The sequence below is a fragment of the Paenisporosarcina sp. genome (assembly GCF_057785155.1).
Genome location: NZ_JBYNRN010000012.1, coordinates 519042 through 576712 on the forward strand (window position 1 = coordinate 519042; position 57671 = coordinate 576712).

The window sequence follows — 57671 nt, forward strand, 5'->3', positions numbered from 1 at the left end:
AACTTTCCTTCGACTAACTGAACCACCGTCCACACGAATGCTAATTTCACCAACATGAAAGGAGAAGTGACAACAGCTATGATGGCAGCTGGCGTAATGGCTATAATCGGTCCTAAATAAGGAACCACACTTGTAATCATGGCAAGAACACCAAGCAGTAACGCATATTCCATACCGATTATTAGGAATCCTATGGAGATCATTAATCCAATACAAATCGCGACTAAAATTTGCCCCTGAATATAGGCGCTTATCTGTTTGTCTGCTTCCTTCATAACTTGAGCAGCATCTTCACGCATTCTCGGTGGAAGTAATTTTAAAATGTATTGAGGTAGCTTTTCCCCGTCTTTCAATAAATAAAATAAGATAAATGGAACCGTTACAATAGCTAAAACTAATCCTGTAAGTGTTGAAATTACTTTCCCAATTCCGTTCGCTACCCCACCAAGAGTTTCCGAGATGGTATTTCCAATATCTTGAGGTATTTGATTAATAATTTCATCCATATCAAAATTGACGTAATAACTTGAGAATATAGATGTTCTAAGAAATGCATCTATTTTAATCACTAATTTCCGGAAATACTCTGGAAATTCTTGAATTAAAGTTGAAGTCTGATCTCTTAAAAACGGAAAGACACCAACGATTAATAAAGTAATTAGACCAATTAAGGCAAGGAGAATAAAAATAATCCCCCAAATTTTCGGTACTTTTAATTTAATAAGTCCCTGCAATACAGGTCGCAATAGATAATAAGCAATAGTGGCTAAAATAACAGGCAACACAACATTAGCTAGAAGCACTTGAATGGGATAAAAAATAAACGAAATGATATCAAAAATCCAAATGATTAAGCCAACCATTAATATCATGAGTAAAGTGAAAAGTGTATTTTTCCCTCCTAGAAATTGAATGAATTTGGTAGAGAAAAATGATGATCTTTCTGGTTGCATTTAATAACCCTCACTTTCTAATTAACTCTCACAAGCTTACTTATCATTTTATATGAATTTTCTACAAACTATCAATTAATCATCTTAAAGAATAACCAATAAATTCACTAAGTGCTTTTTTGTTTTGCTCCACATCAATTTCAATTACTGATCCAACACCTTCATAGGAAGAAAATTGATAACTATGTTCTACAGGTATGGTTAGCTTTTCAATTTCCACTCCGCCACTTGCAGCTAGACTTAATACTCTCTTCACTTCTTCAGCGCTCGAGTAGTCTGTTTGAACATACCCTTGAAGGGCCCCTGCGAATTTCGGATAATGAACGACATTCACTGGTTTAAATACTTCTTCTTTTAAGGCTTCCATTACTTTTTGCTGTCTAGCTACACGTCCAAAATCCCCTTCTTTGTCTGCACGGAATCTTGCGTATCCAAGAAGTTCTTTCCCGTTAAGTTTGTGAATTCCTTTTTTTAAGGTAACACCAATTTTTTCTGACATATCTTTTTCTACATCAATTTCTACTCCATTTGGAGCAACGATATCAACTAGGGTTTCAAAGCTTTCAAAATCTATGAGTGCATAGTGATGTATCGGAATGCCAAACATACTCGTTACTGTATCTTTAACTAATTGGACGCCTCCTAAAAAATAGGCAGTGTTTAATTTAGTTGATTTATAGCCGGGTATGTCTGCATAAATATCACGCATAAATGAAATCACTTTTACTTCATCTGTTTCTTTATTCCAAGAGACAAGCATCATTGTATCAGTTCTTGATTTCTCTTCGCCTCGAGTATCTGATCCAAGAACTAAAATATTTTCGATAGTAGGATTTTTTACATCCAGTGAATCTCCATTAAATTCGATTGGATCTTGTGATTGACTTGCTGCTAACTTTTGCCCTGCTTTATACTGAACGATCGAGTATAGGAGAGTGCCAACAATGATTAATGTCAATATCGATAAGAAAAATCGACCGAATCGAAACTTTCTTTTTTTGCGTTCAATTCTACTTTTTGGATGCATGTCTTCCACAATACATCCCCCTTTCTTTATTCAATCAATAGAACGAAAACTTCTATCGAAAAGTTGCGATTAAAACTTACTCAATCATAGTTGTTGTGACGAGTTCTCGCAAGTGCTACAATAGCGCTTATGTAGGAAACGAGAGGAGTTTTTTGTTATGGAAAAAGCAACATTTGCAGGTGGCTGTTTTTGGTGTATGGTTAAACCATTTGATCAATGGGACGGCATTGAGTCTGTCTTATCTGGATATATGGGCGGACATATTGAAAATCCAACGTATGAAGATGTGAAAAAAGGCGATTCCGGTCATCTAGAGGTGGTACAAATTCAGTTTGACCCAAGCACGTTTACATATGAACAACTATTAGAAATTTATTGGCAGCAAATTGATCCAACGGATGATGGTGGCCAATTCCACGACCGTGGTGAATCTTACCAAACAGCAATTTTTTATCATACAAATGAACAAAAAGATCAGGCTGAATTGTCTAAACAAAAATTAGCAGACAGTGGACGCTTTTCAAAACCAATTTTAACTAAGATCCTTCCTGCTAAAACTTTCTATGTTGCAGAAGATTACCATCAAGATTATTACAAAAAAAATCCGAATCATTACGCGGAGGACCGCGCAATATCCGGAAGAGATACATTTATTGAAAATCACTGGAAAAAGTAACGAATGAATAACCTTGCCTACGCTGGGTTATTTTTTTTGTTTAAAAAGATAGTCACGACAAACATACCAACTAGTAACATCAATAGAACATAGTAAGTCATTTGATGGGTACCAGTGATATCATACAAAATACCCATTGCTAAAGGCGTGATTCCTCCCATTATAAAACCACCCGTTTGAACCATTGCAGTCCAAGCATTCGCTTCTCTTGCATCTGTTGTTTCGTCCAGGGGTAATAAAAGAGCTAATGGAAATAAACCACCCAATGTTAGTCCTAGAAATACGGAAGCTGGCCAAATGAGCAATGTGCTATTCGTTAGCAATAAGACCAAACCAACAGTACCAAGCGTTAATGAGAAATAAATCCAAAAAGAACGGTTTGGAAATTTTTCAAGCAACAACGGAATGACGATATTACCAGCAATTTGTGCGATTGTTAATACACTAATGACCGTACCAGCTTCAATCACATTAAAACCAAGTTCTCCCGCTGCAGATCCAAGCCAAGTAGTTAACGAGAAGAACAAGGATGCTTGAAAACCGAAGAATAATAAAATGAGCCAAGCACGTGTATTTGACCACGGAGATCTAAATACCGCTGATTCATCCATTTCCACAGGTTCTTTAACAGCTTTGGCATCTTTAATTGAAAGAATCCAAACGACATAAGCAAGTAAGGCTAAAGTAGACCAAATAGATAAGGCGATTTCCCACCGTTCACCAACTATCACATAAATGACGCCTGTAAGCCCGGCACTTAAAGTTGCTCCTGCCCCCATACCAAGCGAGTAAATTCCAATTGCAGATGCCATTCGTGTAGGGAACTTTTCCTTTATCAGTGAAGAGATAATAGGTCCGATTATGGCAATCGCGATACCTATAATAAATGCGGTTATCAATAAGGAAATATAATCATAGAACCAAGTCCTAAGAAGTGTCATACCGCCAATAATGATGATTAAAATTGAAATTCCTTTGCGTTGTCCAAATTTATTTAACCAATGAACAGCAAGTGGTGCAAATAACCCCATACAAATGACTGGAATGGCAGTTAAAAGACTTACTTCACTATTTGTTAAATGAAGATCATTTCGGATCGTATCTAATAATGGACCAATTGAAGTCACAGCTGGCCTTAAATTTAATGCAATTAGAAATATGGCGGCAAATAGCATGGTTATTGTTTTTTTCGTCGACATCGTTGAGCTCCTTTTTTAAACCAACTGATTACTAAGGTAAATTATATCAGACGTCTGACGAGTTATGTGTGTTCACTTTTACACATCAGAACTTGCGTTCGTATTTTATGTTCGTTATTATATAGTGTGGTAAAGGAAGTGAAAGTATGAACTTAATTCATTGGAGCTATACCAAAAAATATCAAATAAAGGCCATATACGATGTATTTCCAGATACAGTTTTCATTTTTCGTTCAATTGGTTCTTATTATTACATATTCACAACCAAAGGAATTTTAAGTAATGAAGGCCCTTCTCGCGAAGATTATGTCAAAATGGAACTTTTATTAAATTTAGAATTAGATAGTTTACCGGCTTATCTTAATAAAAAAAATCAATCAGACATCTCAATAATTAATAAATGGCTTCAAAAAAAAGAACTTCCAGATTCTATCCTAGAAGTCCTATCTTGTACAAAATGATTTGATTTCGCCCTTTAGCTTTTGCATCATAAAGTGCTTGGTCCGCATTTTTTATTAATTCATCTAAATCACATGATTCATCATATTCACAGACACCTGCTGAAAAAGATAGCATGACTTTTTCTTCGTTGAAGAATAATAAATCGGTCTGGCAAAGTCCTTGAATTCGATCTAATATATTTATTGCTTCTTGTGAAGTGGTCTGAGGGAACAAAACAATAAACTCTTCCCCACCCCATCTGGCGATTACATCTTCAGCCCGTACATTTTCTTTTAATAAAGATGCAAATAATTTAAGTGCTTCATCTCCAAAGACATGCCCATACTGATCATTTATTTGCTTAAAATAATCTAGGTCGAGTATCGCCAACGTAAAAGGTTTTTTAACTTGTTCGTAGCATATTTGAGCTTGTTCAATTTCTTCAACCATTTTCCTACGGTTATAAAGAGTAGTTAGTGGGTCGGTAATGGATAATTCTTTTATTTTTTCAAGGAGTTGTTCGAGTTCTGCATTACGAGATTTCAGTAACATTTCCGTTCGTTTGCTTTCTGTTATATCCACGTGTGTACCAATTAATCTAATTGCTCTACCCGTGTCATCCCGTTCGACGGCACGCCCTCTATCTAAAATCCAGCGATACGTACCATCTTTATGTAAAAGTCTATGCTCACCTCTGTAATAGTCCGATTCATTACTAAGATGCTTCTCGATAATTCGATCTACTTTAGCAACGTCTTCGGGATGTATTCGGCTTCGCCATTCATGCACTTCATTTTTCAATTCATGTTCCTCATAGCCAAGCATGCCCTTCCAATGTTTAGAATAGAACACGGTATTTTCTTTCGCATTCCAATCCCAAACACCTTCTTGCGCACTATCAATAGCAGTGGACCATCGATGTTCTAAAGCCATATGCATTTCTATTTCCTGTTTTAGATCTGTCTGATCGAAAATATAGGAGAAAATAGATGCTTCTTTTGTAAGTCCATTAAATTTGATATATGTATAGGTTTTTATAAAATGTATTTGTCCTGTTTTTCCATAAATTCTGTAGGTAGAATTCCAGAACGGATCTTTAGCAGCGATTCTTTTTCGCATCGTTTCAATAAATAATTCTCGATCCTCTTCAAAAAATAATCGACAAAAGAGGAATTTCTCCCGATGTAAGTTCATTAGGTAAATAGCCAAAAAGACGATGTACATTTGGTGTTATATGATCAACTGTTTGCTTTTCATCTGATAAAAACCAATGCATGAAGATAATTGGTCCGTTTAACGTAATCTCTTGAAAAGATTGAGAAAAATCTTGCTCCATATTACCCACTCCCCAAATCCCTTTATGTGCCATAAGTATATAACTTTTTCAAATTATTAGCTACTACTTCCGAACTGAAATTTCCGAAATTTATAACTATTAATATTGAAACTGTCTGAAAATGTATTTTCACTTAAGATTTCAGTGGTTATTCCGCCAAATGTAGTAAGTCATTGTATTACAAATATATATGACACTTCTTCTTTTCGAGCAAAGTTGTGTAGTTTTATGATACAATAGAAGTATTGTGAAAAATGAGGAGGTTCTAACATGATTGCTGTTAGTAATGTAAGTTTACGTTTCGGAGATCGCAAGCTTTTCGAAGACGTCAATATAAAATTCAATCCAGGAAACTGTTATGGATTAATTGGTGCAAATGGTGCAGGGAAATCAACATTCATTAAAATTTTATCAGGTGATATTGAAGCTCAAGAAGGCAATGTCATCATGAATCCAAATGAACGTCTTGCTGTTTTAAAACAAAATCACTTCGAATATGAAGAGTATCCTGTACTTGAAACCGTGATGATGGGACATAAACGTTTATACGAAGTTATGAACGAAAAGAATGCCATTTACATGAAAGAAGATTTTTCTGATGAAGATGGTATGCGCGCTGCAGAACTTGAAGGAGAATTCGCTGACTTAAATGGTTGGGAAGCTGAGTCTGAAGCTGCTATCCTACTTCAAGGTTTAGGAATTGGAGACGACCTTCATAGTAAGAAGATGGCCGATATTACGGGATCTGAGAAAGTTAAAGTCTTACTTGCTCAAGCTCTTTTTGGTAAGCCTGACGTTCTTTTACTAGATGAGCCTACCAATCACCTTGATTTGAAAGCAATTCAATGGTTAGAAGAGTTTTTAATCAACTTTGATAACACGGTCATTGTTGTATCCCATGACCGTCACTTTTTAAACAAAGTGTGTACTCATATTGCCGATTTAGATTTCGGTAAAATTCAAGTATACGTTGGGAACTATGATTTCTGGTATGAATCAAGTCAATTAGCATTGAAAATGTCTCAAGATCAAAACAGTAAAAAAGAAGAAAAAATTAAAGAATTACAAGCCTTTATTGCTCGTTTCAGTGCAAACGCATCTAAATCGAAACAAGCGACTTCACGTAAGAAAATGTTAGACAAAATTGAATTAGATGATATTCGACCTTCTTCAAGAAAATATCCTTATGTGAACTTCCAAATTGGAAGAGATATCGGTAATGATGTTCTTTCCGCACAAGGTATTTCAATGGATCATGAAGGTAAAACTTTATTCAAAGACCTACACTTCTCAGTAAATAAGGACGATAAAATCATCTTAATCGGTGATCCAATTGCTAAGTCTGCTTTACTTCGTGTGTTATCAGAAGAAGTTGAACCAAAAGAAGGTTCAATTCGCTGGGGTGTTACAACTACGCGCACATACTTCCCAATCGATTACAGTGAATACTTTACTGGAAACGAAAATTCATTAGTAGATTGGTTACGTCAATATTCACCTGATGATGAGAGTGAAACTTTCCTACGTGGGTTCCTAGGACGTATGTTGTTCTCAGGTGAAGAAGTGAAGAAAAAACCTGCAGTCCTTTCTGGAGGAGAAAAAGTGCGTTGTATGCTATCAAAAATGATGCTTGCTAATGCAAATGTATTGTTACTTGATGAACCAACTAACCATTTAGATTTAGAATCGATTCAAGCTCTAAATAATGGCTTAATTTCATTTAAAGGTGCCATGATTTTCACATCTCATGACCATCAGTTCATTCAAACAATTGCAAATCGTGTAATTGAGATTCTTCCAGACGGTTCAATCTTAGATAAGCAATTAACTTTCGATGAATTCTTGGAATGGAAAGAATCGCAAGGAATTAAATCTTAACTCATAATAAAAGTGCGGAAGGGTCTCCCCTCCGCACTTTTTTATTTACTCGTTTTTAAGAATCTTCCAAGTAAAGACCTAGCTGGTAACTTTCCTAATAACCCATTGCTTGTTTCGGAAATTTTTTGAAGTGATTGTAAAAGCTTTTGATCCCCTACCCAATGTTCTTCCAAAATAGATGGAGAGAATTTGTTTAACAACATATTGACTACAAATGTGGCCACAATAATATCATCCATAAATCCGCCAGGTCCTATTAAACCCTCAGGCATAATATCGATTGGTGTAATGAAATATAAAATACCACTACCAATCAATGCCTTGCTTTTTCCATCAATACGATTATCCATCATTGATTTAGTTAATAAATGAAATAAGTCAGGAGCAAATAATAAGTAAGGTGCGAACTTACTAGCACTCCCACCTTTTGAATCTAAAAATGCTTTCATTTTACTGCGAAGTTTTTCATAAAAATCTTGTTGCTTCTCTGGTGATGGTAGTTCTTGTTTTAATTCATATTCAGTCATGTAATATCCTCCTTCTTATCAAATTACTATACCAAATAAAATGAAAGTTGAAACATTTAAAGATTCATTTACGTCTAATATTAAAATATGACTAAAATGGAGGGTTAAAAATGAAAGGAATAAAAATTTTATCGATACTCTGCCTCCTCCTTTTTCTTTCTGCATGTGGTTTCCAAACTGAAAAAAATAGTAATGAAGGTTCAGATTCAAATGAAACTTCGAATGATAAAGAAAATAATACAAATGAAAATAATAATGAAGTCGAAGTTAATTCTGAAGAAAATAACAATGAAAAAGAACAACCAGATACCAATAGTGAAGACATGCCAATTGACCTCTCAAACTTTTTCATGAAGGATAAATCTGTAGCCAAGTATCTTGGTGAAGGAAATGAATATGCCACATATACCGCGCGTACACAATGGCATAATAATCATACCGTTTCGATCTTTGAAGACAATGGAGGAACGATTCTCTTAAGAACTTATCGAATTACTGATAAAGCGATTGAATTAATTAATGAACAGGGTGAATTTTACGGAGAATTTAATCCAACAGATGATGAATTAGATGCAATGCCTGCAATTTCAACTTTCCTTCAGCTTCCATTAGAAAAAGACAGAGAGTTTGATGGTTGGAAGATTATCAAAGTTAATCTCACGTTAGAAACACCACTTCAAAAATTTGAAGAAGTTATACAGATACAGAAGATTGATGAAACAGGAAGTATTCAAAATCGATATATCGTTGAAAACTTTGGAGAGATCAAACGTGAATATATTATGGATGAAGAGGATCTAAAGTTCTCTGTCACCTCTACAATTGCATCAATCGAATAAAAAAGAGAGGCATCCATTTTGGATGCCTCTTCATATGTGTAAGTTAGATTTTAGTTACATTAGCTGCTTGTGGTCCACGGTTTCCATCTACAACTTCAAACTCAACCTTTTGACCTTCATCAAGCGTTTTAAATCCTTCACCTTGAATAGCTGAGAAATGAACGAATACATCATTTTCTCCATCAATTTCGATAAAACCAAAGCCTTTTTCTGAATTAAACCATTTTACTGTACCTTGTTTCATGTGATTACCTCCAAAAATAAAGTGACAATTGAACTTTGCAGGAAAAAAACACATATGCAATAGCAACCAGCCAACGCCGTCACTATAGAACATATGTGAATACTCGTTCCCGGTAAAGTCATATCAATTGTTACAAATAGTATATCATTTCCAATAGTAAAGTCAATGGAACTTAAACAAAAAAACTAATTATTCAGCTATTTTGAAATCAGTTGTTGGAGATCCATCTTTGAACCATAAAACTCCGTGATATGTTTGTAAATCATCATCACATGCTTCACAAAACTCCTGTTCATCTTCCGTCCAAAAAGCCCAAAATGGTCCTTTTTCCGACCGTTCATGAGGGTAACTGTTTCTGAATTCTTCTAGTATTGTCTCCAAGTATTTTCGAGCTTCATCATCAGTAGAAAATGTTTTTTTCTCAACGATGTATTCTTCCCATCCTGAAAACAACCACCATGGTTCATATCCTGCTTTCATGTATATGATTTCATTCATATGTACACCCTCTGTTCCATGTAATATCTATTCTTTATTGTAGCAAATTGAGATGTGACGTCTAGAATTTAGACTTACCTAACCAAAATTCTATAACAATCAATCTACTCCCTACCAATCCCCCATCTAACGACCTTAAATGATTAACTTTCCTTTATTCAACATCATATTGTTCTAACATGGTTTTAAAAAACAATAACATTGATAATATTAGAAAATTGAGATAAGTTAAGGAGTAACAGGACAACCACGACAAATATAAAAAGTGATTGTTACTCAGGAGGTTACCATATGAAAAAACGTGCTCATTTTATTATGCACGGAGATGTACAAGGTGTAGGATTTCGTTTTCTAGCAAAACAAAAAGCGAATGAACTTCATTTAAGAGGATATTGTCGAGGATACGAACAAAATGAAATCGTAATGGAACTCGAAGGTGAAGAAGAACAATTGGACTTATTCGTAGCGTACATTCAAAAAGGAGTTTCACCTTTAGCATCTATCACATCATATTCCGTGACTTTCTTTGATGATTTAAAAGGATATCGTACAATGGAAACTGATATTGTCTGAAGGAATACTGTCAAAACGAAACCTTTTATGTCTTCATACGTAAGTATACATAGGACTAAACAAGGAGGTATTCAACATGCTACATGTTGCTTATTTTATAATACGACATCTTATAAGCTTCCCACTATTCATTACCTCTTGGATTTCTCTCCAACTAGGTGCTAATTTAAACTTTTTCATAGCTGGTTTAATTTCAGCTGGTGTTTATGCACTGTCAGTGAATGTTATTAAAAGTGTTCAATCGAGGCTTATTATAAAGAAATACAATATGACATTGCCTGAATATAAACATGTTCAGCAACAACTGAAGGAAGCCAAGCTTAAATTAAATAAACTAAACGGATATTTTATTAAAGTTAGATCGATACGAGCTTTTAAACAATTATTTGAAATGAATCGACTAGCAAAGCGGATTTTCCAAATTGTTCGGACAAACCCCAAGAAATTCTATCACGTTGAACCATTTTTTTATGCTCATTTAGAAACCGCTGTAGAACTTACAGAAAAGTATACTTTACTTGTTTCTCAACCTGTTAAAGCACCTGCAGTTCAAATTGCTCTTCAAGATACGAGAGAAACTTTACTTGAATTAAATCAAGTAATGGAAAACGATTTACATCAAGTATTAGCTTCAGATATTGAACATTTAAAAATGGAGCTAGACTTTGCAAAGATATCAATCGCAAAACATGAAAAACCTTTAATGTTGAAAGGAGATTTATCGCATGACGGAAAATCAAACGGCTTCTAAGCCTCTAAAAACTATGGACGATCTTTTGGACTCCCCCTTTGAACTACAGCCGACATTACAAAAAGAAGTGTCAAATCAAGAAGAACAACGTGTTTCCTTTTTAGAAAGACTTTCAGATGAAGAACAACAAAAAGCAAAGGTTCTCGCTTCTCAAATTCCAGCAGGTAATTACGAAGCAGTTCTAACTTATGGTGCAAATGCACAAACGGAATTGTCACGTTTTTCTCATCAAATGCTAGATCATGTGCAAAAACAAGATATAGGTCCAGTCGGTGACATTTTAAAAGATTTGATGGATAAGTTAACTCAACTTAATCCAGAAGAATTAACGACCAAAAAGAAGTCTGGAATAAAACGGTTGTTTGGAAAAGTATCTCGCTCAGTTCAAGAGCTTATGACTAAATACCAAAAATTGAGTACTCAAATTGACCGTATTGGCATTCAATTAGAACATTCAAAACGCGGCTTAATCGAAGATGTGCATATGCTAGACAAATTATATGATCAAAACAAAGCTTATTTCCAAGCACTCAATATTTATATTGCCGCAGCGGAGATTAAACGCGATGAAATCGTGAATGAAATAATTCCAGCTCTTCGTCAAAAAGCCGAGGCATCTTCTGACCAAATGGCTTATCAAGAAGTGAATGATATGGCGCAATTCTTAGATCGTCTTGAGAAGAGATTATATGATTTGCAATTATCGAGACAAATTACCATTCAAAGTGCCCCACAGATTCGAATGATTCAACAAACAAACCAAACTTTAGCCGAAAAAATCCAATCTTCCATAATGACATCAATCCCACTCTGGAAGAACCAGATTGCAATTGCTTTAACGTTAAATCGTCAGTTAAAAGCGGTAGAAGCTCAAAAACAAGTAACGAAAACAACTAATGATTTACTTCTGAAAAACTCTGAAATGTTAAAAATGAATAGTATAGAAACTGCGAAAGAAAATGAGCGTGGCATCGTAGAAATTGAAACATTGAAACAAACACAAGAAAATCTATTACAAACAATCGAAGAAACTCTCCGCATTCAAGCTGACGGTCGAGTGAAACGAAAAGCTGCTGAAAAAGAAATAGCTAGGATGGAAGACGAATTAAAACAACGCTTACTAATAGTGCATAACGAAAAAGAAAACCGACCTCAAACTTGAGGTCGGTTTTTTTCTCTTGAATTAAACTAAATCACTTAACAATTAAATATAACATCCTTCTTAGTAAACGAAGCGTTTGTGACGTAAACTCATCTACATTTTTAGCAACCGCAGTATTTGTTCCAAACATCATTCGAAATACATGTAATTGCTCTTCCACAGGTTCTTCTGAACTTAAAAATAAATGCAGAAAATGTATCCCTTTCTTCTCAACTTCAATGACAGCTTCAGCTGTATCAATAATGCCATTTGCAGCATAACCAAATGCGGAAGGTTCTCCATCGGAAAATAAAAGTATGAATTTATGTTTTTCAGAACGATTCTGCAATCTTTCAGACATCCATCGAATAGCTAATCCATCACGGTTATCTTCTTGAGCTTCTAAGGAAAAGATAGCTCCTGCATTGTCTAAAGTTCCATCTTCTACTTGATGGCAGTAAACAAACGAATTGGGCTGTTCTTTTTCTGTTGCTTCATAGGCATCTTCATTATAAGAAACAATATCATGACGAATTCCTAAATTTCTCAGTACGTCATGAAATAAGAGTACAGCTTTTTTGGTTTCATCCATTTTATCCATCATTGACGCTGAACTATCAACTAGTAGCCCAAAAACGGCATCTAATGGAATTGCCGGTTTTTGCTTTTTATAAAATGGTTTTGGACGATCATCAATTACCAATGTAGTTAATTTTGTCGTTAATCTTCCCATTGATAAGTTCGTTCTTTTGTTTGTTTGCTTTTGCTCAATTCGTTTTCGAATTTCTTTGATAAAAGATTTCACATATGGTTTTTGTTGTATACGGACTTCTTCAATTTTCTCTTTTTGAGACAAATGATTGTTTAGTGACATTTTCTTCTCAACATATGTGACATTCACATGTTCATCACCAAATCGTTCTCCAGACTGTTTTATGAAATCAGATTTTTTATTAGATGTTCCTTTTGCTTGTTGGTTTTCATTCTTATTTGAAAGCGAAGATCCCCCTGCCTCACTTTGGATTTCGTTCGTTTCATTGCCTTCTTCAAACCGACCATCATTCACCTTGCCTTTATTTCCAGCATTGAGGTCGAATTCAAGATGATTTCCTTTTTCCTTTTCATTTTCTCGGTGCCAGGAGTTAAACATTTCTTCGATTGAATCCGATTTAGAATCTTCTTTCGAATCTTCTTGATTGACGCTATTTTTTGCTTTTTCTGCGTAGTTTTTGTCCATTAAATTTTCATGTATCGACATAAAAGTATGGATAAGGTCTTTGGAAATAATGTCTTCAATAAAATACAAAATATCTAAACAGATTTTGCTATTTTGTCCGGTAGAAGCAGAATCAAATGCAAAGTGCCATTTCTCTAAAATCCGCTCAAAATAGGATGGATATAGTTCACTGTCAAAAACAAGTTTTTTCCGAAGTGATATATATAAATAACTATACAAGGCATCACTTAAAAACCCTTTATTCAAATTCACTTGAAGCTGCTGTTCGTGATATGCTACATATACTTCTTCTCTAATGGCAAAAGATTCTAAAGTTCCAGGTCGTTGTTTACTGATTAAATTAGATAGTCTAAATTCTTCTGCACTAAATAATAGTTGAAAAGCAAATTCTCTAAGGTGTGATTGCTTTACTTTTTCTCTATAATCTTCCCAGTCGTCTAAATCAAATTGTTGCCAAAAACCCAAAGTTAATAAATACAAATCAGAGAGTTGTCCCTTATGTTGAATATGCGTCTCACGATGTTGCCAAAAATGACTAATCGACATACTTTCAGTTTTGGGCTGAAATTCCATCAACTTTCGAATAGTGAGAGATATAGATGGATTTTGACTTAATGCCCTTGCTAAATGTTCCATTTTTATCATTTCTTTTGCATCAATCGTTTCATTGTTAAATTGTATGAATCGGTTGACTGATGTCAAACGGAACACCTCACTTCAGCCAAGTATTTGCAAGCTCAATAATCAAGTCTTTCTCAGTTTCATCTTCCATTTTCTCAGCAATAGCATATTGAATCGCACGTTTCGGGTCCATATACTGTGCTAATTCAGTTGCATCCAGTAAACTACGAATGGAAGCTGCTTCCTCACTTAGTAAGCCATTTTTCGCTTGAATGAAAATATCTTCAGATAGATTCAACATTGATGTAATGAGTGTTAAAGAAGCTGCCGGAAACTCACGTTCAAAAAGATCTTTTAACGGTTGACCTGAAAGATACGGAATTAAAAAAGAAATAAAGCGGTTTTTTAATGCTTCATTTAATGGTGAAGTTCCGATATATCCTTCATTAATTGCGGCAATAACCGTAAAATCTTCATGGGCAACAATCACTTCACCAGTAAACGGGTTAGTTAACATACGTCGATGATCCAATACGCTATGTAAAATTGGCAATGTTTCAGGTTTGGCCATATTAATTTCATCAATATATAAGATATGCCCTTTTTTCATAGCCTTCACGACCGGTCCTTCAACAAATTCAATTTGCGTATTTCCATTTTGTTGAACTAACGTTTTATAGCCAATTAACGCTTCTGCATCTAAATCTACAGAACAATTAATGCTATGCATGGGTTGATTAAATTCATAAGAAATCGACTCAGCAATTTTTGTTTTGCCCGATCCTGAAGGTCCTTTTAGCAAAACATTTTTATGTAGTGAGACAGACAAAAGGATATCTTCCCACAAGTACTTAAGTGGTGATACATATCCTCCATTACCGATCAACATTTGATCTAGTTCATCATGTATTCTTGCTTTGCGTTGTTTTTGAACGTCAGTAAATAGATTAGACATAAATATTCCTCCAATAGAAAAACCGATGATGTCGTCATCGGTTATTCGAAATATTCTTTATAAAAGCCGCCTATATTTCCGGTATTATCTATAACAAAAATGAATTCATCTGTTTCGTTTTTCACTTCGTATGTTTTGCCTGCGGTTAAGACATTAGATACTAAATATTTTTTGGCATCTGTATGTACACACTTTACGGTTTTAATTGTTTGAGCATCTTTCCATGTGTTATGAAGCATAATATGACCTCTTTTCTAATTTCTCTTCTTAAGTATAAACAAGCTAAATTGGTTTATCAAATGAACATAAGAATTAACTCAAGCCTTTTTTTACTTTTCTTTGTTTAAACCAATAACGGAAAACGAGAATACTAATCATCACTACCATTAAAGCAATTAGCAGGACCTGAATATTTTCAATAATCATGTGGTACGCATATGGGAAGGTTCTACCTAACTGAAAGTAAATCATCATCCATAAAAAACTCGAAGGCAATGCGTAGGTTAAGAAGGTTTTATAAGAAACTTGATTTGCGCCAACAACATAAGGCATAGCCCATCTAATCCCCGGAAGAAAGAAGCTAAATCCAATTGCTAAATTTCCTCGCTTATCTAAAAACTCACTAAAAGTTTGAATTGGACGTTGCATACGTGTCCGATTCAAACGATTGATTAATCGTGGTCCAAAATACTTTCCAATTGAAAAAGCAAACAAAGTTGCAGTAATGAGTCCTAAATAAGCAGATATAAATGCAGTAATGACATTAAAGCCATTTAGTTCAGTTAAAACCCCTGTAAAAGATGCAGCCACTTCATTAGGGATAGGTAATCCAAAAAGTAGTAGCCAATTGAAGAGAAACATACTAAAATAGCCATATTTTTGAACGAGCTCTACTAATAATGAGAAATCCATGGTCTTCAACTACTTTCTTATTCCTCTCTCCATTTTGACAAAAAAAAGACAACTTCGCAAATTCGAAGTTGTCTTTACTATTTTTAAGATTCAAGTAATAAATCTTCTGGATTTTCAATTAATTCTTTTACTGTTTTCAAGAATCCAACTGAATCTTTGCCATCAATTACACGATGGTCATAAGAAAGTGCTACATACATCATTGGACGAATTTGAACTTCATCACCAATAGCAACTGGTCGTTTTTGGATAGTGTGCATACCAAGAATACCAACCTGAGTACCATTTAAGATAGGCGTTGACATTAATGATCCAAACACTCCACCATTCGTAATTGTGAACGATCCACCAGTCATATCAGAAATTTGAAGTTTTTTATCGCGGGCTTTCTTTGCTAATTCCCCGATATTTGCTTCAATTTCAGCGAAGTTTTTGCGGTCTGTGTCACGTACGATTGGAACAACAAGTCCCTCTTCAGTAGATACAGCGATTCCGATATCATAGAACTGTTTCAACAATACTTCGTCTCCATCAAGCTCTGCATTTACATAAGGATATTTTTTCAAAGCAGATGTAACTGCTTTAGTGAAGAATGACATGAATCCTAAACGAACATCATGATCTTCAAAGAACTTATCTTTCTTGCGTGAACGTAAAGCCATCACGTTCGTCATATCGATTTCATTAAAAGTAGTCAACATTGCAGTTGATTGCTTCACTTCTAATAAGCGATTTGCAATCGTTTGACGTCGGCGTGACATTTTCTCACGCTTCACTCTGCCGTCATCTTCTTTTGCAGGAGCTTGAGCTTTTGGTGCAGCTGGTGCTGATGTTTGTTTTGGAGCATTTGAATGAGCATCAACATCTTGGACACGAACACGACCCATTGGATCTACAGTTGAAACATTTTGTAGATCAATGCCTTTCTCGCGAGCTAGTTTACGAGCAGCAGGACTTGCAATCGTGCGATCAGTTGAAGAAGACTCTTCTTTACTTTGAATTGGTGCAGCAGGTGCAGATTCTTTCTTTGGAGCTGCTTCTACATCTTTCACAGGAGCATCAGCTTCAGCTGGATCTGCTTCTACCGGATTTTTAGTAGCTGTTCCACTACCAGTTCCTTCACCAACAACGGCAATTACTTGCCCAACTTCTACTGTATCTCCTTCAGCTGCTAAAAGTTCTTGTACAACTCCAGCTTCTTCCGAGATAACTTCAACATTGACCTTATCTGTTTCTAACTCAACGATGAATTCCCCTTTTTCAACGGTATCACCTGGTTGTTTTAACCACTGAGCGATCGTTCCTTCTGTAATCGATTCTGCTAATTCTGGTACTTTAATCTCTGCCAATTTATTTCCTCCTCTAATCGTTGGTTCTTAACGAGTAACAGCCTCTTCTATAATGCGTAATTGTTCGATTTTATGTGTCTCGCCGTCACCTTCGGCAGGACTAGATCGTTTAACACGACCAATGTATCTAACTGCTTTATTTCCAGCAAGATCTCGTAAATAAGGATCCGCGAATGTCCAAGAACCCATATTTTGAGGTTCTTCTTGAACCCAAGCAATTTCCTTCGCATTAGGGAAACGTTCAATAACAGCTTGAATTTTTTCTGATGGGAAAGGATACAATTGTTCCACACGAATCATATGAAGATGATCGAAATCTTTACCATCTTTTACTTTGTCAGCTAAATCGATTGCCATTTTACCGCTTGCAAGAAGAATTCGCTCTACTTTCTTCGCTTGTTTTCCTAAACCTGGTTGTTCTAAGATCGTCTCAAACTGACCTGTAGTTAAATCATTCACATCAGCTCCAACTAATGGATGACGCAATAATGACTTAGGAGAAACGATAATTAATGGACGCATCGTTTCATCACCCAACATCTTCGCTTGTCTACGTAAAATATGGAAATAGTTTGCCGCACTTGAAAGGTTGGCAACTGTCCAGTTATTTTCACCAGCCATTTGTAAATAACGTTCTAAGCGAGCACTTGAATGCTCTGGTCCTTGTCCTTCATATGCATGAGGAAGTAACATAACCAATCCAGATTTTTGTCCCCATTTAGCTCGGCTAGCCGAAATAAATTGGTCAAACATGACTTGTGCCATATTTGCGAAATCTCCATATTGAGCTTCCCAAATAACTAATGCTTTTTCATTTTCTAAATTATAACCAAATTCAAATCCAAGAACGGCAGATTCAGTTAAAGGGCTATTATAAACAACAAATGAAGCCTTCGAATCAGAAATATGATGAAGAGGAACTAATTCCGCTCCCGTTTTTTCATCATGTAAAACTAGATGTCTATGTGCGAATGTTCCACGTTGAGCATCTTGACCTGTCATACGAATAGGATTTCCATCTTGTAAGATTGTTCCTAGTGCAAGTGTTTCTGCATGGGCCCAATCAATTTTCCCTTTGCCTTTAAAAGGCTCTTCGCGACGTTTTAGGATTTTTTCTAGCTTTTTGAATGCTGAAAATTCATTTGGCCAAGTCAATAGCTCTGCATTCATTTTCACTAAAGTTTCTTCTTTAACGCCAGTCGGCACTTCTGGGTATCCATTTAAAACCACTTCAGGAATGACGATTTCTTGATGTTCCGCTTCAGGAACTTCTTTCACTCGGTCATAAGCATCTTGTAGTGTTTTTTGAATGTCTTTTTCAAGGTCTTTCACATCTTGATCAGCTAATACTTGATCAGACACTAATTGCTTACCGTACAATTCTCGAACAGTAGGATGTTTATGAATTGCATGATACATGGTTGGGTTTGTAACTAAAGGTTCATCCATTTCATTGTGACCAAAACGACGGTAGCCGATTAAATCGATTAAAATGTCTTTCCCAAATTGTTCACGATATTCAAATGCTAAACGAGCAACTGCAATAACAGATTCAACATCGTCAGCATTAACATGAATGACTGGTACTTCAAAACCTTTTGCAGGATCTGAAGAGTAATGAGTTGATCGTGAATCATAATACTCAGTTGTAAATCCAATCATATTGTTAGCAATAATATGGATTGACCCACCTGTTTGGAATCCACGCACTCTACTATAGTTTAACGTTTCTGTGACTACCCCTTGACCTGGGAAAGCAGCATCTCCGTGAATTAAAACAGCATATGCAGATTTTGGATTTTGAACAGGTACTCCAGTTTCTGCAGTTTCTTCTTGAGCAGCTCGTGTAAGACCAGTTACGATTGGACTCACCACTTCTAAGTGTGAAGGATTATAAGCTAACTTAACTTTTAAACCTGACTTAGCAGTATGGGTAGCACCCATATGATATTTAACATCACCAAACCAACCCTTTGTAATTTGCAAAGAGTTATCTTTCGGCAAAAATGAATCATTTGGGACATGAGCAAAATCAGCAAACATCATGTCATACGGTTTGTTTACAACATGCGTAAGTACATTAAGACGTCCGCGGTGTGCCATTCCGATTAAGATTTCTTTCGTTTGTTGTTTTTCTGATTGACGCACTAGCTCGTCTAATAACACAACTAATGTATCAAGACCTTCAATTGAGAAACGTTTAGCACCTACAAATGTACGGTGAATAAATTTCTCGAAGCCCTCTATTTCAGATAAACGGTTAAGTAAGTCTTTACGTTCTTCAGATGATAATTTTAATTTCATTGATGATGATTCAATTTTTGATTGAATCCATTGACGTTCTTGCGAATTAATAATGTGCGCAAACTCATACGCAATCTTATCTGTGTAGAAAGATTTTAGATGTTCAATTACTTCTAAACCATTTTTGAGGTTATTAGGATTTTTCATTAACAAAGAAGCTGGCATTTCTTTAAGATCTGCTTCAGTTAAGCCATATGAAGATGGATCCAATCTCGTAGAATCTTTCGGACGATCATTTAATGGATAAATGTCCGCTGCTAAATGACCATGAGCACGTATAGCATCAGCTAATTGAACGGCTGCAAGGAATTTTCCAAAATTGTTTTCATCAATATGTTTAGACGCAGAAAAATCGACAGCATTTTCAGTAATTGCTGACGGTGCACCATATTGTTTAAATAATTCAGCAAGATCTGCCTCTACTAACTCAGGTGATTCGAGGTACAAATCATACATTTCTAACATATAACCTAAATTCGGACCAGAAAGTTTAGCCCATGGTGACCCGTTCGGTGTCCCGTATTTTAACATTTAGAAAACCCTCCAACTTTTGCCAAGCGGCATTTCCTATTTCTCTTTTATACAATCCATCTTATTTTATCACGTTACTCCTTCTTATCAAAGGATTGCTTCTTAACGCATAAGAAGAACATTTTTTCCATTTCAATCTTACTACTATCCATAGAAAATACAATGGGTTTTATTCAAATAAAGCAAACTTTTTCATAATGTCGAAATAAAGCGTTCAATTCACAAGATTTTAGTTCTTAGCTATGGGGAAAATCACAGTGAAAGTTGTTCCCATTCCTTCTTCACTTTTAACTTTAACGTTACCTTGCACATTTTCGACAAGCATTTTTACAATACTTAAACCTAAACCGCTACCCCCAGAATCTCTAGATCGAGCAGACTCAACGCGATAGAAACGATTAAAAATCTGTGATAATTGTTCTTTCGTCATTCCAATGCCTTCATCTTTTACATGAACCATCACTTTTTCTGAGTTTGTCCCATAAGAAATCGTAATCTTGGCTGGTTCCTTACTATAGCGAATGGCATTCGTTAAAATGTTTCTCATAATTTGTTGATATGAATTTGGTGAAATTCGAACCTGTAATGCTTTTAGTTCATAATCGGCATGTTGTATATGTGCACTTGGAAACAGTTGAACCATTTCACCAATTACTTCATCAGTTTCTAGCTTAATATTTATTGGCGGGTACTCCTTTAGCTGTTGACCTCGAGCAAGCTCCAGCATTTCATCAATTAACTGTTTCATTTTTTGGGTTTCAGCTAAAGACGTTTGTAATGACTCATCTAATATTTTCGGATCTAATTTCCCCCACCGATTTAATAAAGCAAGGTGCCCTTCTACGACCTGTATAGGTGTGCGCAATTCGTGAGATGCATCAGCCATAAACTGCTGTTGCTGTTCAAAAGATACTTTGAGCTTATTCATCATCGATTCGTAAACGGAAATTAGTTCGCCAATTTCATCCTTCTCCTTGTACGAGAGTTGAACTTCGCGCTCAAAACCATATTGATTCACATTTACCATTGTTTCTTTGAGTTCTCTTAAAGGTTTTAGCAAATAATTAGCTAGTGTATAACCGATCCACCCAGAAAGGAGTAGAGCTCCAATGCCAAACAAAATCATGGCAGTTAATATGTATGACATGGTTGACTTAAAGGCGTTAAGCGGATGAATAAGTTGTATATAACCATCAAAACGACCTAACCTTAAATGACCAGTGGCAGATATAAATTCTGACTCATCGGTATTAATTTTATAGCCTGTCCTAGGGACCATTGCATGGTCAAATGGCGGAAAAGTCGACGTATTATTAATCCGAACAATTTCAATGCCATCCACATTTAATAAGCGTACTGTTTGATCTTTATCAATGATTGAATTCATAAGCCCTTTGTTTGCTTGAATGTCTTGTATCGTTAATGAAAGTCCTTGAGTCTCAAAGAATGTAGTCAAGTCTTGCATCGTTCTTTTTACTTCTTGTTCTTCTTGTTGATACAGCCACCCATGTAAAGCAAGAAAGAGAACCATGCTCATTAATGCAAAGCTCAAAAAAATCACACTAGCTGAACCAATTGTCCATTTTTGCTTTAATGAAAGAGACCAGACATAATGTTTGTATTTATGAAGGATGTTCATTCTCTCATCACGTATCCGACTCCTCTGACGGTTTCAATATATTTAGCCGTTTGCATAGGCAATTTCGAGCGCAAGTGTCGGATATATACATCGACGACATTGGTTTCTATATCAGCTAAATAACCCCATACATTTTCAAGAATTAAGTCACGGGAAAGCACACGATTTTTTTGTTCTACCAGGTACGCAAGCAGATCGTATTCTGTTTTAGTTAGTTCAACAGTTAGACTGTTTACAGAGACAACGTGAGCCACTGTATCTATCTCAATTTCTTTAAAAATTAACTTATTTTCTTTCTTATCCTCAATTGCTGTTCTTCTAAGTGCAGCACGTATTCTAGCTAATAATTCTTCTATGGCAAAGGGTTTAATAATATAATCATCAGCTCCAGCATCCAATCCTGCTACTCTATCTAAAACCGCATCTCTCGCTGTAATTAATAGGATAGGAACATTTGAAAAACTTCGAATTCTTCTGCATACTTCAATTCCATTTAGCTCAGGCAACATGACATCCAATAAAATTACATCGAATTCCTCCGTTTTTGCAGAATCTAATCCAAGTCGACCATTACTATGGTGGACAACGTCAAATCCCTCATGTTGCAACTCAAGTTCAATAAATCGCGCGATGGATTGTTCATCTTCGACCAACAAAATACGTGGTTTCACCTTGTCCCCCCCTAAGTGAATAGGAATATGAATAAAAAACCGCTCCGAAAATCGGCACGGTTTTATTATTGATATTCGTCAAAAATTAAGTATTGATTTTTCCCTAATCTCTTCACTTCGTATAGAGCAACATCTGCTTTTTCTAAAAGCTCATCAATTGTTGCTCCGTGTTCGGGATAAAATGCGATTCCGATCGAAGATGTTGGTGTGAAGGATGTGTTCTTTATTTTCCATCCTTCTTTTAATGATGTTTGTATACGGTCAATAATAGAAGTTATCTGCAACTTTCGCTCGTTTGGAGTTTTAGAAACGTTATTAATCAAAATAACAAATTCATCTCCACCAATTCGTGCGACTAAGTCTTCAGTTCTCACACTTGCTTGAAGAGCGATTCCAAAGTGACGAATGAATTCATCGCCAATATCATGACCGAATTCATCATTTACAGATTTGAAATCATCCCCATCTAAATATAAAACAGCAATTGAAGATTCAAGTTGATTTGCTTTTTGGACTAACTCAGGAAATTCTTTTAACAAAAAACTCCTGTTTGGAAGCTGCGTTAAATTATCATGGTAAGCCATAAAACGGAGTCTTTCTTCAAGCTTCTTCCGCTCAGATATCTCTCTAGACACAATGACATGTTGGAATACTTTTTCACGGTCAGCGTCTTGTACAGCAATGATGGATGTCTCAGTCCAAATCAGTTCGCCATCTGCTCTTTTTAATCGCATCTCAAAACGCATTTCTTCCCCAGAATTTAACCGTTCGAACAATTCTTCATTCCACAAGTGCTGATCTTCTTCTGCAACCATTTCAGAATAGAATCTGCCTAACATTTGTTCATTGTCGAAATATAACAGTTTATCATGTGATGGCGAAGTATAAAGGACCATCCCATCATCATTCGTTATGGCAATTAAGTCATTCGTATTTTCAGTAATCAACTTAAACGTTTTTTCAATGTTTCGAAGTTCTGTCATGACACTCTTTTTATCCGTTATATCAAACTGAAAAACAAGAATATTTTCTAATTCGTTATGTTCATTAAATAACGGGATGACAGTTGTATCTCCCCAATATACTGAACCAAATTTCGTTTGATTTCTCATTTCTCCGCGCCATATTTTTTCGGAAAGCAAAGTATCCCATAGCGTATTTAAGAAATCTGACCCCTGACGATTTGTATTTAACGTTTGAAAGGGTTTTCCAATAATTTCATTCCGTTTGTATCCAGTAACGTCTACGAATAATTCATTCACATAGTCAATCTGACCATTAGAATCGATCATAATGACCATTGCAGCCGTACTTATTGCTCGTTTATAGCTTTCAAGAATATGTCTGGTATTTCTTAAACTTTCTTTTAATTCTAGTTCATCCGAGACCTCTTGCAGCAAAATATACATCGCGACTACTTGTCCATCTTTACGAATTGGTGAATAACTAACTAAAAAGGTACCTACATCACCTGATGATTTCGTTCTTTTAACTAAGACAGATGACTTTGCTTCACCTTTAAGATTAGATTCAACATGACTTTCAACTGAATTTCTCTCATCACTTGGAATGAAAGGCAAATTTAAATAATGCTTACCACGCCAATCTTTTAGTGTGTAGCCGAAAACATCTTCAAATTTTGGATTCATATCAAAAATTTTGCCTTCATTTGTAACCACAATGGTTGGATCCACGGTCATAGATAATAAAGACTGCATAAAGGCATACTTCTCTTCTATTTCTTTTTCTACAGAGACTTCCTTTGTTATAGCTAAAATGTATTGTTGGCCTTCAAACAAAATGGGCTTTACAGTAGTTTCATTAACTAATTGCACATCTGAGAATAAAAAGAAGTCTTGAAAAGTCGTTTCGACCTGTCCATCAATAGCTTTCATATAATTTGATTGAATATCATTCAAATGTTCAGTAGATACCATTTCCTGCATTAAACGGTCTATGGGACATTCTTTGAAAATAAGTCGTGCACTTGGATTTACATAGATATAGCGAAAAGTTTGGTCATCTTGTCGTAAGAAAAAAACCAAATCCTTCGAGTTTCCATATAATAAATCGAATTGAGTTTTCGAGAAAAAAGGAACATTCATGGTATCACCCCCTCTGGTTGTATAAATTTACGACCAGTTTTCTTTAACTTGATTTGAAGCGTATTCAGTCAATTTTTGATAGTCGGCTACTTCTTCTAGGTGATTCGTCTTTTCAATCCATTTAAAAAGGTTGTTATTATCATACTCACCAATAAAGGTGCCAATTACAGTCGCATTACCGATCAATGTAACTTCATGTTGATTTTGCTTTTTGCCAATCACACATTTAACAAAACCACCAGGATTGTATACCGTTACATCGCCTTTAGGAAGTAAATCTATTTCTGTTGCCACTAATGCAGAAGCACTCATCGCCGTGCCACAAGCATTCGTAAATCCTACCCCTCTTTCAAACGTTCGAACAAAAATACTTGTTTCATTAACAGGATGGACATAGCTTACATTTACGCCATCAGAAAAATATGGATTTACGCTATTTAAATATGTTGCAAGTTGTTCTTGATGCTCTAAGTTTTCAATATACTGTATAGGAACAATTCCTATTAAATGAGGATTTGGTATTGAAACCGCCGTGAAATGTATATCATCTGCAAATTCCGGAACAATTTGATTGATAACTGAGCTTTGATCGTTATAGGTCATAGGTAAGCTTGACAGATTAAATGACACAGGAGATATCTGTACTGAATAAGTAGGAATATCATTGAAAATAGCAGTTTCGTTTTGTACCAATAAATCTACTTTCATTGTTTCAATTATTGCGCGACTTTTTTGGGATTTATCTAACACATACCTCGCCACACATCTTAAACCGTTTCCGCACATAGAGGCTTCCGAACCATCTGAATTATATACACGCATTTTATAGTCTGCATATGCTGATTTTGACACTACCAATATTCCATCTGCACCATTTTCGTTCGTTGGATCGCAAATAGTAATGGCTAGACTTGGCCAATCATATTGAGTATTCTCTTGCTCTTCATGCAAGTAAAAAGTGTTACCTGAACCGTGTACTTTTTGGAATGATAATTCCATAAAATCTCCTCCAATTACCCTATTACTATATGATAAATGTAAACGCAAGTGGTGACAACTAAACAACGAATTTTAAGCATTTATTTTGTAACAAAAATTACACAAATTTTACGTAATTTTTTCTTTGCATTTTGAGGAAAAGTTAGTATAGTAATAAAGCAAACAATTTCATATAACGATTTATCGTCAAATAGATCGTTAGGGAAGGCAAATGGTGCGCCACCAGCAATACGTCTGGTCCTAGTGGGTTCGATTCCCACCCCGGAATTTTTTATGCAATACAAAATGAAAAATTTCGAGGGGCTAGGGCTTGATTTCTCTCTTGACCTGCCCCGTTACGGAGGCGTTCAACATGATTAAACGACGTGAATTACACGAATGTGGTCACTTATTCGAGTATTTATCGCACCCATCTGTCTTCCCTTACGTGCGTCAAAAAGCAAATTCTGCTGAAGAATTTATGTTTATGACGAAACAATTGATGGAAGAAGAAGAACGAGGCGAGGTTATCTCGCGTACGATTACCGATGACTATGGTCAACCTATTGGTACGATCAATTTATACGACATTCAAGATCAAGCTGGATTTCTGGGAACTTGGATTGGTCAGCCTTTTCAAGGGAAAGGGTTTAACCAAAAAGCAAAAAATCTATTCTTAGAAGAATTGTTTTATCAGCATAACATTAATACTGTATTTCTTAGAATTAATGCTAAAAATGAAAAGTCGATTCGTGCTGCTGAAAAATTAGCCTATACGATGAAAGCAAATGACACTCATCCCGTATTATTAGCGGAAATTAATTCAGGTGTTCCGCAATACGAGTTATACCAAATTCCAAAAGATTTGTTTTATCTTTCTACAGCAGCTGCAAGATTTGCTGAAGAAGAAGAACAAGCCATGTAATTACAAACAAACCGCTAAAGCAAAATGCTTTAGCGGTTTTTCTTTTGAAGAGTTAAAATTATTAATGGATATTTCAAAAAAAGATGACGGGTGAACCAAAAATCAGGACTTACCGAATTTTTGGAACCACCAATGTATTATTTAATCAACCTTAACTATTCTAAATCTTAAATAGAATATGATGTAATAATTTTAACCATTTCTTCAGGTGTTTTTGCCATCTCTGCTTCGTCCATCTTCGCTTTCAAATGAGGTGCTTCAGTTGCTAATTGTGAAATGGAAGCTAGTAAGGACTCTGTCGTAACCTCTTCTTCTTCAAGAACTAATGCCCACTCATTCTTTTTAAATAAATTGGCATTCAGTATTTGGTCTCCCCTACTTTTTTGTTTTGAAAGCGGGATTAGTAACATGGGTTTATTTAATGCCATAAATTCAAAGATTGAATTAGAACCTGCCCGAGAAATTATTAGATCAGAAGCATGCAATAAATCAGAAAGTTCATCCGTTACATATTCAAACTGTTTGTATCCTTTTGTCCCTTCTAACGCATCATCTTTTTTCCCTTTACCACATAAGTGAATAACGTCATACGTCATTAGTAGCTGCGGAAGATTATTTCGTATTGCGTCATTAATCACAGTGGACCCTTGGCTTCCCCCCATAACTAATATGACGGGCTTAAACCCCGAAAAATCACATTTTTGTAGTCCAGCTTGTTTATTCCCTTCAAATAACTGAGAACGAATGATAGATCCTGAACAACTAGATTTTTCTTTAGGTATATGTTTTAATGTCTCAGGAAAAATGGAAAAGATATGATGTGCAAAAGGTATTGCAATTTTGTTCGCTAAACCAGGTGAAACATCAGACTCATGTATAACCACTGGGATGTTAGCGATTTTTCCAGCGATGACAACCGGGACTGACACGAAACCACCTTTTGAAAAGATAACAGATGGTTTAACTTTCTTTAAAATGACCAATGATTGTAAAAGGCCTTTTGCTACACGAATGGGATCTGTGAAATTCTTAATGGATGCGTATCTTCTTAATTTTCCACTTGAAATCGCATGGTATTGAATATGAGGAAATGCATCACGGATAATTTCATTTTCAATTCCTTCTTTTGAACCAATATAATGAATGTCATAATTCTCTTTTTCTAAGGTTGGTATGATGGCTTGATTAAGCGAAACATGACCAGCTGTTCCCCCACCAGTTAATACAATTGTTTTTTTCTTCATTCATTTTCTCCTATCGATTTTAATTTCACAGAATCTCTATTGTTCATTTACATAAAACGTTTCATTCCTTTACATAATATACACTATTTCAGTGTGTTACAGATACGTTTTCAAGCAATGAAATAAAAGTGTAAAGGTGATAATCGGTTTGTTGTGGTAGAATTTTCTGACTTAATACAGACGGATGAATAAATGCTATACTTAAGGAAATTTTTTGAGAATCTTGGTGAAAACATATGCACGAAACGACACAAATGAAAGAAAAATGGGCTTTATTAATTAAAATTGTTTTTCCTATATTAATAACCCAAGTTTCCCTATATTTAGTATCCTTTTTCGATATTTTAATGACCAGTCGATATGGTAGTGAAGATTTAGCCGGTGTAGCTGTAGGTTCATCATTTTGGGTTCCGATTTACACGGGTTTAGCTGGAATTCTGTTAGCAACCACGCCACTTGTAGCTCATTTAGTTGGTGCGAAGAAAAAAAATGAAGTTAAAACAATTGTCCAGCAAGGATTATTCCTATCTTTAGCACTTTCCATTGTTGTCATAATCATATTATTATTTTCAATCAATCCCTTATTAAATGTGATGGATTTGGAAATGCGAGTTCATGATGTGGCCAAGTCTTATTTAACTGCTATGTTAATTGGTATCATTCCACTTTTTGCGTATACGGTTATTCGTTCATATATGGATGCTCTTGGGAAAACAAGGATTACGATGATTATAAGCTTGCTTTCGGCTCCTATTAATATATGTTTTAACTATTTACTTATTTTCGGTGCCTTTGGTTTTCCTGAATTAGGAGGAGCTGGGGCTGGATACGCATCTGCTATTACGTATTGGCTCATCTTTTTCATCGCAGTTTTCATTGCGCATAGACTTGAACCATTTAAAGAATATGAGCTATTTAAAAATTGGACATCTGCTCAGTTTTCTAAATGGCTTGAGATCAGCAAGATTGGAATTCCAATTGGCTTATCTATTTTTGCAGAAACGAGTATTTTTTCTGCAGTTACGTTGATGATGGCTAGCTATAGCACAGCTGTTATATCAGCCCATCAAATTGCACTAAATTTCACATCATTGTTATATATGGTGCCACTGAGTATATCTATTGGTGCAACAGTATTAGTTGGCTATGAAGTGGGGGCAAAAAGATTACGCGATGCTCGAACATATAGTTGGCTGAGTGTTGGTACTGCTATCATTTTTAGCTTTTTCTCAGCGTGTGTCTTATTTTTCTTCCGAGAACAAATCGCTTCTCTTTACACTACTGATAAAGAGGTCATTAAATTAACCATTCACTTCTTTATATTTGCTGCTTTGTTCCAGCTATCTGATGCTATTCAAGCTCCAGTTCAAGGGTCATTAAGAGGATATAAGGATGTAAATGTAACGTTTATAATGGCAATTATTTCATATTGGGTAATTGGATTGCCTGTTGGATATCTTTTATCTAAATTCACGGAATTTGGTCCATTTGGTTATTGGATCGGGTTAATCGTTGGTTTAACTGCAGGAGCCATTACACTATCTTATAGATTAATTAGAATTCAAAGAAAAGGAACACAATCCATTTGAGACTGTGTTCCTTTCTTACTGTAGACAAACAATAAAATGTTGATTTCCATTACTACGGAAGCTTTCTAGGGACACGGCTTCAGCCGCTTCCTTCGCGATGCTCAGTCCAGGGTCTTTAGCTCGTGCTAATCCCCTTAGAGTCGCCGTCTCCATTCCAATCAACTGAATTGCTGTAAATATAAATATTAAATGTTTTTTCTATTTCAAGTTAGCATTTCTAAACTCATCAGTTATCACAACTTTGTAAACTAAAAGAAGTGGAATTATATAATACATACTTCTTGATTAATACGTTTTTTACCGATCGATTAAAATAAGATGCCTGTTCGTTTAATTTGAACATCATATTTAATGTCAATCGTTAATTCACTAAATAGATCTCCCCATTTTCCTTTTTCCCAAACCTTTGGATGAAATGCTCGAACTCTTCTACCAATTCCTAGAGGATCACTTTTCGTTTGCTGAAGAATCTCAATCATCTCCAATGTGTCTTCTTTAAGTCTTTTCGATAAGTATTTTTCAAGTTCATTTCTCTTTTTATCATCTTCCAAATGATCCGCTGAAAATTCTTGCACATCAATAATTAAATCATAAGACATACTCACTTTCCCAGACCTTTCGAGATGACTGAAATCCCACTTTTTATGCACTCTTCTAACTTCTATTGATACTGGTATTCCCTCAAACATATACGTAATATTTGTATATTTACCGATTTCATCTTTAAGTATTGTTAATAATTTGGCTTGATTAACGTCTAAAAAAGTGCCTGAGTATACCCTTCCCGTAAAAAGAGCTACCCCTAAAGTTTCAGGTGTTTTCTCCTCATCATTAATACCAAAGTATGGTAATGTGAGGTCCATTCCGTCATCAAAAAGGATTGTACAAATTGTTTGCAAATCTGTTTCTGGATAAATTGATGATTGTGCCAATCCCTTGATAAAATCATCATAGTAAACACCAGCATCTTTACTTTCTGTATTTCCTATTTCTAAGTATGGTTTAGTAGAACCTTGTGTGATTCCAACAAGAGTACTTAATCGATTATGCGCTGTGCGAAAATAAACATCTAAATACTGATATAAATCAATTTTGACGGTCTCATCTGAAAAAAAAATAACTGATAATTTAGAGGCATCAAGATTTTGTGGTGTATTTGAATTCGCACGTATCCTTACTTCACGAGTGGAACGTCCTTCCCCTTTTACAATGATTGAACTCAACTCTTCTCCGTTAATGATCGGCACAGTAAAATAAGATATTAAGTCATTGGCTTGTCCATCGTGTCCAACCATTGAAGCTAATGCAAAATCTTTATATTGACGTTCATCCCAACACCCACTTAATAACAGAATACAGAAGAAGCAACTAAGTTTTTTGAACATCTTTTGACCTCCATGCATTTATGATGATCACGAAGAAAGGAATGATAAAAGCAAAAATAAAATATCCATACATGAGAATCTCATAGCCAATTTTGAATAAATCTTTCCAAATAATAACCAATGGAATGATAAACAATAATAGATGAATTCCAATTACTGAACGCATTCCTTTTTTTGTTCTCTTCATGTTAAATAATAAAAGCACTGTAAATACGAGATAAATAACCGTGATAACACTCCACGTCATCCAGATAATAATGAAAAACAAATCGAGCCTTTCAATAAACTGAACTTCTTGTGACTTTAGGATGTAAACGATTGGCTCTGCAACTATCGCTATTTCAGCCAGTGAAAAGAACATGATTGTAAATAAGATTGTGATTAAGTAACAACTTCCTATAAGTAATATATATTTCCCAATTGATTTCATTAATATTTTCTCTGAATTCAATAAATATCCACGATAAATCAAGTACATTTCCGTACCAACAAATGCAAGATTTGCTTCCCTTAAACCATTCACCCATTCCTTCATCGAAATATTGCCCATAGGAAATAGATTTGTCCATATTAAATCAGGTATGGCTAAAAATAAAAATAAGAATATTAGCGGAAACAAAGGAAATAATAATACACCTAAATTAACTACTGATTCAGGTTTACTCATATTCGCATATAGCGAAGTTGCTACTATTATGGCAACCATGACATAGGGTGGCGTGTTTTGAAAAACCCAAACTGAAAGTGATTTTTCAATATTTGCAACAAATATTACTAGTATCAACATGATATAAAACGAATATAACCATTTTACAAATCGATTCATTACAAAGTACTTATGGTATCTTTCATATAAAACAAGAAGTAGGAATTGTATAATAAGCGCAACAATAAAAACTATCCATGCGTCTTGTTGGGCAGCTTCAATCATTGGAGTTTGAAATGCAATTGAAATAGATCCCGTTTGAACAATAAATAAAAATATAAATAATTGATTTTTGGTAAGGGAAAATTTCATTCTTTGGAATCACCCGATTCTTCCAAAGGTTCTTTTGGACTAAATGAAGTCGCCTGATTATGTGGTTTGGTAAAAGGAAGTCTCAAGAAAACTTCTTTAAATACTTTTGGTCTAAAAGGAACAATCGGATAAAAATAAGGTTGTTTGAATGAACGTAAGTTAATGAGATGAATAAATAAAACGATTGTTCCAATGACAATACCAAAAAAGCCAAGAACAGTAGCAGCAAGCATAAATGGGTATCGCAGTAAACGAATCGTTGTATTCATTTCAATAGAAGGGATAACAAAGCTTGATATAGCTGTTAATGCAACGACGATTACCATCACGTTTGAAACTAGACCGGCACTAACGATTGCATCACCGATGACTAATCCTCCAACAATACCGATTGTTTGCCCAATCGGACTAGGTAAACGAATGCTTGCCTCTCGAATTAATTCAATTGTAATCTCTAATATCATTGCTTCTATAAAAGGACGATAAGGTATTTCATTAACAGCTATTTTGACAGTTTTGCTTAGCTCATATGGTAGTACTTCAAAATGAAAACTAACGATTGCAATATAAAATGCAGGTAAAAATATGGCTGTTAAAAAGCTAACAATCCTTAATATTCTATAAAATGTACCAACTAAAACACGTCCATTAAAATCATCTGGCGATTGAAAATAAGATGCAAAAGTAACTGGACCAAGTAATACCGTTGGCGTATTGTCTAACATTAAAACAACTCTGCCCTCCAATAAATTTGTTGCCACTTTATCTGGACGCTCTGTCGTCATTAATTGTGGAAATGGAGACCAAACCGTGTCTTCTAAAAAGTCAGCTAGTTGGCCTGAGCTGAAAAGATATTCCGTTTCAATTTTCCTTAAACGGTATTCTATTTCATCTAAGGTGACTTTGCTTACTTTCGATTCAATGTACATGTAAGTTATAGGTGATTTAGAAGATTGACTAATAATCATTTTCTTTACGACTAAATCGGGAATACTAAGTCTTTTGCGTACTAATGCAATATTGATATCCATATTTTCAACAAAACCGTCATGTGCGCCTTGAATGATATGTTCGCTATCGGGTTCCATAACGGATCTGTTTGTATAACTAGGCAAATTGATTCTTAATAGAAGATTGGTTTCACTAAATAATACGACCGATTCACCTTTGCTCACATATTCCACTAGTTTTGTAGGGTAAAATGCTTCGAGGGTTGAACAGGAAGTTTCCCCCCAATTAGAATGACCTTCTTGAAACTTCTTAGAAAGAGTATCAATATGTTCATTTACTGCTCGTTGATTAGCTAAAACTGAAAATTGACATAGAATAGCTTCACCTTCTGGCCAATCGAGGGGCCGTACAATTAAATCAGCTGAATCATGAAATAATGTTTTGATATATGGTGCGAGCTTATTATACGCTTCCATAAATTCCCCTCCTCATCTTTTGAGTATGGGAGATTTAGGCTTTATTTAAACTAAAAACTATGTATATATATAGAAAAGACCATCTCACCGAAATGAGATGGTCTAAACATTTATTTTTGAATGAATTGTTGTGTCCAGTAATGACCTTGAGCATCATAACCAATACCGATGTGTGTAAAATTACCGTTCATGATATTTGCTCTATGACCTGGTGATTCCATCCATCCTTTTACAACTTCTGCAGCAGTTCTTTGTCCCATTGCGATATTTTCAGCTGCGGCTTTGTATTGAATACCTTTTGCTTTCATTTGATCGAATGGTGAACCTAATGTTGGACTCGTATGAGAAAAATAATTATTGTTACTCATATCTGAAGATTTTGCACGAGCTGAGTCCATCAATGCAGAATCAGTAGCAAGAGGTTTTAAGCCTTCTTTCGCACGCTCTTGATTCGTTAATGTTAAAACTTGTTGTTCAATTGAAGAAATTGAAGCATCTGCTGCAGGTACTGCAGCTGGTTGTTGCGTTTCTGCTGGCTTAGCAGTTTGTGTTGGAGCGGGTGTTGGTGCTGCCGGCTGTGCAGCAGTTGCTTTCGCTGCAGGTTTTGCTACTTCCGCTGGTTTTTGAACCACCGGTTGAGCTTGCTCTTTCTTAGCAGGAGTAGCTGCTTTTTGTGGTGCTTTAAAATCTATTGTTTGTTTGAATCCGTTAGCAGCCAATTGAGCATTAATTTGCTCGACTAGTTGTTTTTGCGTTGCAGAATCAAACTCTATATTTTTATTACTAGTTGACCAGTCATATTTCACCTCAGTGTTACAAGTAGGTGTATTAGATGAAAATGATGCTTCTGCTGATGTAGCTTGACCTAATGAGAAAACCATTGTTCCCATTGTTAAACCGATTAACATTTTTTTCATGTTGTATCCCTCCTCGCAAACTAGCTTATCTGTTAATTCTCGTAAAAAAATACCTAATCATTTCCAATGTGACCATCGGATTTGAAAAGGTATGCTGTATAAGGTTTTCTATAGCAAAAAAATGTGTAGTATTAGAGAATTTCCCATAAACTTCATCTTAAAAGGTATTGACGCTATTAAAAACTTCTTCGTAAAACGCTTTCAGACTCGTTTTCTCATGTTCAGCTAAGCTACTTTCGTCAATTCGTAAGAAAGCGAGTTGTAATTTTTCGGATGAATTTTTCCTTACTCGTGGGTGTGTTAATTCATCAAGCAATTCAGTCTTTATGATAGATTCAAGGTCATTCAAAGAACTAATTGTTTGTGTTGCACCTCGAAATGGAAAGAGCGTTTGATAAGCTTCTATTAAACTTTTCATTCCTGCTCACTCACTTCCCGGTACTTTAATTTCAGATATTTGTTCTCCAATAATAACAATTGAAGGATTCATTTTCACAAATTCAGGTAGCCATTGCACCATCCCATATGAATATTGAAACAACATAGGATTTTTTATTCCTTCTATTGGAACGTAACCTTTCATTCGAAAAACTGTGGAAGGTAAAGTTCTTAACCAATCTTCAAATTGATCTTGGATAACTGGGTGTTTAAATGTAACAAGTCGCGTTGAAAGTGATAGATCTTTTCCTATTTGAGCTGGAACTATTTGATGTTCAGTAATCGATCCATTCATTTTTTCTAAATAAGATAGAGGACACTTAGCATGTGAAGTTTGAATCAGTGTAGCCGTTGAATTAAAACTTTGTAGCTCAAAAATGACTTTAGCCTGTTCACCATCTGTTAATAAATCCATTTTATTGGCTAACAAAAGATGTGAATGTCGAATTTGTTCTAAGAATAAAGAACGCATTTGAGGTGAAAGTTTTTCACGATCTAGCCAAAGTTTACTATCAACAACAGTAACGATTCCTTTTACATTCAGTTCCTTTGCAAATAGAGGAGAATAAACCGCGTCTAATGCTTCAACTGGATGTGCAGCTCCTGTTGTTTCTATTAATAACACGTCAAATGTTTCACCAGTTAATAAAGTTTGTAATTGAGCTTCCGTTTTCTCGGAACCCGTGCAACAAATACACCCTTCTAACATTTCTTTTAGAGGGACATCGTCTTCCACTAATTGCGAGTCGAACGGAAGTTTTCCTAATTCATTCATAATAACTGCAGGCTTTAACCCATTTTCTTTAAATTGACGTATGATGTCAGTTAATAAAGAGGTTTTGCCACTCCCTAAAAATCCACTAAGTAAATATACATCTTTCATAAAAAGCATCCTTTCACGATAAAATTCTAGGAAAAAAGCTGGCCGATTGAACAGGCCAGCTTCAAATTATTTAGCTAATTCTTTCATTAATAACTCTTTTGCTTTTAGCAACTGTGGATCTTCTTTTTCAATTTTAACGCGCAAGCGATCCATTAAGGCATATGTTGTGTCACCTGTTAAGATACCTGTTTCTTCAAGTTCACTCTCTTTTTGAATTTGTTTGATGGCTGTTTCAGTCTGCTCATCAAATAATCCATCTACCTTACCAGTTTCAATTCCAATAGCAACTAGCATTTCTTCTGCTGCCTTAACTTGATCTGAAAGAACGCCTGTTTTCAACTCGACTGATGCATCTAAATAAGGCAGTTGAGTATAAGATGGATATTCAATTTTAATATCTGGCGCAATTCCTTTTTCATGAATCCAGTTACCTTCTGGGGTTAACCATTTAGCTGTTGTAAATTTCATGTTGGATCCATCATTTAATTCATTAGCCGTTTGAACAGTACCTTTACCGAATGTATTCAATCCAATTAATTGTGTACCAGCGGATTCGCTCATGGCACCTGCTAGAATTTCTGAAGCTGATGCACTACCACCATCAATTAATAGAGTGACAGGAACTTCAACTTTCGTACCATTTGTAGCTGTATAGATTTCAGCATCTTTATCTTTTACTTTTGTTTGGAATAATGGTTTTCCAGCATCCACAAACAAATTAGAAATATCAATGGCTGATGTTAATAAACCACCTGGATTTTGTCGGACATCCAGAACCATTGCTTTCATACCCTTTTCTTCCATATCAGTAATAGCCTTAAGCAATTCATCATATGTGTTCTGTGAAAAACTTGTTATTTGAATATGGGCTACTTGGTCTTCTAATAATTCCGCATAAACAGTTTCAATCGGTATTTCATCGCGAACGATTGTGATTTCCATTGGATCACTCATATCACCACGTTTAATGGTTAAAGAGACAGATGTTCCTTTTTCTCCGCGAATCAGCAATACAGCTTCCGAAGCACTCATTCCTTGAATACTTTCACCATCTACCGCGATAATTTGATCATTTGGAAGAATACCTGCTTTTTCAGCTGGTGAGTTTTTAATTGGAGAAACGACGGAAATAAAACCGTTGCGTTCTTGTATTTCTGCACCAATTCCTTGGAAACTAGAAGAAATGCTTTCTTCAAATTGAGCAGCTTCATCTTGATTCATATAATCTGAATATGGATCGCCAAGTGCATCAATCATACCGTTAATCGCACCATTTACTAATGCTTCTTGGTCAATATCAGCGTAATATTCAGCTTTTAAATCATCATAAGCTTGATATAATTTTTGGAATTCTCTTCTCTCTGGTGAGCCAACTTCAACTACTTTATCTTCACCAAACGTTAAAGCGAATATAGTTAAACCTGCTGTACTTAATATCAAGGTGAAAATTAACATGATAAAGAAGAAAGGTTTTAACCGTATATATTTACTTGCAGGTGCGTTTTGATGGTCAATTTCAGCTTGTTCATTTTGATGCTCTTGATTGTTTTGTTGATCGTCCAAATTATTCACCACTTTCAAATCGAAACCTAAATAATACGCTTCAATGTATATGTATAGTTTATCAGTTTCTACGTATTAACGGAAAGAAAAAAGCTGTCAATTCTCATATGACAGCCTTTTCTCATGAACGTAAAATTAATCTTGAATAGCAGCGTCTAAAGCCACTTCAATCATATCGTTAAATGTTAATTGACGTTCTTCAGAAGAAGTCACTTCACCTGTAAGTAAATGATCACTTACCGTTAAGATAGATAGTGCTTGACGACCAAATTTAGCTGCTAGGGTATATAATGCTGAAGATTCCATCTCTAAAGCTAAAATACCGTATTGAGCCCATTTCTCGTGTTCAGCATGCTCATTATAGAAAACATCTTCTGTGAAGACATTTCCTACTTTTAAATTCAAGCCTTTTTCTTTACCAGCATTATATGCTTTTAAAAGTAAATCAAAGTCTGCTGTTGGAGCGAAATTAATTCCATTGAAAATAATTTCATTCATTTTTGAATCCGTTGATGCACTCTGTGCAATAATTACATCTCGAACTTTTACATCGTGATGAATAGATCCACAAGTTCCAACTCGAATTAGTTTTTGAACATCATATTCATTCATTAATTCAGTTACATAAATCGAAATAGAAGGAACACCCATACCAGTACCTTGTACTGAAATTCGTTTACCTTTGTAAGTACCTGTGTAACCAAACATGTTACGAACTTCATTATAAAGAACAACGTCTTCTAAAAACGTTTCTGCAATATATTTAGCACGTAGTGGATCTCCTGGTAGTAAAATCGTATCGGCGATATCGCCTTTTTTTGCATTAATATGAACACTCATTTTTTTAACCTCACTTTATTGACATTTCCGTACTATCATACTGTTTTTCTTCACTACATGCAAATACTTACGCATACCTTCCAATCTCTTGCTTTAATCGACTTTCAAGCTGAGGGAAATCTGCGGATGTTAAATGCAGTCTGAAATAAGATTCATCTAAACCAGCGGCTTCAGAAAGTAGGCTAGTAAGTCCTCTAACACGACGGTCCACTTGAACAAGTAATTCATATTGGTCGTCCTCTTTTGGTATGAAAACAAACTCAATCTCATCAAACTTTCCTTTAAATGGACCATTTGTTGCGACGAATTCAAACTCCTGAACAAATTTAGTCATTCCTTTATAAGCTCTAGGAGCTTCTTCACAATCCACTTTTCTTAAAGTAAGTCCTAAATTTTGAGCAGCATTTAATCCAGCTTGAACAAAAGCATTTGGTCGAATTTCAATTAAATCCTTATCTCCCGGGTCAACCGAATTTTTGATATCCAAGCTTGTTTGAATCCAGACTCTCGTTTTCCCCATTGTAACTGGTGTAATCAAAGGTAGGTTGAACGAAAAAGGAAATGATTTCATTTCATCTTTTTGAATTGTAAATGGTTCGTTGAGTTTATATGAGAAAAAGGCAACTGAATCTGTGTATTTTCTGTCATTTGATTCACGTTCGTATGTTGTAAAAACCTTTAGATAGATGCTCTCAATTTCTTGTGACGTATGACCACCAGTAACTTCGGTAACACCCGAAATCGTATTGCCAGCTGTAAAAATCGAATCACTTAATTTTGTATCTACTTTTGCATTTCCTACCCCGACAGAAGCTAAAATTTTATTGAAAAAAGACATTTATATTTCCCCCTTAATCTTTATATTTTCATTTACGATTGAGAAAGGACATTCGTTTCATATAAAGACCATAAATCATCAAAAATTGTTGCACTCATATCTTCGTGTGCTAATTCTTCTATGTAACGCGACAGCTCTTGAAAATCCGAAGATTGCTTTGGAAATGTTAAATCTGAGAACATTGCTTCTGCGAATTGTGATTTCAAGTCCGATTTAGGTCCCCCTCTAAATGTTAACGCGTATTTATAAAATGTGTGATTCATATTTACTCTCTCCCTTTAGTTAAGAAGTCTTATAATATTCAGAAAAGTATAGATAATTACGACTAAAACAAGTAAACTTATCAATATCATACAAAATTACATGAAAAGTTGGTGTGTTCGTGCTAAAGAAACTAGGTAAAGCAAGCAAGGTTCCGAAAATAAAATCAGAACAAAAGCAAGCAGCTAAAAAGCCATCAAAATCTTTCTTTAAAAATCGCCAAAACAAATCAGTAAATGTAGACAATCAATTTAACGATAAAAGAGCTAAATTTTGGGACTTAATTCGCGGGAAAATTGTTCTTATCTTCTCCCTACTAGTTATCATGCTAATCGCTATGCTTACTGTATCATCTACTAATTTAAAAACACTACAAAATGAATTAAAAGAATTTACTGAGAAAGATATGGCTGAACAATTACAGATTAATCAACTTGCAACAGATATTTCTAAAATGGCAAATGCTGAACAAAGTTATATCATCACAGGAAAAGATAATTTTCTAAATACATATAAGTCTAAAAAAGACGCAATTGGGACCAATTTAAAGAATTTAAACAAATCCTTTAAAAATAGAGAAAAAGAAATGAAAAGTTTAACTTCTATTGAACAATTCTACAATACATATATACAGTATTCTGAACGAGTTGTAAAAGCACGCGATGAATCAGGTATTGAAAACGCACAACGCTTAATCATGGCTGGTAACGGAAAAACAGCAATGGATTATATTGATGTTCATATAGGCATGATGAATGAGTTATTGGCTAGTCAAAATAATGCCCATATAAAGCAACTTGAATCAGAAACGAATCGTTCATTACTTATTTTCTTAATCCTTACCACGATTTCAGTGTTATTAGCCATTGCATTCGGATTCTTCCTTTATAAATCCATTCGTAGAAATACGTATGTTATCAATACCTCTATTTTAGATATTGCAAACGCAGGCGGAGATTTAACAAGAAGAGTTAAGGTTAAAACAAATGATGAATTTGCACAAATCGCTGGTAGTACAAATACATTAATCGAATCAATTGGTGAACTTGTTAAACGAGTAAGAGATCTTGCTGAAAATGTATCGTCAAGTGGACAACAATTGATGGCTTCGGCTGATCAAACATCCTATACCATCCAATCCATTGCAAATACAACGAACGAAATCGCTGCCGGTAGTGAGCAAACGATGCGAAGTATGACATTAGCTGTTCAAAAAATGAATTTACTTGAAGAATCTGCAAGATATTTAAGTAATGACGCACATCAAGTGATTAAAGCGACGGACCAGATGAAAGCAGCAGCCTATGAAGGTGGTCAATCTGTAATACATTCTTCTAACGTGATGATGTCAATAGAAGAAACGATGGCAAATACAACAGAAACTGTAGAAGCTCTGGGTAAAAAATCAAATGAAATCACTTCCATTATTCGCACCATTACAGATATTTCCGAACAAACGAATCTTCTAGCATTAAATGCTGCAATTGAAGCGGCGCGTGCAGGCGAACATGGACGTGGATTTGCTGTAGTTGCTGATGAGGTAAGAAAGCTTGCTGAACAATCCCAAAAGGCTGCTAAGGAAGTCACAGGCATCGTAAGCTCAATCCAACATGAAGTGAAGGCGATTGTGAAACAAAATCATGATGGAGTTCAAACTGTTATTCGTGGAGTAGAGGTAGCAAATGAAACGAATATTTCACTTGAAAAGATTATGTATCAAACGAACGATACCATTCAAATTATTGAGAAAATGGTCAACCAAATCGAACAAACCCTTACTTATTCTCAAGAAGTGGCATCGTCATTTGTAGAGGTAAATCAAATTGCTGAAAATACCGCTATGAATTCAGAAACAAGTGCCGCAGCTGCAGAACAAGGTTCAGCAGCCATGCAAGAAATTAATGCATCTGCTGTGGAACTATCCGAACAAGCCGACCAACTTCGAAAAGTCGTAAATGAATTTAAAATTTAACTTCAATAAAAGGGACCATCTCTCACGTCATTTAGTGACTGAGAGACGGTCCCTTTACTTATGAATGGATTTCCACATTGATATGATGCTTTTCCCGGAGGAAATATTATTGTCTACATTCTTTCTTCTTCCAATAAATATAATTATATAAAAGCTGGAGTAAGAAAAGGCAGAATAATATCACTCCAAAAGTAGTCAAACCTGCTGAATTAGTTTCTGTATAAATAAAAATTAATATGTACGCCACGATAAATAAAGGAAAACTTGTTAATGTACGAATCATCTTTCTTCTATAAGATAATTTATAATAATTTAATGCAAATCCTTTATCTATCTTGTTTTTTCGCATAAAAATTATTGAAAAGATACTTATAATGATTACCGTTATAATCACTGGAAAAACTAAACCTTCTAATTCTGGCATACTTCTCCCCCCTCAGATTATTTTTTTAATAAAACCCTTCAAATAAAATCCATTAGCCAACCTCAATGCATTCTATTTTTATGTATATTCTCTCTATATCTTAAGAAAGTTTATTCCCCTTTTGTTTTCTTCTATAAACAAAACGCCAAATATAGAAAACAATTATTGCGATCACTAACACTGAAAATCTAATATATTGATCTTTATAATCTCCAAAAATCAGCAGCAAGCTTCCTATAATAAAAGTTGGCACCATAATATAAAGCCACATTCGTACTTCCTTGTTTTTAAGACTTAAATCAAATCGGTCACTCATTTCCCTCTACCCCACTGTTTTAATTTTAATTGTCCTGTTCAAGTAATTAATATGTGGAAATCACTTTTTCGCTTTCTCATCTTTCAGTCTTAACAATATGTAAATCACTATAATTGAGGCAATAACAATTAATAAGGAATTTGATAAAAGATTAAAATCTAATTCGTTAATTACCTTTTCAACTTCACCAGCTTGATTATGATGTACAATAGTAAGTCCATTATAATCAAGCGTGAAAAATGAAATAACCAAGCCTACAATTAGTCCACCGACTATTGAAATAAAGGTTTTATTCAATTAAATCCCCCTTTTTTATATCACATTTTCAAAAATGAAATTTATTATGCTTTTAACTCCCTGTCTAAATAGCTGCTATTTAATTACTTCCCTTTCTTCAATTACATTCGTTAAGATTTCTACATTAGCTTTCTCATGTCCTTTAACAAGCGAAACATAGTAGTCACCATTAAACATCTGAAAGAAGCCTTGTGTATTCGTTTCCTCAAAAAATATAGTGTATTTGTTTCCATCCATTGATATGATTGGCCAGCTTCCCCCCATTTCCAGTTGGACATGTTCAGAGATTCTTTCCGCATAAAAACCTTTATTGGTTTCTATTAATATTCACCAACAAAATAGGAATTCTCAATCGATTTTGCCACTAGAAGTTTTTCATTGCTGAGTGTTGTTAGCAATTCAATATTTCCTTGAATGTTTTGATCAGAAATATAATTATCCAATGCTTTATCTTTATTTTTAAAATGAATAATGTCTGGATTTTCACTGCAAGCAGCGATTAGGAAAACAGTTATGATTATGAAAATGAACTTAATTTTTTTCAATCTATCATCTCCCGTCATCAAACTATCCTAATAATAAGTTATATACCTTATATATATATGATTACGTTATTAACTAACGATTAGTTTCAAAAATGGTAATAAACTACAAACCCTATTTACAAGACAAGATAAAGATGAACAAAAAAACCTTGGAAATTTAGTAATTTCCAAGGTTTTTTTTATGAGAATAATGAAAGATACTCGCCGTATCCTTCTTTTTCTAATTGATCCTTTGGTACAAATCGTAATGCAGCTGAATTAATGCAATACCTTAAACCATTCTCTCCTGGACCATCTGGGAACACATGACCTAAATGAGAGTTTGCTGTTTTACTTCGAACTTCGGTTCGTCTCATTCCATGTGACTCATCAAAATGCTCAGTTACTTCTAAGTTTTCAATTGGTTGAGAAAAGCTTGGCCATCCACAGCCTGCATCGTATTTGTCTTTCGAATGAAAGAGAGCTTTTCCTGAGACGATATCAACATATATTCCTTCATCGAAATGTTGATCAAATTCGTTACGATGAGGAGGCTCCGTGCCGTTTTCTTGCGTAACATGATATTGAATAGGTGTTAACTTTTGTTTCAATTCTTCTTTATTCATTCGTTTACCCCCCACATATTTTCTTTGAATCCAGCACGTCCAGAACCCACTTGATAGCGGTTGTAATGGGCAGGATTCTTTTTATAATAATCCTGATGGTAAGTTTCTGCAGGATAAAATGGTTTAGCTTCTAATATTGACGTAGCTATTGGTTTACTGAACTTGCCACTTGCTTGCAACTCATCTTTAGATTGTTCTGCAATTTCTTTTTGCTCAGGACTATGATAGAAAATAGCTGTTTGATACGAAGATCCTCTATCAAAAAATTGTCCTCCTTCATCAGTTGGATCAATTTGTTGCCAAAAAATTTCTACTAACTCTCTGTATGAAAAGATAGATGGATCAAAAGTAATTTGAACGGCTTCTTTGTGACCCGTTTGATTGGTACAAACTTGTTCATATGTTGGATTTTCTAATTCTCCACCAGTGTATCCTGAAATTACTGAGTGAATGCCATCATAGGAATCAAATGGTTTTACCATACACCAAAAACAGCCACCTGCGAATGTTGCTTTTTCTAACTCCATTTTATGTCCCCCTTATTTTGAAGGTACGGTAATTTCTAACGTAATCTCATCTTGTTGAAGATTAAATTCTTTAGCTCTTACTGATACGTTTGATTTCATTGGAATGCGAGACAAATCAATATAAACATCTTCTTCTTCTGGGCGTACAATCATCCATTCAGGTAACGATACAGAATCTTTCATTAACTTTAACACGCTTTCAGGCGGCAAATCTAATCTTCCGACTTCAACACCTGTTTGTTTTAATTTAAGATTGCCATTTTTCTCAACGATCGGATCAAACTTCATAATGACTGGGATATCTGTAGAGAAAATAGTCAGTTCAGTCGTCAATAAAATTTGGTTTTCAACGCTCATTGTTACAGGCATTGGTTGCCCCTTCATGGCTTCTTGTATGTACGAGTTCGCAATCCCTTCAAAGTCATCCTTTGTTGTCTTTAACGTCAATACATTACCTTCTACAGCGGTTTTCGGCTCTGGTACGATTGTTTTTTCTGAAGGTGAACTAATCCAAAATGCGAAAAAGATGATTGCAGTGACTAATATTGCGATTAATAATAAAAATGCGATTTTCCATTTGTTCATTTATGCATCATCTCCTTAGAAATCCATTTCCCCGTTTGTTAGTTCTTTTAAACCGCATGATTGAATTGATTCTAGCATGCGTTCAGACATTAGTTCATAGCCTTTACTATTTGGATGGAAAAAATCCGTATGGTAAACAAGATTCGTATTTGAACTAAATAAGTCGTCTACAGTTATGAAACAAGCGTTAGAATCTTGCTCTGCCATCGCTTGAATCGACTTATTCCAATTTAACAAAATCGTATCGAACTCATTTTTTTCTTCCGTTACGATAGAAAAAGGATTATATAAACCCATTAATATCAACGGAGCATCAGGATTAACCTTGCGAATTTCCTTCAAAATTTCATTGTATCTATTGGAGAATTCGATTAATTCTTTTTCAAACGTTTCAATTTTCAACTCAAATAAATCCTTTTTCACGATCGCCATCACGTCATTGCCGCCAATGGTCATCATAATCATATCCGCTTTCTTCAAGTTATCACTAACTTCGCCTGATTCTATTTGAGCAAGCAATTGATCACTTCTTCTACCGCGTTTAGCTAAATTTTCAATTTCTACATCCTTAACACCTTTAAATTCGGATACGTTACTTGCTAATCTCCCCATATATCCTCCGAGCTTTCTTTCATCACCTACACCTTGAGTAAGGGAATCACCGAGGCCAATGAGGACTTTATTTTCTTGAATGAAGGTCTTTTCTATACGTAGCTTTTCTAATTTTACGGATTGTCTTATTGTGAAGTCTCTTGTGTTCATAAATTCTAATTGACATCCTGTCAACAAAACAATCATCACTATGACAAGTATCAACTTCTTTCTCATGTTTTTCTCTCCTTCTCAAAAGAAAAACAGGGATTTCTCCCTGCTTCAGATTTCATTTTATTCAACCGTATACATAAATCCAATTGCTCCACTACCTGTATGCGTGCTTATTACCGGTGAGGTAAACGCTACTTTAACATCATTAAAACCAGATTCTTCTATACGTTTTTTAAGTGGGTCTGCCATTGCAAATCCATTAGCTTGTGAAATCCCTACATACTTTACTTTCTTACCCTCTGTATCTTTTTGATACTGATCGAACAAATATTGTACAACTTGCTTATGGCTTCTAGCTTTATGAACTGGTGTATATTCGCCACCTTCTAAAGAAGCGATTGGCTTAATCGAAAGAAGTGATCCGATTAAAGCCTTTCCTTTGCCTATACGTCCACCTTTTACTAGATTCTCTAATGTATCCACGACTACAAATAAATTAGTTCTTTCACGAACTGATTCAACGTGTTTGACAACTTCATCTAATGATGCACCTTGTGCAATTAACTGTGCAGCTTCTAACACTTGAAATGATAAAGCATATGATATAAATCGAGAATCGATTACAGTTACATCAGAAGAAGACATTTCAGCTGCAGCTTGTGCAGATTTCACTGTTCCACTCATGCCACCAGTCATATGAATAGAAATGATTTGATCTCCATTTTTACCTAATTCATCATATAATTCATGAAAAATCCCAACAGCAGGTTGAGAACTTTTTGGCAGTTCTTTAGAAGACTTCATAAGTTCTAAAAATGCTTCCGCTTGTAAGTCAACACCATCAGTGTAGGTTTTACCATCAATTTGGACATTTAAAGGTACAACATGGATATTATATTGAATAATTTGCTCAGAAGTTAAATCAGCTGTTGAATCGGTAACAATATGAATTTTTGACATGAATGACACACCCTTCTCTATTCCTATATTATAAAAAACGTTGTAATCATCTGTAAACTAATTGCATTTATCATACAAAGCAAAAACCCATCTGCTTCACTTTCGCATTTGGGTTCGCTCAAGATGTATTTCATTTACTTTTTGAGTAATTACGTTTTGAACAGTCTCTATAAGTTGTTTTGATGATAACTCTTTTATATGTTCAACGGGAATAGCTTCTAAAACATGTATTTCTACATGTGCAGCTTTTATCTTATTATTATTGTTTTCCATAATGTCCGATGTTCCTACAATTGCAATTGGAATAATGGGAACTTCAGCACCTTTTGCAATCCTTGTGAATCCTGATTTAAATTCCTGAACACCATTTTTTTTACTTCGCGTGCCTTCAGGAAAAATAATCATAGAGTGACCTGCTTGTAGGGTTGATATCATATCTGTGATGGAACGCATTGCACTCCTTCTGTCTGTTCGATCAATGAAAACACAGTTCATAGCTTCCATCCAATCTCTAATGATAGGAAGCTTTTTCACTTCAATCTTAGACATAAATGAAAAAGGCTTTGGTATGTGTGCAATCAAAGCTGGGATATCAAAATTACCTTCATGATTGCTAACAAATAAAACCGGACCTTCTGGAATTAAATCCAGTCCTTTTACATTAAAAGTGCTTTTCGTTCGTTTTAAAATCCCGTTTGCCCACTTTTTCGGTTGCTGATGGACCAGTTCGTCATACTCTGCAGTCGAAAGCAGCTCCTTTTGTTTTTGCACATTACGCAAATCTTTTAAGCTGAAAGGTAAATAGCCAAACAAAAATGAAAAAGTTCGAATGGAATTATACATTTTGTTTACTCTTATTTCTTTGTAAAATTTGATAAGTATAACGTAATCCTTCTTCAGTTATCATTTCTTCTGATTTACTGGAAATCGTCCATTCACTCTCATATGGCGGAAAGAATGTATCCCCTTCAAATTCACTTTCAATAACCGTAACATATAATTGATCAGCAAGAGGAAGTGCGTCTTTAAAAATTTGTTCTCCTCCAATTATCATCACTTCTTTATGAAATGTCTTTGCAATTGAAATTGCTTCTTGAAGTGAGTGAACAACTGTAACACCTTCTGGTTGATAAGACTCATTTCTAGTTATTACGATATTCAATCTTCCTGGTAATGGACGACCAATGGATTCAAACGTATTTCTACCCATAATCATTGCTTTCCCCATAGTCTTCTCTTTAAAATAAGCAAGTTCGTTTGGAATATGCCAAGGCATTTTATTTAAATGACCAATTACTCGATTTAAATCATGGACAACAATTAAAGAAATCATTATTTCCCTACTTTCTATACAGCAATTGGAGCTTTTATTCGCGGATGTGGATGATAATTTTCTATTGTAATATCTTCCGTTTCCAAATCAAATATTGATGTTTTTTCAGGTGAAATATTAAGTGTTGGCAGGTCACGTGGTGTTCTTCCTAATTGTTCATTCACCTGGTTCATATGATTGGAATAAATATGAGCATCACCCAGTGTATGAACAAACTCACCTACTTCAAGATTACACTCACGGGCGATTAAGTGGGTTAATAGAGCATAAGAAGCAATATTGAAAGGAACGCCTAAAAAGACATCTGCACTACGTTGGTATAACTGACATGATAGTTTTCCATCGGCTACATAGAACTGGAAAAAAGTATGGCATGGTGGCAGTGCCATATCATCAACTTCTGATGGGTTCCATGCTGTAACGATATGCCTTCTTGAGTCCGGGTTATTTTTAATAGAAGAAATGACGTTCTTCAATTGATCAATGGACTGACCATCAGCAGTTGGCCAAGAACGCCACTGTCTTCCATAAACAGGACCTAAATCACCATATGTATTTGCAAATTCTTCATCATTTAAGATCTTATCTCTAAATATATTCATTTGTGCATCAACAACTTTTTGAAATTCCTCGTCTTTTGATGCACGAAGTCCAAAGTTAGTCATATCTGGGCCATTATAATCCGAACTGTTTACCCATTTTTCAAATGCCCACTCATCCCAAATATAATTCCGTTGTTCGATAAGGGATTTCACGTTCGTGTCCCCTTTAATGAACCATAGTAATTCAGAGGTGATTAATCGCATAGCTGTTTGTTTTGTTGTCATTAATGGAAAGCCCTTTGTTAAATCAAATCGCATTTGATAACCAAAAATACTTTTTGTACCAGTTCCAGTTCGATCATTCTTCGTAGCACCATCTGCTAATATTGTTCTGCAAAGTTGTAAATACTGATCCATTCGTAGACCCTCCAGTTCTATCTTTTTATAAAGTAATTACTTCAACTACTCTAAAGAGTTTTCATGATAAGAATGCACCTATCTAAATTTAATTATAAAAAAAGACACCATCATATCCCTAGATTAGGAATATGATGTGTTTTTTTGAGTTCTATGATAACCATTTTGGGGGCATATTTTTGGACCAATAAATATCGCCTAACTTATAGTGTTTTGCAAACTGGTCTTGGACTGTATGATAATGAAAATTAAAGTAATAACCTTCTTGCGGCTTGCGATCTGTTCGTACATGGAAACGTATAATATCGCTGCCAGTAGTGGATTCATAAATATGGAACATTTTTTCACTATGATTACCTGAAGGGTTCTCACTAATCGCTAAAGAATTCAATTTTTGCTGGTCTAAATCAACTAAAGTCATTTCAATCGCTTCTTGGATTTTCGGAAAAATAATCTCATCGAACTCATCCGCAATGACCGGACCAATACGGGAACCGAATTTCAATAAAGACTGTTCTTTTGCTAATAGGACGGCATCTTCTAAAAAACTTGAAGGTGATTGTTCTTCAGACCACTCTACCGAATATGTATGCTCCGTATTGTGAGAAGAAATTGATTTTTGATGCGCTTTCTCATCTAATAAATTTTCCCAAATAACATGGTTTGGCGAAATAACACCAAATGTAAGAAGGGCTACAGCTACAACTAACGATTTTTGAATCCACTTTTTCATCATTGTCACCTTCTAATCTAAACATTTTTGACAAACACTTATGTAGAAGTACGATTTCAAGAACTAAAGGTTTCATCTTTACACTATTCATTGTACAATAAAAAAGTATAAACAGCTTGTTTTTTTCACAAGGAGGCATATGAAATGGATACACAATTAGTGATTGGAATTGGTTTCTTACTCTTACTAGCTTATTTAACATCATTAAATTTCACAGATTAATTAGAAAGACACAGTTTGCATCCAGAATGGTGCAAATTGTGTCTTTTCTTATAAAAATACCTATATTGAATTAACAAATGAAGTAGCAAGGAAAAAATTCAATTTGATCGAAAAGCCACAGTATCTCGGAAAAAATGGGATACTGTGGCTTTATTGAACTAATCGTTTTTCTAGACCGTTTTTTCTAAACAATCTATGTAGCCATAATGGAATTTTGTGTTTTTACGTACAATTTGGTTAAAGTGAAAATCATTAAACCATGTGGATTGAAAATGGGCTTTCAAAACAACTCTTTTTTTCGCAACTCTAGTCGCTTCTGACACCCATTCTTCTGTTAATGCATCAGTACGGCCTACATGTCTTAGTGGATTTATGTTACCAGACTCCAAAATAGTTTCCTCGAACATTGGATCCATATAAACGACGTCAAAAGAAGAATCCTTTTGTGTTTTTAAATAGGACAAAGCATCACTAGAAATGACGTCGATTTTCTTCATTAAAGATAAGTATTCTTGATGATCCGTTCGATCTCCATGAAATGCTTCTTTTAGGATAAATGCCTGTACTTTTGAGGCTTCACAACCAACAACTGTACCCGCTTCTCCAACAACAAAAGCCGCAACCAAGCTATCTGATGCATATCCGAGCGTACAATCTAAGAAAGAATCCCCTTCAACTAACTGACATGCATCAATCAAAGTGTCAACCTCTCCTCGAGCTAGCCTTTTCAATCGAAACATAGCAGAACTTGGATGAAAATAAAAGGGCTGTTCTGAGTGAACACCATAATATTCCCACCTAGATTTAGTCGCAACTAAGACATCGCTTTCATATTGTTTTTGAAGCTGAGTCACTGTTCTTTTTTGACGATCAATATAAGGAAGTCCTAAATGCTTTCCTGCATCATTTGCTAACTGAATCGTGAAATCAGTTGGCCTACCCGCCGTCGTAACGATTGTTTTCACGATGATACGACTTGATTAAGTACTTCAACTAAATGATCTTTAATTTGTTCCATTGGAAAACCTTCTATCTGTTCACGTGGAATAAAATAAGCCAAATTTCCATCTTTCCAAATTGCAATAGATGGTGAACTTGCTGGCACTTCTTCAAAGTATTGACGCATTTGAACAGTAGCTTCTGGATCTTGACCGGCAAAAACAGTTACTAAATGTTCCGGTTTATTAGCCACCTCAGATAATGCTTGGGATACAGCTGGACGCGCAAGACCAGCTGCACAGCCACACACTGAATTAATGACAATTAAAGAAGTACCTTTAGCTGAGTTCATATGCTCATTAACCATTTCAGCATCCGTTAACTCTTCAAACCCAACTTGTACTAGTTCTGCTCGCATCGGTTTGACAATTTGCTTCATATATTCATCATAAGCGTTCATGTAGTTTCCCTCTTTCTATATGTTTGATTAAATTATTTTGTGTTAAATAGAATTTGATCCATTTCCAAATATCCTAAAGGATTCTTATGGAAATAGATGAATAAATTGATTTTCCGAAATACTTTTTATCATGATAAAATATAGTTAGAAAGAAGAGATAGTAGACTTCTTTCAAAATTAGGTAACGATTTTCATGTCCAATATAACTTTTCCTGTTTTGTGTTATGTTGGCTTAATTTTAGACATCCGGGGTGGTTGCCGGATGTCTTTTTTGATGTTAAAGGAATTGTTTAGAATAAATAAACGCATATAAACATCATATGCGTTTATGTCAAACATCTAATTCATTTATTTGAGGGATTCTGTCATTTGCTTCCAAACAGAACCCTTCGCTTCTTCACCGTCTTCAATACGTGCAATCGCCATATTAATTTGAAGCTTTACTTCAAATTCCGGGTCTTCATTCGCTTCTTTTAAAGCTGGCAAGGCGTTTTCTGTACCTGTTTCAAACAAATACATAGCTGCACGCCAGCGTACTAACTTGTTTTTATCTTTTAACGCTTGAATCATGGCAGTCTCAAAGTTCGTAAATCCTAAATCACTCATGCAATCTCCAGCAGTTCTTCGAACAGATGGACTCTTGTCATTCAATGCTTTTTCTAAATAAGGAACAACTTGTTCATTATCAATCATTCCTAGATAGACAGTTGCTAATCGACGAATTGCCATTTGTTCATCATTTAATGCTACGTCTAATAAAGGTAGGTCATCCACATTTGGGTCGGCCATTTGATCTAATAATTGAAAACGCTCTTCCCACGTATTTAACTGAAATTCCTCAAGTGTAATATGACGACCTCTAGTCGGGACTTCCTCTTTAGGGCTTTTAGCATCAGTAATTAAGGTCTGTAAACGTGACTCAGGATAAGTTGCTTCGATTTCTTGTACCACTTGTTCAGCAATTTCCTTTTTGTCACCATACCGTACACCATAATCCACCCATTTGCGTTGAAGAATATAATTTTCATCTTGGTCATGCATACTAGCATTCATGGCTTCCACGAATCGAGCAGAAAGACCTAATCTTTCTTCAGCTGTCTGATCGAATACTTTTACTTGTAGTGGAATACCCTTTATCTGTTGAACATGCACGTAGACTTCACCAAAATGTTCCTCTACTTTTTCTTCTTGAGTACTCGTTTCATGATCTTCACCAAAAGCTCGTCGCACTTCAGCTAAAATTTGTTCCCAATCATTTTTTGCAATACGTTCAATCGCTAAAAAGTCAGCTACATGATAAATTCCTTTCACTCCCGGAATTTGTAATATGGCTTTTATTTCAGATGGGGCATCTACATTTTCATCTTTTTTATAATTAAAACTTTTCCCAAAAGGTAGCTCATTGTCTACGACAACTTTCATCGTATTTGGACTTGGTGTTGGTTCAATTGTAAGTATTTTCACATAGATCCCTCCTAAACGTATTGTATCATGACCCCATAATATCTTGCAGATAGGACCATCTTTCAATCAAAAGATTATACTGATTATTCAACTGATCTAATTGAGTCGTAGCAAGTTGAAGCTTTTCAAAATCTGCACCAGCTGATTCCACTTCTTTTTCAGCAGCCATAATTTCAGCTTCTATTTTTGCAATATCTGCATCAATCGTTTCCCACTCTTTTTGCTCTTTGTAAGAAGGTTTTTTCTTTTGTTCTTTCACCTGTACAGGTTCAACTTTTTCAACGATGATTTCTTCTTCAATCGGAACTACTACTTGTTCTAAGAAGTCAGAATAGATTTCTTGAACTTCTCTCGTATTCCCTTTACCATCCAGTGCCCATAATTTTTTAGCGATTCGGTCCAAGAAGAAGCGATCATGAGAAATGGTAATAACAACACCTGGGAATTGTTCAATGAAATCTTCTAAAACCGATAATGTTTGAATATCTAAATCATTTGTAGGCTCATCCAATAATAGAACATTTGGTTGTTCCATTAATAATTTTAGTAAATGTAATCTTTTACGTTCTCCACCAGAAAGTTTCCCAATTGGCGTGCCATGCACTTTTAATGGGAATAAAAAACGTTCCAACATTTGAGCTGCAGAATGTCGTACCCCATCTGATCCTTCTATATCATTCGATGATTCTCTTACATATTCAATCATACGAGTCGTTGGATTCATCGGAGGAATCGTTTGTTCGAAATGAGCGACTTTAACCGTTTGTCCAATTAGCAATTCACCTTCATCGGGTTGAATTTTTTCAGCTAAAATATTGATCAATGTACTTTTGCCTGCTCCATTTGGTCCTACTATGCCAATGCGATCTCCTGGCTGAAGCAAGAACGAAAAGTTTTTGATGATTTGTTTGTTATTGTAAGCTTTTGAAAGGTCGATACCCTCTAACACTTTTTTACCTAGTCGTGTCGTAGCAAGTTTCATATCTAATGATGTTGTATCATTGTTACGATCCACTTGCTCATCTAATACTTCAAAACGTTGAATTCGAGCTTTTTGTTTTGTAGTACGTGCTTTTGCACCTCTTCGTATCCATTTTAGTTCAGAACGGAATCGATTTTGAAGTTTTAATTGAGACGAAGCAGCCATTTCCTCTCGGATTGCTTTTGCTTCTAAATAATCTCCATAATTCCCTCTATGTGTATACATGGTTTGATCTGCAATTTCATAAATATGAGTGGACACCCCGTCCAAAAAGTATCGATCATGGGTAACGAATATAATGGCACTGCTTAATTTAGCTAAGCTTTCTTGTAAAAACTTAGAAGATTGAACATCTAAATGGTTGGTAGGCTCGTCTAATAGGATTAAATCTGCTGGTTCAATTAATACTTTCGCTAAAGCTACACGTTTTAATTGTCCACCAGATAATTCATTCACTTTACGATCGAACATATCAATTCCTAATCGTGACAATGCCGTTTTAGCCATAGCATTGACATCCCATGCGTTATATTCATCCATTTTTTGTTGAATATCCATGTATAAGTTTTGATTTGCTTCTGAAGCAGAATCGATTGTCAATTTCTCTAATGCATCTTCATACTGACGATTAATTTGAAGTACTGGTGAATCTCCACTAAATACCGCTTGCAGAACAGTTAAGTCCTCAGCAAATTGTGGATCCTGCTCTAAAAAAGAGATGCGGTATTGATTTGGATGATCCATTGTTAATTGATCCGCTTCAATCTGACCCGCTAAAATTGAAAGGAAAGTTGATTTCCCGGTTCCATTAACTCCAATTAGTCCTGCGCGTTCCCCAGCATAAATAGTAAAATCAATATTTTCGAATAACGTTTTTTCTCCAACAGTCTTAGTTAAGTTTGATACGATTAAATGACTCATTCTTATTCACTCGTTTCTATTTTAAGTTGGTCAATAAATGCCAACATGAATTCATGACGCTGTAAAGCTAATTTCTTCCCTGTCTTTGTTACCATTAAATCTTTTAATAGAAGTAACTTTTCATAAAAATGAGTAACTGAAGATGTTTTTTCATGACGATACTGACTTTCTGTCATATTCGTCCGTGGAACTTCTGACCAGTCATACAACTTTCTTCCTTTCGCACCACCGAATGCGAAGGTCCTTGCGATGCCAACTGCTCCAATAGCATCTAAACGATCGTCATCACGAACAATTTTGGCTTCTAACGTGCTAGCCACTTTTTCCTGTCCACCGCTAAACGATACGGATTCAATAATGTCCACAATCCATTGTCGATCGCTTGAAGAGAGTGAAAGTTGATTCAAAATATCATTTTCTTTCTTTTTGCCTTCTGGTCCACTGTATTTAACATCACTTACGTCGTGAAGCAGAACTGCTAACTCTATAATATCAGAGCGGACATCTCCTTCTTCCGCACTAATTTTTCTAGCATTTTCAAGAACACGTTCTATATGTTGAAAATCATGGCTCGCATCAAAATGAAGATAAACATCTTTGACAAGTAGTTCACAGAGTTCAATGTTATTCAATCTTATCGCCCTTCCATATACCTTCTATCCTATCTATAAAAGTATCATGACATATATGTTGCAATGTGTGCAAGGTAACTGGTTCTGCATGTAATTGACTAGTTTCGACAAATCATGTATAGTATAGCCATCCATTCACAGAATGTTTTGTATCCTGTTGAAATGGGAAATGACATTTCGCTAAAGTAGTAGGGAGGAACGTTCATGCACCAAGGTAAAGTAAAATGGTTCAATAACGAAAAAGGTTATGGCTTTATCGAATATAATGATGGTGAAGATGTGTTCGTCCATTTTACTGGAATCCAAGGAGAAGGGTTCCGAACGTTAGATGAAGGTCAATCGGTTTCATTTGAAATCATTGAAGGAAATCGCGGTCCCCAGGCAGCGAATGTTTTTTTAAACACATTAGAAAAACAAAGTTAAAACCGAATGGTGATAGCTCAAGTATTTTCTAATACTGATTTCTTATTATCCCTATTTCTAATCAGTATAATTAAACGACCCACTAATCTATAAAGATTAGTGGGTTTTTCTATGATTAATTATTTTGTTTCACTTTATTTAACTCTTCACCTAAGAAATGGAGTTGATCGCCAACTGTGCACGTTTGAATGCAAAATCGATGAGCAAAGGTTTTCCCACCTTTTTGACGCATTTCCGTCTTTAAAAAACAATCTGTGCAATACGTATCGAGAAGATTATCTATTTCACGAACAATTAATTCTTTATTCATTGTGATCACCTCAAATAATAGACATAATAATGTCAGAATGAAAATCTCACGAGTATCATTAAAAAATTATACCTTACCCCATTAATGCAATTTGAAATTTTACCGAACAAAGTTCGTTTCAAATCACATCCTTATATTTTACACCCTCATTGCATTTCTATGCAACTGACATTATAATAGTCAAGTTGGAAATCAGTTGGATTTCTACAGGCGGTTCGTAAACTCCCGCTTTATCAAAACTACAGGAGGATTTATATGCACAACGAATTATTAGGAATTGGATTTGCCCTTTTAAACATGATTTTTGTATTGATCATGTATAAGTTTTTTGGAAGAACAGGTCTCTTTGTTTGGGTTGGCTTTGCAACGGTCTTAGCCAATATTCAAGTGACAAAGATGATTGAAATCTTTGGTTTAACAGCTACATTAGGGAATGCTATATATGGAAGCATATTTTTAGTAACAGATATTCTAAATGAAAAATACGGTAAAAAAGAAGCGAAAAAAGCTGTTTGGTTAGGTTTCGCATCATTAATTATGATGACGATTATTATGCAAGTAGTTTTGCAATTCACGCCTTCACCAGATGATTTTGCACATGATTCACTATCTACGATTTTTGGCTTAATTCCTCAGATAGCTCTAGGTAGTATCATTGCTTATCTTGTTAGCCAATATACGGATGTTTATATTTTTAGCTTCCTACGAAAATTATTCCCATCTGACAAAGCTTTTTGGATCCGCAACAACGGCTCAACGATGTTAAGCCAATTGCTAGATACACTAATTTTCACTTCGATCGCATTTTATGGAGTTTTACCATTAGATGTTTGGATGAGCGTATTCTTTTCAACGTATCTATTGAAATTCTTAGTATCAATCCTTGGAACACCGTTTGGTTATATCGCTAAGAAAATGACCCCTTTAGACGAAAAATAAGGAGGTTTTAGGATGTTAGAGGTTTATATAGATGGTGCAAGTGCAGGCAATCCAGGCCCTAGTGGTATTGGTCTTTTTATTAAAGGCGAAGGTCATCATGTCCAACTTTCTGAGTATGTTGGCATATATGATAATCATACAACAGAGTTTATGGCTTTGATTCGTGGTTTAGAAGAAGCGAAGAAGCGGACCTCAGGCATTGTGTCAGTTAAATCAGATTCTCAAATTGTTGTAGCAGCTGTTGAAAAGCAGTATGCAAAAAACCCGGTCTTTAAAGAGTTATTAGATCAAGCAATGGAAATTGCTGAATCATTTGAATTCTTTTTCATTAAATGGATACCTGAAAGTAATAACAGAGCAGCTGATCAATTAGCTCGAAAAGCCATTCAGCAAAAACAAACACTCGACTAAAACAATTGCTTAGACGAGTGTTTTTCTTTTGGACAAACAAAAAAACAGACTCTCAAAGAGAGCCTGTTTATGGTTTAATATTTGAATTAAGCTTTGTTTACGTTAGTAGCTTGAAGACCACGTTGGCCTTGCTCGATTTCAAAAGTAACTTCTTGACCTTCATCAAGAGATTTGAAACCTTCGCTTTGAATAGCGCTGAAATGTACGAATACATCGTCTCCGCCGTCGCGTTCGATAAATCCAAAACCTTTTTCTGAGTTAAACCATTTTACTTTACCTTGTTCCATGTGTATGTTCCTCCTCGTGTACGTAAGTACACATTGTGTTACTATCCTTGCTCAAATCGTGGAGATAAAATCTTATAAAAGTCTTTCTCAAATCCGAACAAAAATAATTCTCTCTAAATATAACATGGTTATTTTTCATTTGCAACTAAGATGCTTGTGTATATTTGTAATTATCTTGTTTTTCAAACAATAACAAATTATTTCATTCTACTTAATAAAGCACCTATTGCTCCACTGAAACCATTGTCTTCTAAAAAGATGGGCGTTCGATTTTTCCGCTTTGTATAGTTCCCAATAATGGTCTGTAATGGAACGTTTTCAGATAATGTGGAACCTATATAAAGGATGTGTTCAATGTTTTCAGAAGTAGCTGTTTGGATACTTAAGGTAGAAATAACTTCCCCAACTAAACCTTGAATTGAAGCAATTAAATCCTCTTTTGTTCTTGAAATCTCAATATGTAAACCGGCATCCCCAAAATTACTAGCAGTTAATCCACCATCGATTGGTGTTTTATTTCCAAAATAAATATCACTTACTAAAATATCTACTTTAGCTCTACTTCCTTTTGACGATAACTCAACGATTGTTTCGAAATCCACAATCCCCGTCATCAAATTAGATAGGCCGAGTAACGTACCACCACCTATACCAGTTCCACCTACACGTTCATGCAGATTTCCTTTCAATAGATGAATAGATGTACCTGTTCCTATGTTCGTTACGATTGCTTCATTAAACGTATAACCTTGTTGCTGTATTTGGAAATTGACTCCTGCAACCGTTGCATCAAACTCCACTATATAATGAAGATTTTTATGTTGTTTTAAAAATGGTTTTAATTGTTCAGAACGGCCACCGGTTAATCCAATCAAAGCATCTTCTGAAAAAGAAGCAATCCAATTACTTACTTCTTCCATATCACTTGAAGGAAAGTGTTCTAATAT

The 57671-nt window shown here is 35.1% G+C and carries 63 protein-coding genes (2 of these 63 cut by a window edge); 13 read left to right on the top strand and 50 right to left on the bottom strand.

Features of this window, described 5'->3' with window-relative positions:
* Positions 1 to 953, bottom strand: partial view of an AI-2E family transporter gene (locus AC3EA5_RS05830; protein WP_488607462.1) — the 5' portion only. It extends 232 nt beyond the left edge of the window; the window shows 953 of its 1185 coding nt (coding positions 1-953); it begins with the start codon at positions 951 to 953; the stop codon falls past the left edge of the window.
* Between the two features lie 79 nt (positions 954 to 1032).
* A complete protein-coding gene (locus AC3EA5_RS05835; protein ID WP_488607463.1) occupies positions 1033 to 1989 on the bottom strand; it encodes an LCP family protein in 957 nt (318 codons plus the stop codon).
* A gap of 148 nt (positions 1990 to 2137) precedes the next feature.
* Here AC3EA5_RS05835 and msrA (AC3EA5_RS05840) point away from each other — a divergent pair, with 148 nt between their 5' ends.
* Positions 2138 to 2656 carry a peptide-methionine (S)-S-oxide reductase MsrA gene (msrA, locus tag AC3EA5_RS05840; protein WP_488607464.1) on the top strand — a complete coding sequence of 173 codons (519 nt, stop codon included), beginning with the start codon at positions 2138 to 2140 and terminating at the stop codon, positions 2654 to 2656.
* Between the two features lie 17 nt (positions 2657 to 2673).
* Here the strand turns inward: msrA (AC3EA5_RS05840) and AC3EA5_RS05845 are convergent, their stop codons facing one another.
* A complete protein-coding gene (locus AC3EA5_RS05845; RefSeq protein WP_488607465.1) occupies positions 2674 to 3855 on the bottom strand; it encodes an MFS transporter in 1182 nt (393 codons plus the stop codon).
* Between the two features lie 146 nt (positions 3856 to 4001).
* Here AC3EA5_RS05845 and AC3EA5_RS05850 point away from each other — a divergent pair, with 146 nt between their 5' ends.
* A complete protein-coding gene (locus tag AC3EA5_RS05850) occupies positions 4002 to 4316 on the top strand; it encodes a hypothetical protein (RefSeq protein ID WP_488607466.1) in 315 nt (104 codons plus the stop codon).
* On the opposite strand, the gene AC3EA5_RS05855 is transcribed toward AC3EA5_RS05850, so the two are convergent.
* Both AC3EA5_RS05855 and AC3EA5_RS05860 read right to left on the bottom strand, forming a co-directional pair.
* Positions 4285 to 5490, bottom strand: a complete 1206-nt coding sequence (locus AC3EA5_RS05855; protein WP_488607467.1) for a sensor domain-containing diguanylate cyclase — start codon at positions 5488 to 5490, stop codon at positions 4285 to 4287. The genes AC3EA5_RS05850 and AC3EA5_RS05855 overlap by 32 nt on opposite strands.
* Positions 5444 to 5632, bottom strand: coding sequence for a hypothetical protein (locus tag AC3EA5_RS05860; RefSeq protein ID WP_488607468.1), 189 nt, complete (start codon positions 5630 to 5632; stop codon positions 5444 to 5446). The genes AC3EA5_RS05855 and AC3EA5_RS05860 overlap by 47 nt, the downstream gene beginning before the upstream one ends.
* 270 nt (positions 5633 to 5902) lie before the next feature.
* Here AC3EA5_RS05860 and AC3EA5_RS05865 point away from each other — a divergent pair, with 270 nt between their 5' ends.
* Positions 5903 to 7510 carry an ABC-F family ATP-binding cassette domain-containing protein gene (locus tag AC3EA5_RS05865; protein ID WP_394187958.1) on the top strand — a complete coding sequence of 536 codons (1608 nt, stop codon included), beginning with the start codon at positions 5903 to 5905 and terminating at the stop codon, positions 7508 to 7510.
* Positions 7511 to 7551: 41 nt separating this feature from the next.
* Here the strand turns inward: AC3EA5_RS05865 and AC3EA5_RS05870 are convergent, their stop codons facing one another.
* Positions 7552 to 8037, bottom strand: coding sequence for a YkvA family protein (locus AC3EA5_RS05870; RefSeq protein WP_394187956.1), 486 nt, complete (start codon positions 8035 to 8037; stop codon positions 7552 to 7554).
* A gap of 110 nt (positions 8038 to 8147) precedes the next feature.
* On the opposite strand from AC3EA5_RS05870, the gene AC3EA5_RS05875 reads away from it, so the two are divergent.
* Positions 8148 to 8876 carry a hypothetical protein gene (locus tag AC3EA5_RS05875; protein ID WP_488607469.1) on the top strand — a complete coding sequence of 243 codons (729 nt, stop codon included), beginning with the start codon at positions 8148 to 8150 and terminating at the stop codon, positions 8874 to 8876.
* A gap of 43 nt (positions 8877 to 8919) precedes the next feature.
* Here the strand turns inward: AC3EA5_RS05875 and AC3EA5_RS05880 are convergent, their stop codons facing one another.
* Both AC3EA5_RS05880 and AC3EA5_RS05885 read right to left on the bottom strand, forming a co-directional pair.
* Positions 8920 to 9120, bottom strand: a complete 201-nt coding sequence (locus AC3EA5_RS05880) for a cold-shock protein (RefSeq protein ID WP_394187952.1) — start codon at positions 9118 to 9120, stop codon at positions 8920 to 8922.
* 189 nt (positions 9121 to 9309) lie between these two features.
* Complete coding sequence (locus AC3EA5_RS05885; RefSeq protein ID WP_488607470.1) at positions 9310 to 9618, bottom strand: DUF1033 family protein; 309 nt, start codon at positions 9616 to 9618, stop codon at positions 9310 to 9312.
* 291 nt (positions 9619 to 9909) lie between these two features.
* Between AC3EA5_RS05885 and AC3EA5_RS05890 the strand changes: the two genes are divergently transcribed.
* The 3 genes from AC3EA5_RS05890 to AC3EA5_RS05900 all read left to right on the top strand — a co-directional run bounded on the left by AC3EA5_RS05890 (position 9910) and on the right by AC3EA5_RS05900 (position 12104).
* Complete coding sequence (locus tag AC3EA5_RS05890; protein ID WP_394187948.1) at positions 9910 to 10191, top strand: acylphosphatase; 282 nt, start codon at positions 9910 to 9912, stop codon at positions 10189 to 10191.
* Between the two features lie 76 nt (positions 10192 to 10267).
* Positions 10268 to 10942, top strand: a complete 675-nt coding sequence (locus tag AC3EA5_RS05895; RefSeq protein ID WP_394187946.1) for a 5-bromo-4-chloroindolyl phosphate hydrolysis family protein — start codon at positions 10268 to 10270, stop codon at positions 10940 to 10942.
* On the top strand, positions 10917 to 12104 hold the full coding sequence (locus AC3EA5_RS05900) for a toxic anion resistance protein (RefSeq protein WP_488607471.1): 1188 nt from the start codon (positions 10917 to 10919) through the stop codon (positions 12102 to 12104). Before AC3EA5_RS05895 ends, AC3EA5_RS05900 begins: the two co-directional genes overlap by 26 nt.
* 31 nt (positions 12105 to 12135) lie before the next feature.
* On the opposite strand, the gene AC3EA5_RS05905 is transcribed toward AC3EA5_RS05900, so the two are convergent.
* From AC3EA5_RS05905 to dapF, 10 genes are all read right to left on the bottom strand, one after another.
* A complete protein-coding gene (locus AC3EA5_RS05905; protein WP_488607472.1) occupies positions 12136 to 14022 on the bottom strand; it encodes a vWA domain-containing protein in 1887 nt (628 codons plus the stop codon).
* Between the two features lie 10 nt (positions 14023 to 14032).
* Positions 14033 to 14896, bottom strand: coding sequence for an ATP-binding protein (locus tag AC3EA5_RS05910; RefSeq protein ID WP_488607473.1), 864 nt, complete (start codon positions 14894 to 14896; stop codon positions 14033 to 14035).
* Between the two features lie 41 nt (positions 14897 to 14937).
* Positions 14938 to 15135, bottom strand: a complete 198-nt coding sequence (locus AC3EA5_RS05915; RefSeq protein ID WP_488607474.1) for a DUF6501 family protein — start codon at positions 15133 to 15135, stop codon at positions 14938 to 14940.
* A gap of 73 nt (positions 15136 to 15208) precedes the next feature.
* Entirely contained in the window at positions 15209 to 15808 is a 600-nt protein-coding gene (locus AC3EA5_RS05920) for a DedA family protein (protein ID WP_488607475.1), read from the bottom strand.
* Between the two features lie 83 nt (positions 15809 to 15891).
* Positions 15892 to 17157, bottom strand: a complete 1266-nt coding sequence (odhB, locus tag AC3EA5_RS05925) for a 2-oxoglutarate dehydrogenase complex dihydrolipoyllysine-residue succinyltransferase (protein WP_488607476.1) — start codon at positions 17155 to 17157, stop codon at positions 15892 to 15894.
* A gap of 27 nt (positions 17158 to 17184) precedes the next feature.
* Complete coding sequence (locus AC3EA5_RS05930) at positions 17185 to 19992, bottom strand: 2-oxoglutarate dehydrogenase E1 component (protein WP_488607477.1); 2808 nt, start codon at positions 19990 to 19992, stop codon at positions 17185 to 17187.
* A gap of 229 nt (positions 19993 to 20221) precedes the next feature.
* The gene (locus tag AC3EA5_RS05935; protein ID WP_488607478.1) at positions 20222 to 21631 is read right to left on the bottom strand and encodes a HAMP domain-containing sensor histidine kinase; all 1410 of its coding nucleotides are present in this window, start codon (positions 21629 to 21631) and stop codon (positions 20222 to 20224) included.
* On the bottom strand, positions 21628 to 22302 hold the full coding sequence (locus AC3EA5_RS05940) for a response regulator transcription factor (RefSeq protein WP_488607479.1): 675 nt from the start codon (positions 22300 to 22302) through the stop codon (positions 21628 to 21630). Before AC3EA5_RS05940 ends, AC3EA5_RS05935 begins: the two co-directional genes overlap by 4 nt.
* A 65-nt stretch (positions 22303 to 22367) precedes the next feature.
* Entirely contained in the window at positions 22368 to 24407 is a 2040-nt protein-coding gene (locus AC3EA5_RS05945) for a PAS domain S-box protein (RefSeq protein WP_488607480.1), read from the bottom strand.
* A 27-nt stretch (positions 24408 to 24434) separates the two neighbouring features.
* Entirely contained in the window at positions 24435 to 25406 is a 972-nt protein-coding gene (gene dapF, locus AC3EA5_RS05950; protein WP_488607481.1) for a diaminopimelate epimerase, read from the bottom strand.
* A 352-nt stretch (positions 25407 to 25758) separates the two neighbouring features.
* On the opposite strand from dapF, the gene AC3EA5_RS05955 reads away from it, so the two are divergent.
* Positions 25759 to 26310: a GNAT family N-acetyltransferase gene (locus AC3EA5_RS05955; RefSeq protein WP_394187928.1), complete on the top strand. Its 552-nt coding sequence runs from the start codon at positions 25759 to 25761 to the stop codon at positions 26308 to 26310.
* Between the two features lie 167 nt (positions 26311 to 26477).
* Here AC3EA5_RS05955 and murG read toward each other — a convergent pair whose 3' ends face one another.
* Entirely contained in the window at positions 26478 to 27554 is a 1077-nt protein-coding gene (gene murG / locus AC3EA5_RS05960) for an undecaprenyldiphospho-muramoylpentapeptide beta-N-acetylglucosaminyltransferase (RefSeq protein ID WP_488607482.1), read from the bottom strand.
* A gap of 236 nt (positions 27555 to 27790) precedes the next feature.
* Between murG and AC3EA5_RS05965 the strand changes: the two genes are divergently transcribed.
* On the top strand, positions 27791 to 29143 hold the full coding sequence (locus AC3EA5_RS05965) for an MATE family efflux transporter (RefSeq protein ID WP_488607483.1): 1353 nt from the start codon (positions 27791 to 27793) through the stop codon (positions 29141 to 29143).
* Between the two features lie 308 nt (positions 29144 to 29451).
* Here AC3EA5_RS05965 and AC3EA5_RS05970 read toward each other — a convergent pair whose 3' ends face one another.
* From AC3EA5_RS05970 to AC3EA5_RS06015, 10 genes are all read right to left on the bottom strand, one after another.
* Positions 29452 to 30528, bottom strand: coding sequence for a Ger(x)C family spore germination protein (locus AC3EA5_RS05970; RefSeq protein ID WP_488607484.1), 1077 nt, complete (start codon positions 30526 to 30528; stop codon positions 29452 to 29454).
* On the bottom strand, positions 30512 to 31546 hold the full coding sequence (locus AC3EA5_RS05975) for a GerAB/ArcD/ProY family transporter (protein ID WP_488607485.1): 1035 nt from the start codon (positions 31544 to 31546) through the stop codon (positions 30512 to 30514). Before AC3EA5_RS05975 ends, AC3EA5_RS05970 begins: the two co-directional genes overlap by 17 nt.
* Positions 31543 to 32973: a spore germination protein gene (locus tag AC3EA5_RS05980; RefSeq protein WP_488607486.1), complete on the bottom strand. Its 1431-nt coding sequence runs from the start codon at positions 32971 to 32973 to the stop codon at positions 31543 to 31545. The genes AC3EA5_RS05975 and AC3EA5_RS05980 overlap by 4 nt, the downstream gene beginning before the upstream one ends.
* A 110-nt stretch (positions 32974 to 33083) precedes the next feature.
* Positions 33084 to 33890, bottom strand: coding sequence for a CAP domain-containing protein (locus AC3EA5_RS05985; RefSeq protein ID WP_488607487.1), 807 nt, complete (start codon positions 33888 to 33890; stop codon positions 33084 to 33086).
* A gap of 157 nt (positions 33891 to 34047) precedes the next feature.
* Positions 34048 to 34308 carry a hypothetical protein gene (locus tag AC3EA5_RS05990; protein ID WP_488607488.1) on the bottom strand — a complete coding sequence of 87 codons (261 nt, stop codon included), beginning with the start codon at positions 34306 to 34308 and terminating at the stop codon, positions 34048 to 34050.
* 6 nt (positions 34309 to 34314) lie between these two features.
* Positions 34315 to 35211: a CobW family GTP-binding protein gene (locus tag AC3EA5_RS05995; RefSeq protein ID WP_488607489.1), complete on the bottom strand. Its 897-nt coding sequence runs from the start codon at positions 35209 to 35211 to the stop codon at positions 34315 to 34317.
* Positions 35212 to 35277: 66 nt separating this feature from the next.
* Positions 35278 to 36774: a lmo1851 family serine protease gene (locus AC3EA5_RS06000; protein WP_488607490.1), complete on the bottom strand. Its 1497-nt coding sequence runs from the start codon at positions 36772 to 36774 to the stop codon at positions 35278 to 35280.
* A 135-nt stretch (positions 36775 to 36909) separates the two neighbouring features.
* On the bottom strand, positions 36910 to 37614 hold the full coding sequence (gene deoD / locus AC3EA5_RS06005) for a purine-nucleoside phosphorylase (RefSeq protein WP_394187916.1): 705 nt from the start codon (positions 37612 to 37614) through the stop codon (positions 36910 to 36912).
* A gap of 67 nt (positions 37615 to 37681) precedes the next feature.
* Positions 37682 to 38452 carry a sporulation protein gene (locus AC3EA5_RS06010; RefSeq protein ID WP_488607491.1) on the bottom strand — a complete coding sequence of 257 codons (771 nt, stop codon included), beginning with the start codon at positions 38450 to 38452 and terminating at the stop codon, positions 37682 to 37684.
* Between the two features lie 32 nt (positions 38453 to 38484).
* Complete coding sequence (locus AC3EA5_RS06015) at positions 38485 to 38715, bottom strand: YozE family protein (protein ID WP_488607492.1); 231 nt, start codon at positions 38713 to 38715, stop codon at positions 38485 to 38487.
* 119 nt (positions 38716 to 38834) lie between these two features.
* Between AC3EA5_RS06015 and AC3EA5_RS06020 the strand changes: the two genes are divergently transcribed.
* Positions 38835 to 40685: a methyl-accepting chemotaxis protein gene (locus tag AC3EA5_RS06020; protein ID WP_488607493.1), complete on the top strand. Its 1851-nt coding sequence runs from the start codon at positions 38835 to 38837 to the stop codon at positions 40683 to 40685.
* 106 nt (positions 40686 to 40791) lie between these two features.
* Here the strand turns inward: AC3EA5_RS06020 and AC3EA5_RS06025 are convergent, their stop codons facing one another.
* The 18 genes from AC3EA5_RS06025 to AC3EA5_RS06110 all read right to left on the bottom strand — a co-directional run bounded on the left by AC3EA5_RS06025 (position 40792) and on the right by AC3EA5_RS06110 (position 54354).
* Entirely contained in the window at positions 40792 to 41109 is a 318-nt protein-coding gene (locus tag AC3EA5_RS06025; protein WP_488607494.1) for a hypothetical protein, read from the bottom strand.
* A gap of 100 nt (positions 41110 to 41209) precedes the next feature.
* Entirely contained in the window at positions 41210 to 41425 is a 216-nt protein-coding gene (locus AC3EA5_RS06030) for a hypothetical protein (RefSeq protein ID WP_488607495.1), read from the bottom strand.
* A 60-nt stretch (positions 41426 to 41485) separates the two neighbouring features.
* Positions 41486 to 41722: a hypothetical protein gene (locus AC3EA5_RS06035; protein WP_488607496.1), complete on the bottom strand. Its 237-nt coding sequence runs from the start codon at positions 41720 to 41722 to the stop codon at positions 41486 to 41488.
* Positions 41723 to 42042: 320 nt separating this feature from the next.
* On the bottom strand, positions 42043 to 42267 hold the full coding sequence (locus tag AC3EA5_RS06040; RefSeq protein ID WP_488607497.1) for a hypothetical protein: 225 nt from the start codon (positions 42265 to 42267) through the stop codon (positions 42043 to 42045).
* Between the two features lie 179 nt (positions 42268 to 42446).
* Positions 42447 to 42872, bottom strand: a complete 426-nt coding sequence (msrB, locus tag AC3EA5_RS06045; RefSeq protein ID WP_394187909.1) for a peptide-methionine (R)-S-oxide reductase MsrB — start codon at positions 42870 to 42872, stop codon at positions 42447 to 42449.
* Positions 42869 to 43399 (bottom strand): peptide-methionine (S)-S-oxide reductase MsrA, encoded by a 531-nt coding sequence (gene msrA / locus AC3EA5_RS06050; RefSeq protein ID WP_488607498.1) that lies wholly within the window; start codon positions 43397 to 43399, stop codon positions 42869 to 42871. The genes msrB and msrA (AC3EA5_RS06050) overlap by 4 nt, the downstream gene beginning before the upstream one ends.
* 12 nt (positions 43400 to 43411) lie before the next feature.
* Complete coding sequence (locus AC3EA5_RS06055) at positions 43412 to 43984, bottom strand: YpmS family protein (protein ID WP_488607499.1); 573 nt, start codon at positions 43982 to 43984, stop codon at positions 43412 to 43414.
* 15 nt (positions 43985 to 43999) lie between these two features.
* The gene (locus AC3EA5_RS06060) at positions 44000 to 44812 is read right to left on the bottom strand and encodes a GDSL-type esterase/lipase family protein (RefSeq protein WP_488607500.1); all 813 of its coding nucleotides are present in this window, start codon (positions 44810 to 44812) and stop codon (positions 44000 to 44002) included.
* Positions 44813 to 44869: 57 nt separating this feature from the next.
* Complete coding sequence (locus tag AC3EA5_RS06065) at positions 44870 to 45709, bottom strand: DegV family protein (protein ID WP_488607501.1); 840 nt, start codon at positions 45707 to 45709, stop codon at positions 44870 to 44872.
* A gap of 96 nt (positions 45710 to 45805) precedes the next feature.
* Positions 45806 to 46552 (bottom strand): lysophospholipid acyltransferase family protein, encoded by a 747-nt coding sequence (locus AC3EA5_RS06070; RefSeq protein ID WP_488607502.1) that lies wholly within the window; start codon positions 46550 to 46552, stop codon positions 45806 to 45808.
* Entirely contained in the window at positions 46545 to 47042 is a 498-nt protein-coding gene (locus AC3EA5_RS06075; RefSeq protein WP_488607503.1) for a dihydrofolate reductase, read from the bottom strand. Before AC3EA5_RS06075 ends, AC3EA5_RS06070 begins: the two co-directional genes overlap by 8 nt.
* 14 nt (positions 47043 to 47056) lie before the next feature.
* On the bottom strand, positions 47057 to 48001 hold the full coding sequence (locus AC3EA5_RS06080) for a thymidylate synthase (protein WP_488607504.1): 945 nt from the start codon (positions 47999 to 48001) through the stop codon (positions 47057 to 47059).
* Positions 48002 to 48152: 151 nt separating this feature from the next.
* On the bottom strand, positions 48153 to 48734 hold the full coding sequence (locus tag AC3EA5_RS06085; protein ID WP_488607505.1) for a YpjP family protein: 582 nt from the start codon (positions 48732 to 48734) through the stop codon (positions 48153 to 48155).
* A 392-nt stretch (positions 48735 to 49126) separates the two neighbouring features.
* A complete protein-coding gene (locus AC3EA5_RS06090; protein ID WP_488607506.1) occupies positions 49127 to 49921 on the bottom strand; it encodes a class I SAM-dependent methyltransferase in 795 nt (264 codons plus the stop codon).
* The gene (locus tag AC3EA5_RS06095; RefSeq protein WP_488607507.1) at positions 49918 to 50355 is read right to left on the bottom strand and encodes a BrxA/BrxB family bacilliredoxin; all 438 of its coding nucleotides are present in this window, start codon (positions 50353 to 50355) and stop codon (positions 49918 to 49920) included. Before AC3EA5_RS06095 ends, AC3EA5_RS06090 begins: the two co-directional genes overlap by 4 nt.
* 348 nt (positions 50356 to 50703) lie before the next feature.
* Positions 50704 to 51819, bottom strand: coding sequence for a virulence factor (locus AC3EA5_RS06100; protein WP_488607508.1), 1116 nt, complete (start codon positions 51817 to 51819; stop codon positions 50704 to 50706).
* Between the two features lie 25 nt (positions 51820 to 51844).
* On the bottom strand, positions 51845 to 53722 hold the full coding sequence (locus tag AC3EA5_RS06105) for an ABC-F family ATP-binding cassette domain-containing protein (RefSeq protein WP_394187895.1): 1878 nt from the start codon (positions 53720 to 53722) through the stop codon (positions 51845 to 51847).
* 2 nt (positions 53723 to 53724) lie between these two features.
* The gene (locus AC3EA5_RS06110) at positions 53725 to 54354 is read right to left on the bottom strand and encodes an HD domain-containing protein (protein WP_488607509.1); all 630 of its coding nucleotides are present in this window, start codon (positions 54352 to 54354) and stop codon (positions 53725 to 53727) included.
* Between the two features lie 204 nt (positions 54355 to 54558).
* Here AC3EA5_RS06110 and AC3EA5_RS06115 point away from each other — a divergent pair, with 204 nt between their 5' ends.
* Positions 54559 to 54777, top strand: a complete 219-nt coding sequence (locus AC3EA5_RS06115; RefSeq protein WP_394187893.1) for a cold-shock protein — start codon at positions 54559 to 54561, stop codon at positions 54775 to 54777.
* Between the two features lie 115 nt (positions 54778 to 54892).
* Here AC3EA5_RS06115 and AC3EA5_RS06120 read toward each other — a convergent pair whose 3' ends face one another.
* Positions 54893 to 55087: a zinc-finger domain-containing protein gene (locus AC3EA5_RS06120; protein ID WP_394187892.1), complete on the bottom strand. Its 195-nt coding sequence runs from the start codon at positions 55085 to 55087 to the stop codon at positions 54893 to 54895.
* Between the two features lie 255 nt (positions 55088 to 55342).
* On the opposite strand from AC3EA5_RS06120, the gene AC3EA5_RS06125 reads away from it, so the two are divergent.
* Together AC3EA5_RS06125 and AC3EA5_RS06130 are read left to right on the top strand one after the other, a co-directional pair.
* Positions 55343 to 56026: a queuosine precursor transporter gene (locus AC3EA5_RS06125; protein ID WP_488607510.1), complete on the top strand. Its 684-nt coding sequence runs from the start codon at positions 55343 to 55345 to the stop codon at positions 56024 to 56026.
* Between the two features lie 12 nt (positions 56027 to 56038).
* Positions 56039 to 56437: a reverse transcriptase-like protein gene (locus AC3EA5_RS06130; RefSeq protein ID WP_488607511.1), complete on the top strand. Its 399-nt coding sequence runs from the start codon at positions 56039 to 56041 to the stop codon at positions 56435 to 56437.
* 86 nt (positions 56438 to 56523) lie between these two features.
* Here AC3EA5_RS06130 and AC3EA5_RS06135 read toward each other — a convergent pair whose 3' ends face one another.
* Positions 56524 to 56724, bottom strand: a complete 201-nt coding sequence (locus AC3EA5_RS06135) for a cold-shock protein (protein ID WP_016427350.1) — start codon at positions 56722 to 56724, stop codon at positions 56524 to 56526.
* A gap of 197 nt (positions 56725 to 56921) precedes the next feature.
* Positions 56922 to 57671 carry the 3' portion of a type II pantothenate kinase gene (coaW, locus tag AC3EA5_RS06140; RefSeq protein WP_488607512.1) on the bottom strand. The gene runs 75 nt beyond the window's last position, so 750 of the gene's 825 nt are visible here — the last part of the coding sequence; its start codon lies off the right edge, out of view; the stop codon is at positions 56922 to 56924.

Bases quoted from the DNA above. Each gene is read 5' to 3' on its own strand.
- AC3EA5_RS05990 (WP_488607488.1), bottom strand. From the start codon at position 34,308: ATGAAAAGTTTAATAGAAGCTTATCAAACGCTCTTTCCATTTCGAGGT.
- murG (WP_488607482.1), bottom strand. From the start codon at position 27,554: ATGAAGAAAAAAACAATTGTATTAACTGGTGGGGGAACAGCTGGTCAT.
- AC3EA5_RS05945 (WP_488607480.1), bottom strand. From the start codon at position 24,407: ATGAATGTTCCTTTTTTCTCGAAAACTCAATTCGATTTATTATATGGA.
- AC3EA5_RS05885 (WP_488607470.1), bottom strand. From the start codon at position 9,618: ATGAATGAAATCATATACATGAAAGCAGGATATGAACCATGGTGGTTG.
- AC3EA5_RS06120 (WP_394187892.1), bottom strand. From the start codon at position 55,087: ATGAATAAAGAATTAATTGTTCGTGAAATAGATAATCTTCTCGATACG.
- AC3EA5_RS05995 (WP_488607489.1), bottom strand. From the start codon at position 35,211: ATGAAAGATGTATATTTACTTAGTGGATTTTTAGGGAGTGGCAAAACC.
- AC3EA5_RS06130 (WP_488607511.1), top strand. From the start codon at position 56,039: ATGTTAGAGGTTTATATAGATGGTGCAAGTGCAGGCAATCCAGGCCCT.
- AC3EA5_RS05930 (WP_488607477.1), bottom strand. From the start codon at position 19,992: ATGTTAAAATACGGGACACCGAACGGGTCACCATGGGCTAAACTTTCT.
- AC3EA5_RS05975 (WP_488607485.1), bottom strand. From the start codon at position 31,546: ATGAAATTTTCCCTTACCAAAAATCAATTATTTATATTTTTATTTATT.
- AC3EA5_RS06015 (WP_488607492.1), bottom strand. From the start codon at position 38,715: ATGAATCACACATTTTATAAATACGCGTTAACATTTAGAGGGGGACCT.
- dapF (WP_488607481.1), bottom strand. From the start codon at position 25,406: ATGGAATTATCATTCCAAAAAGTACACGGTTCAGGTAACACTTTTTAC.
- msrB (WP_394187909.1), bottom strand. From the start codon at position 42,872: ATGAATAAAGAAGAATTGAAACAAAAGTTAACACCTATTCAATATCAT.
- AC3EA5_RS05935 (WP_488607478.1), bottom strand. From the start codon at position 21,631: ATGAACATCCTTCATAAATACAAACATTATGTCTGGTCTCTTTCATTA.
- AC3EA5_RS05895 (WP_394187946.1), top strand. From the start codon at position 10,268: ATGCTACATGTTGCTTATTTTATAATACGACATCTTATAAGCTTCCCA.
- AC3EA5_RS05915 (WP_488607474.1), bottom strand. From the start codon at position 15,135: ATGCTTCATAACACATGGAAAGATGCTCAAACAATTAAAACCGTAAAG.
- AC3EA5_RS05880 (WP_394187952.1), bottom strand. From the start codon at position 9,120: ATGAAACAAGGTACAGTAAAATGGTTTAATTCAGAAAAAGGCTTTGGT.
- AC3EA5_RS06025 (WP_488607494.1), bottom strand. From the start codon at position 41,109: ATGCCAGAATTAGAAGGTTTAGTTTTTCCAGTGATTATAACGGTAATC.
- AC3EA5_RS05985 (WP_488607487.1), bottom strand. From the start codon at position 33,890: ATGAAAAAAATGTTAATCGGTTTAACAATGGGAACAATGGTTTTCTCA.
- AC3EA5_RS05980 (WP_488607486.1), bottom strand. From the start codon at position 32,973: ATGGAAGCGTATAATAAGCTCGCACCATATATCAAAACATTATTTCAT.
- AC3EA5_RS06060 (WP_488607500.1), bottom strand. From the start codon at position 44,812: ATGAGAAAGAAGTTGATACTTGTCATAGTGATGATTGTTTTGTTGACA.
- AC3EA5_RS05955 (WP_394187928.1), top strand. From the start codon at position 25,759: ATGATTAAACGACGTGAATTACACGAATGTGGTCACTTATTCGAGTAT.
- AC3EA5_RS05850 (WP_488607466.1), top strand. From the start codon at position 4,002: ATGAACTTAATTCATTGGAGCTATACCAAAAAATATCAAATAAAGGCC.
- AC3EA5_RS05920 (WP_488607475.1), bottom strand. From the start codon at position 15,808: ATGGATTTCTCATTATTAGTAGAGCTCGTTCAAAAATATGGCTATTTT.
- AC3EA5_RS05865 (WP_394187958.1), top strand. From the start codon at position 5,903: ATGATTGCTGTTAGTAATGTAAGTTTACGTTTCGGAGATCGCAAGCTT.
- msrA (WP_488607464.1), top strand. From the start codon at position 2,138: ATGGAAAAAGCAACATTTGCAGGTGGCTGTTTTTGGTGTATGGTTAAA.
- AC3EA5_RS06075 (WP_488607503.1), bottom strand. From the start codon at position 47,042: ATGATTTCTTTAATTGTTGTCCATGATTTAAATCGAGTAATTGGTCAT.
- AC3EA5_RS05860 (WP_488607468.1), bottom strand. From the start codon at position 5,632: ATGGAGCAAGATTTTTCTCAATCTTTTCAAGAGATTACGTTAAACGGA.
- AC3EA5_RS06085 (WP_488607505.1), bottom strand. From the start codon at position 48,734: ATGAAAAAGTGGATTCAAAAATCGTTAGTTGTAGCTGTAGCCCTTCTT.
- AC3EA5_RS05965 (WP_488607483.1), top strand. From the start codon at position 27,791: ATGCACGAAACGACACAAATGAAAGAAAAATGGGCTTTATTAATTAAA.
- AC3EA5_RS06010 (WP_488607491.1), bottom strand. From the start codon at position 38,452: ATGTCTTTTTTCAATAAAATTTTAGCTTCTGTCGGGGTAGGAAATGCA.
- AC3EA5_RS05890 (WP_394187948.1), top strand. From the start codon at position 9,910: ATGAAAAAACGTGCTCATTTTATTATGCACGGAGATGTACAAGGTGTA.
- AC3EA5_RS06105 (WP_394187895.1), bottom strand. From the start codon at position 53,722: ATGAGTCATTTAATCGTATCAAACTTAACTAAGACTGTTGGAGAAAAA.
- AC3EA5_RS06070 (WP_488607502.1), bottom strand. From the start codon at position 46,552: ATGTATAATTCCATTCGAACTTTTTCATTTTTGTTTGGCTATTTACCT.
- msrA (WP_488607498.1), bottom strand. From the start codon at position 43,399: ATGGAGTTAGAAAAAGCAACATTCGCAGGTGGCTGTTTTTGGTGTATG.
- AC3EA5_RS06030 (WP_488607495.1), bottom strand. From the start codon at position 41,425: ATGAGTGACCGATTTGATTTAAGTCTTAAAAACAAGGAAGTACGAATG.
- AC3EA5_RS06065 (WP_488607501.1), bottom strand. From the start codon at position 45,709: ATGTCAAAAATTCATATTGTTACCGATTCAACAGCTGATTTAACTTCT.
- AC3EA5_RS06080 (WP_488607504.1), bottom strand. From the start codon at position 48,001: ATGGATCAGTATTTACAACTTTGCAGAACAATATTAGCAGATGGTGCT.
- AC3EA5_RS06055 (WP_488607499.1), bottom strand. From the start codon at position 43,984: ATGAACAAATGGAAAATCGCATTTTTATTATTAATCGCAATATTAGTC.
- AC3EA5_RS06115 (WP_394187893.1), top strand. From the start codon at position 54,559: ATGCACCAAGGTAAAGTAAAATGGTTCAATAACGAAAAAGGTTATGGC.
- AC3EA5_RS05910 (WP_488607473.1), bottom strand. From the start codon at position 14,896: ATGTCTAATCTATTTACTGACGTTCAAAAACAACGCAAAGCAAGAATA.
- AC3EA5_RS05900 (WP_488607471.1), top strand. From the start codon at position 10,917: ATGACGGAAAATCAAACGGCTTCTAAGCCTCTAAAAACTATGGACGAT.
- AC3EA5_RS05875 (WP_488607469.1), top strand. From the start codon at position 8,148: ATGAAAGGAATAAAAATTTTATCGATACTCTGCCTCCTCCTTTTTCTT.
- AC3EA5_RS05970 (WP_488607484.1), bottom strand. From the start codon at position 30,528: ATGTTCAAAAAACTTAGTTGCTTCTTCTGTATTCTGTTATTAAGTGGG.
- AC3EA5_RS06125 (WP_488607510.1), top strand. From the start codon at position 55,343: ATGCACAACGAATTATTAGGAATTGGATTTGCCCTTTTAAACATGATT.
- deoD (WP_394187916.1), bottom strand. From the start codon at position 37,614: ATGAGTGTTCATATTAATGCAAAAAAAGGCGATATCGCCGATACGATT.
- AC3EA5_RS05870 (WP_394187956.1), bottom strand. From the start codon at position 8,037: ATGACTGAATATGAATTAAAACAAGAACTACCATCACCAGAGAAGCAA.
- AC3EA5_RS05845 (WP_488607465.1), bottom strand. From the start codon at position 3,855: ATGTCGACGAAAAAAACAATAACCATGCTATTTGCCGCCATATTTCTA.
- AC3EA5_RS05855 (WP_488607467.1), bottom strand. From the start codon at position 5,490: ATGAACTTACATCGGGAGAAATTCCTCTTTTGTCGATTATTTTTTGAA.
- AC3EA5_RS06135 (WP_016427350.1), bottom strand. From the start codon at position 56,724: ATGGAACAAGGTAAAGTAAAATGGTTTAACTCAGAAAAAGGTTTTGGA.
- AC3EA5_RS06095 (WP_488607507.1), bottom strand. From the start codon at position 50,355: ATGAACGCTTATGATGAATATATGAAGCAAATTGTCAAACCGATGCGA.